This is a genomic window from Deltaproteobacteria bacterium (genome assembly GCA_016210045.1).
In the GTDB taxonomy this organism is placed as follows: Bacteria; UBA10199; UBA10199.
Map to the genome: position 1 here is coordinate 1 of JACQUX010000018.1, position 57,671 is coordinate 57,671.

The 57,671-nt window shown below is 62.3% G+C and carries 47 protein-coding genes (1 of these 47 running past the window's edge); 19 read left to right on the plus strand and 28 right to left on the minus strand.

Features of this window, described 5'->3' with window-relative positions; translation table 11 throughout:
• The first annotated feature begins 274 nt into the window (after positions 1-274).
• From HY696_05355 to HY696_05370, 4 genes are all read left to right on the plus strand, one after another.
• On the plus strand, positions 275-1,747 hold the full coding sequence (locus HY696_05355) for an NCS1 family nucleobase:cation symporter-1 (protein ID MBI4237829.1): 1,473 nt from the start codon (positions 275-277) through the stop codon (positions 1,745-1,747).
• 361 nt (positions 1,748-2,108) lie between these two features.
• Positions 2,109-3,014 (plus strand): hypothetical protein, encoded by a 906-nt coding sequence (locus tag HY696_05360; protein MBI4237830.1) that lies wholly within the window; start codon positions 2,109-2,111, stop codon positions 3,012-3,014.
• The gene (locus tag HY696_05365; GenBank protein ID MBI4237831.1) at positions 2,929-4,488 is read left to right on the plus strand and encodes a hypothetical protein; all 1,560 of its coding nucleotides are present in this window, start codon (positions 2,929-2,931) and stop codon (positions 4,486-4,488) included. The genes HY696_05360 and HY696_05365 overlap by 86 nt, the downstream gene beginning before the upstream one ends.
• Before the next feature lie 160 nt (positions 4,489-4,648).
• Positions 4,649-8,122 (plus strand): GHKL domain-containing protein, encoded by a 3,474-nt coding sequence (locus tag HY696_05370; protein ID MBI4237832.1) that lies wholly within the window; start codon positions 4,649-4,651, stop codon positions 8,120-8,122.
• Positions 8,123-8,138: 16 nt separating this feature from the next.
• Here HY696_05370 and HY696_05375 read toward each other — a convergent pair whose 3' ends face one another.
• A complete protein-coding gene (locus HY696_05375; protein MBI4237833.1) occupies positions 8,139-11,285 on the minus strand; it encodes an efflux RND transporter permease subunit in 3,147 nt (1,048 codons plus the stop codon).
• 13 nt (positions 11,286-11,298) lie between these two features.
• A complete protein-coding gene (locus tag HY696_05380; GenBank protein ID MBI4237834.1) occupies positions 11,299-12,558 on the minus strand; it encodes a TolC family protein in 1,260 nt (419 codons plus the stop codon).
• A 567-nt stretch (positions 12,559-13,125) separates the two neighbouring features.
• On the opposite strand from HY696_05380, the gene HY696_05385 reads away from it, so the two are divergent.
• Positions 13,126-15,741: a hypothetical protein gene (locus tag HY696_05385; protein ID MBI4237835.1), complete on the plus strand. Its 2,616-nt coding sequence runs from the start codon at positions 13,126-13,128 to the stop codon at positions 15,739-15,741.
• 6 nt (positions 15,742-15,747) lie between these two features.
• Here HY696_05385 and preA read toward each other — a convergent pair whose 3' ends face one another.
• The 6 genes from preA to rplU are packed head-to-tail and all read right to left on the minus strand — an operon-like array spanning position 15,748 to position 21,169.
• On the minus strand, positions 15,748-16,998 hold the full coding sequence (gene preA, locus HY696_05390) for an NAD-dependent dihydropyrimidine dehydrogenase subunit PreA (protein ID MBI4237836.1): 1,251 nt from the start codon (positions 16,996-16,998) through the stop codon (positions 15,748-15,750).
• A gap of 7 nt (positions 16,999-17,005) precedes the next feature.
• Complete coding sequence (locus HY696_05395; GenBank protein ID MBI4237837.1) at positions 17,006-18,340, minus strand: FAD-dependent oxidoreductase; 1,335 nt, start codon at positions 18,338-18,340, stop codon at positions 17,006-17,008.
• 60 nt (positions 18,341-18,400) lie between these two features.
• Positions 18,401-19,447: a hypothetical protein gene (locus HY696_05400; protein MBI4237838.1), complete on the minus strand. Its 1,047-nt coding sequence runs from the start codon at positions 19,445-19,447 to the stop codon at positions 18,401-18,403.
• Positions 19,448-19,495: 48 nt separating this feature from the next.
• Positions 19,496-20,533, minus strand: a complete 1,038-nt coding sequence (gene obgE, locus HY696_05405) for a GTPase ObgE (protein MBI4237839.1) — start codon at positions 20,531-20,533, stop codon at positions 19,496-19,498.
• Between the two features lie 33 nt (positions 20,534-20,566).
• Positions 20,567-20,839, minus strand: a complete 273-nt coding sequence (gene rpmA, locus HY696_05410; protein MBI4237840.1) for a 50S ribosomal protein L27 — start codon at positions 20,837-20,839, stop codon at positions 20,567-20,569.
• 15 nt (positions 20,840-20,854) lie between these two features.
• Complete coding sequence (gene rplU, locus HY696_05415) at positions 20,855-21,169, minus strand: 50S ribosomal protein L21 (GenBank protein ID MBI4237841.1); 315 nt, start codon at positions 21,167-21,169, stop codon at positions 20,855-20,857.
• A gap of 332 nt (positions 21,170-21,501) precedes the next feature.
• Here rplU and HY696_05420 point away from each other — a divergent pair, with 332 nt between their 5' ends.
• Positions 21,502-25,629, plus strand: coding sequence for a hypothetical protein (locus tag HY696_05420; protein MBI4237842.1), 4,128 nt, complete (start codon positions 21,502-21,504; stop codon positions 25,627-25,629).
• Between the two features lie 21 nt (positions 25,630-25,650).
• Here the strand turns inward: HY696_05420 and HY696_05425 are convergent, their stop codons facing one another.
• Genes HY696_05425 through tdh form a run of 5 tightly spaced genes read right to left on the minus strand, consistent with a single transcriptional unit; the run spans position 25,651 to position 29,810 of the window.
• The gene (locus HY696_05425) at positions 25,651-26,313 is read right to left on the minus strand and encodes a thymidine kinase (GenBank protein MBI4237843.1); all 663 of its coding nucleotides are present in this window, start codon (positions 26,311-26,313) and stop codon (positions 25,651-25,653) included.
• A gap of 15 nt (positions 26,314-26,328) precedes the next feature.
• Complete coding sequence (locus HY696_05430) at positions 26,329-27,165, minus strand: nucleoside phosphorylase (GenBank protein MBI4237844.1); 837 nt, start codon at positions 27,163-27,165, stop codon at positions 26,329-26,331.
• Positions 27,166-27,172: 7 nt separating this feature from the next.
• The gene (locus tag HY696_05435) at positions 27,173-27,526 is read right to left on the minus strand and encodes a hypothetical protein (GenBank protein MBI4237845.1); all 354 of its coding nucleotides are present in this window, start codon (positions 27,524-27,526) and stop codon (positions 27,173-27,175) included.
• A 45-nt stretch (positions 27,527-27,571) separates the two neighbouring features.
• Positions 27,572-28,762: a glycine C-acetyltransferase gene (gene kbl / locus HY696_05440; protein MBI4237846.1), complete on the minus strand. Its 1,191-nt coding sequence runs from the start codon at positions 28,760-28,762 to the stop codon at positions 27,572-27,574.
• A gap of 16 nt (positions 28,763-28,778) precedes the next feature.
• Positions 28,779-29,810: an L-threonine 3-dehydrogenase gene (gene tdh / locus HY696_05445; GenBank protein ID MBI4237847.1), complete on the minus strand. Its 1,032-nt coding sequence runs from the start codon at positions 29,808-29,810 to the stop codon at positions 28,779-28,781.
• Positions 29,811-29,921: 111 nt separating this feature from the next.
• Between tdh and HY696_05450 the strand changes: the two genes are divergently transcribed.
• Both HY696_05450 and HY696_05455 read left to right on the plus strand, forming a co-directional pair.
• Complete coding sequence (locus tag HY696_05450; GenBank protein ID MBI4237848.1) at positions 29,922-30,185, plus strand: type II toxin-antitoxin system RelE/ParE family toxin; 264 nt, start codon at positions 29,922-29,924, stop codon at positions 30,183-30,185.
• Between the two features lie 4 nt (positions 30,186-30,189).
• A complete protein-coding gene (locus HY696_05455) occupies positions 30,190-30,453 on the plus strand; it encodes a type II toxin-antitoxin system Phd/YefM family antitoxin (GenBank protein ID MBI4237849.1) in 264 nt (87 codons plus the stop codon).
• Positions 30,454-30,456: 3 nt separating this feature from the next.
• Here the strand turns inward: HY696_05455 and HY696_05460 are convergent, their stop codons facing one another.
• From HY696_05460 to HY696_05475, 4 genes are all read right to left on the minus strand, one after another.
• Entirely contained in the window at positions 30,457-31,221 is a 765-nt protein-coding gene (locus HY696_05460; protein ID MBI4237850.1) for a hypothetical protein, read from the minus strand.
• A 144-nt stretch (positions 31,222-31,365) separates the two neighbouring features.
• Entirely contained in the window at positions 31,366-33,768 is a 2,403-nt protein-coding gene (locus tag HY696_05465) for a hypothetical protein (protein ID MBI4237851.1), read from the minus strand.
• Positions 33,769-33,957: 189 nt separating this feature from the next.
• Entirely contained in the window at positions 33,958-35,277 is a 1,320-nt protein-coding gene (locus tag HY696_05470; GenBank protein ID MBI4237852.1) for a S41 family peptidase, read from the minus strand.
• Between the two features lie 51 nt (positions 35,278-35,328).
• Positions 35,329-36,144 carry a glutamate racemase gene (locus HY696_05475; GenBank protein ID MBI4237853.1) on the minus strand — a complete coding sequence of 272 codons (816 nt, stop codon included), beginning with the start codon at positions 36,142-36,144 and terminating at the stop codon, positions 35,329-35,331.
• A 138-nt stretch (positions 36,145-36,282) separates the two neighbouring features.
• Between HY696_05475 and HY696_05480 the strand changes: the two genes are divergently transcribed.
• The 4 genes from HY696_05480 to HY696_05495 all read left to right on the plus strand — a co-directional run bounded on the left by HY696_05480 (position 36,283) and on the right by HY696_05495 (position 39,735).
• Positions 36,283-36,984, plus strand: coding sequence for a MotA/TolQ/ExbB proton channel family protein (locus HY696_05480; GenBank protein ID MBI4237854.1), 702 nt, complete (start codon positions 36,283-36,285; stop codon positions 36,982-36,984).
• Positions 36,985-37,005: 21 nt separating this feature from the next.
• On the plus strand, positions 37,006-37,443 hold the full coding sequence (locus tag HY696_05485; protein MBI4237855.1) for a biopolymer transporter ExbD: 438 nt from the start codon (positions 37,006-37,008) through the stop codon (positions 37,441-37,443).
• Complete coding sequence (locus tag HY696_05490; protein MBI4237856.1) at positions 37,443-38,288, plus strand: TonB family protein; 846 nt, start codon at positions 37,443-37,445, stop codon at positions 38,286-38,288. The genes HY696_05485 and HY696_05490 overlap by 1 nt, the downstream gene beginning before the upstream one ends.
• 112 nt (positions 38,289-38,400) lie before the next feature.
• Positions 38,401-39,735, plus strand: a complete 1,335-nt coding sequence (locus tag HY696_05495) for a PD40 domain-containing protein (GenBank protein MBI4237857.1) — start codon at positions 38,401-38,403, stop codon at positions 39,733-39,735.
• Here HY696_05495 and HY696_05500 read toward each other — a convergent pair.
• Genes HY696_05500 through HY696_05535 form a run of 8 tightly spaced genes read right to left on the minus strand, consistent with a single transcriptional unit; the run spans position 39,717 to position 48,546 of the window.
• Positions 39,717-40,136: a PIN domain nuclease gene (locus HY696_05500; protein ID MBI4237858.1), complete on the minus strand. Its 420-nt coding sequence runs from the start codon at positions 40,134-40,136 to the stop codon at positions 39,717-39,719. The genes HY696_05495 and HY696_05500 overlap by 19 nt on opposite strands.
• On the minus strand, positions 40,133-40,339 hold the full coding sequence (locus HY696_05505; GenBank protein ID MBI4237859.1) for a type II toxin-antitoxin system VapB family antitoxin: 207 nt from the start codon (positions 40,337-40,339) through the stop codon (positions 40,133-40,135). The genes HY696_05500 and HY696_05505 overlap by 4 nt, the downstream gene beginning before the upstream one ends.
• A gap of 55 nt (positions 40,340-40,394) precedes the next feature.
• A complete protein-coding gene (locus HY696_05510) occupies positions 40,395-41,912 on the minus strand; it encodes a serine/threonine protein kinase (protein MBI4237860.1) in 1,518 nt (505 codons plus the stop codon).
• A 54-nt stretch (positions 41,913-41,966) separates the two neighbouring features.
• Positions 41,967-44,087 carry a hypothetical protein gene (locus HY696_05515; protein ID MBI4237861.1) on the minus strand — a complete coding sequence of 707 codons (2,121 nt, stop codon included), beginning with the start codon at positions 44,085-44,087 and terminating at the stop codon, positions 41,967-41,969.
• Positions 44,081-44,554, minus strand: a complete 474-nt coding sequence (locus HY696_05520) for an OmpA family protein (GenBank protein ID MBI4237862.1) — start codon at positions 44,552-44,554, stop codon at positions 44,081-44,083. Before HY696_05520 ends, HY696_05515 begins: the two co-directional genes overlap by 7 nt.
• On the minus strand, positions 44,554-46,362 hold the full coding sequence (locus HY696_05525) for a thrombospondin type 3 repeat-containing protein (protein ID MBI4237863.1): 1,809 nt from the start codon (positions 46,360-46,362) through the stop codon (positions 44,554-44,556). The genes HY696_05520 and HY696_05525 overlap by 1 nt, the downstream gene beginning before the upstream one ends.
• A gap of 49 nt (positions 46,363-46,411) precedes the next feature.
• On the minus strand, positions 46,412-47,194 hold the full coding sequence (locus HY696_05530; protein ID MBI4237864.1) for a hypothetical protein: 783 nt from the start codon (positions 47,192-47,194) through the stop codon (positions 46,412-46,414).
• A gap of 14 nt (positions 47,195-47,208) precedes the next feature.
• Entirely contained in the window at positions 47,209-48,546 is a 1,338-nt protein-coding gene (locus tag HY696_05535; GenBank protein MBI4237865.1) for a PEGA domain-containing protein, read from the minus strand.
• A gap of 20 nt (positions 48,547-48,566) precedes the next feature.
• On the opposite strand from HY696_05535, the gene HY696_05540 reads away from it, so the two are divergent.
• The gene (locus HY696_05540) at positions 48,567-48,719 is read left to right on the plus strand and encodes a hypothetical protein (GenBank protein ID MBI4237866.1); all 153 of its coding nucleotides are present in this window, start codon (positions 48,567-48,569) and stop codon (positions 48,717-48,719) included.
• A 705-nt stretch (positions 48,720-49,424) separates the two neighbouring features.
• Positions 49,425-51,824, plus strand: a complete 2,400-nt coding sequence (locus HY696_05545; GenBank protein ID MBI4237867.1) for a right-handed parallel beta-helix repeat-containing protein — start codon at positions 49,425-49,427, stop codon at positions 51,822-51,824.
• Here HY696_05545 and HY696_05550 read toward each other — a convergent pair.
• Positions 51,819-53,204 carry a patatin-like phospholipase family protein gene (locus HY696_05550; GenBank protein ID MBI4237868.1) on the minus strand — a complete coding sequence of 462 codons (1,386 nt, stop codon included), beginning with the start codon at positions 53,202-53,204 and terminating at the stop codon, positions 51,819-51,821. The two genes, HY696_05545 and HY696_05550, sit on opposite strands and share 6 nt — an antisense overlap.
• Before the next feature lie 105 nt (positions 53,205-53,309).
• On the opposite strand from HY696_05550, the gene HY696_05555 reads away from it, so the two are divergent.
• The 5 genes from HY696_05555 (at position 53,310) to HY696_05575 (ending at position 56,702) form a co-directional block, all read left to right on the plus strand.
• Positions 53,310-53,555, plus strand: coding sequence for a hypothetical protein (locus tag HY696_05555; GenBank protein ID MBI4237869.1), 246 nt, complete (start codon positions 53,310-53,312; stop codon positions 53,553-53,555).
• Between the two features lie 14 nt (positions 53,556-53,569).
• On the plus strand, positions 53,570-54,100 hold the full coding sequence (locus HY696_05560; GenBank protein MBI4237870.1) for a DoxX family protein: 531 nt from the start codon (positions 53,570-53,572) through the stop codon (positions 54,098-54,100).
• Positions 54,097-55,038: a Ppx/GppA family phosphatase gene (locus HY696_05565; protein ID MBI4237871.1), complete on the plus strand. Its 942-nt coding sequence runs from the start codon at positions 54,097-54,099 to the stop codon at positions 55,036-55,038. Before HY696_05560 ends, HY696_05565 begins: the two co-directional genes overlap by 4 nt.
• A gap of 64 nt (positions 55,039-55,102) precedes the next feature.
• On the plus strand, positions 55,103-55,450 hold the full coding sequence (locus HY696_05570; GenBank protein ID MBI4237872.1) for a hypothetical protein: 348 nt from the start codon (positions 55,103-55,105) through the stop codon (positions 55,448-55,450).
• Positions 55,431-56,702 (plus strand): guanine deaminase, encoded by a 1,272-nt coding sequence (locus HY696_05575; GenBank protein ID MBI4237873.1) that lies wholly within the window; start codon positions 55,431-55,433, stop codon positions 56,700-56,702. Before HY696_05570 ends, HY696_05575 begins: the two co-directional genes overlap by 20 nt.
• Here the strand turns inward: HY696_05575 and HY696_05580 are convergent.
• Both HY696_05580 and HY696_05585 read right to left on the minus strand, forming a co-directional pair.
• Positions 56,692-56,922 (minus strand): DNA gyrase inhibitor YacG, encoded by a 231-nt coding sequence (locus HY696_05580; GenBank protein MBI4237874.1) that lies wholly within the window; start codon positions 56,920-56,922, stop codon positions 56,692-56,694. The genes HY696_05575 and HY696_05580 overlap by 11 nt on opposite strands.
• On the minus strand, positions 56,909-57,671 hold the 3' portion of the coding sequence (locus HY696_05585) for an AI-2E family transporter (protein MBI4237875.1). Its footprint extends 284 nt past the window's final position; 763 of the gene's 1,047 nt are visible here — the last part of the coding sequence; its start codon lies off the right edge, out of view; its stop codon occupies positions 56,909-56,911. Before HY696_05585 ends, HY696_05580 begins: the two co-directional genes overlap by 14 nt.

The window sequence follows — 57,671 nt, forward strand, 5'->3', positions numbered from 1 at the left end:
GTCGGTCATCAGATTTGCAAACACGCTTGATCACACATCGGGAGTGGAACGCGGTCCCGGGAGGGGCGCGAGGGGGGCCTGCGGGCGAGTCTGAGCGAGGGAGTACGATGGGGTTGAAGCGCGACCGAGCGAGGTCTCAGTGAGCCGAGCGCCGTAACGCGAGGCGAACGGCCCGCAGGTCCCCCTCGCGCCCCTCCCGGGAAATGGACACGGCAATCTAATGTTGCAAATGCGCCCTAAGATGCCTGCCACATCATAGCAGAGAGGAACGCACATGACACCCAACGCGCTCAGCAATCCTGATCTTGCGCCGGTCCCCGCAGAACGGCGCACTTGGACTGCCACCCACTTCTTTTCGCTGTGGGTCGGCATGGCCGTCTGCATCCCGACCTACATGATCGCCGCGTCGCTCATTCAAGGCGGCATGGATTGGCGGAGCGCGTTGCTGACCGTGTTGCTCGGCAATTGCATCGTGCTGATCCCGATGCTGCTGAACGGCCACGCCGGCACCAAATACGGCATCCCGTTCCCCATTCTGGCCCGCGCCGGCTTCGGGATTCGCGGATCCAACCTCCCCGCGCTGTTGCGCGCGATCGTCGCATGCGGATGGTTCGGCATCCAATGCTGGATCGGCGGCGCGGCGCTCTACACGCTGCTGCTCGCCCTCTGGCCCGCCGCGGCCGATGTCGCGCTGCAAATGCCCGCGTTCATCGGCGTCGGCGTGATCCCGTTCGCGTGCTTCCTGGTGTTTTGGGCGATCCATCTGTATCTGATTTGGAGCGGCATCGAGTCGATCAAATATTTGGAAACGATTTGTGCGCCGTTCTTATTACTCTGCGGGATCGCATTACTCGGCTGGGCCTATCGCGCCGCGGACGGCTTCGGCCCGATGCTCGCGGCCCCGGCCCGCTTTACGAGCCGCAACGAATTTTGGCAGTTCTTCTTTCCCGCGCTCACCGGCATGGTCGGCTTTTGGGCCACGCTCAGTCTGAACATCTCCGACTTTTCCCGCTACGGCAAAACGCAACGCGCGCAAGTGCTCGGGCAAACGCTCGGCCTCCCGACCACGATGACGATGTTCGCCTTCATCGGCATCGCCGTCACGAGTGCCACGATCGTGCTCTTCGGCGAACCGATCTGGGATCCGGTCGCGCTGGTGCGCAAATTCGATTCCCCGATCCTCGTCGCCGTGTCGATGTTCGCGGTCCTGATCGCCACGCTCTCCACCAATGTCGCAGCCAACATCGTTGGTCCCGCGAACGATTTTTCCAATTTGGCGCCGGCAAAGATCAACTTTAAACGCGGCGGTTACATCACCGGCGTGATCGGCATCGTGATGATGCCGTGGAAACTCGTCGCCGACCCTACCGGCTACATCTTTACTTGGCTAATCGGCTATTCCGCACTGCTCGGCCCAGTCGCCGCGATCCTGCTCGTGGATTACTTCGTGATTCGCCGCTGCCGACTCGTCGTGGACGACCTCTATCGCGACAACGGCGTCTATCAGTACACCAACGGTTGGAACCTCCGCGCGCTCGCCGCGCTGCTCGTCGGGGTCCTCCCCAATGTGCCAGGATTCCTCGCCCAAATCGGCCTCGTGGAAGCGACCCGCTTTCCCACGCTGAACGCGCTCTACCACTACGCCTGGTTCATCGGCTTCGCCGGCGCCGGCGCCAGCTACTACACACTCATGCTCCGCACCAACGCCGCCCGCACGACAGCAGCTGCGCAAAGCGAAGTGGCGTAATTCGAGGCTCCCCACGCGCCGCAATGCCGTCCCGCGCGCCTTTCCGGTTGACAGCAGAAGTTCATGAACTATGAATCAAACTACGGTCGTTCAGACGTGCTCAGAGTCCGGCGAGATCGCTCATGTCATTCAACGCACAGTTTGACCGCCCTTCGCCTCCCATCCCCGCCATCCGTTCCACGTCCCGATTCCTGAACGCGAAAGTGTTCCAAAAGTTGGACTCACTACCGAATGCCAAAATGTCACCACTGGAATATCAAGCAGTTAGTGATGCGCTGGGCGTGGCACGTGGCTTGCTTTAGATCAGGCCTGTGCGCGGCCACTTTATGGAGGCGCGTAACACATGGACGCTGCGACTCGTATGGAGCCACCTTCTGTCACACTCTCTGCGGATGGCCTGTTGAGCTCATTGCAACAGGGCGCATGGCTCTTCACCCAGCTTGTTCCGCCACTGCGCGACTCGCTCGAACACGCTGTGGCACAACACGGTACGACCGTGGACTCGGGCCTTCCGCTGTTTCTGCTGGCCTCGCTCCAGTATCGCCGCACAGCACTCCCACATCAGATGGCTATGCGGTTCACAGCGGCACGCAATACGGCGATCGTGTCACGCGTCGCATCGCTGAGTGCGGTGGAAGAACGGGCATACTGGGAGGCTGCCTTTTGCACGCTGGCTCCGCGCACCGTCCCCTGCGCCGTGTCGGATGCCGACATCGAGATGCTCGAACATGCCACGCAGCAATTGGATCGGCACGTACGAATCGCCGCCGCCACTCCGTTGAGCCGGTGGATAGAGGCCATCGCGCCCTTTGCCGAGGGTCCGTTCCGTTCAGCCTCTCACCCGCATTACCTCGGCTGCATCTTCCTGCGCCTAAATCGCTCGCCCGAAGAAACGGCACTATCACTGGCTCATGAACTTGCTCATCAGGAGTTGTTCTTGCTGAACCTCGTAGATCGACTCATCGTGGCCGCGGCGGACTATCGACTGGTCCACGCCCCCTTCCAGGGCCGCGAACGTCCGTCGATCGGGAGGTTGCACTCGGCCCATGCCCTCTTTCGCATGGTCGATCACGAAAACGCGACTGCAGATCCTCGCCGACCTCGGCATGTCGATTTGCTTCAGGCCACCATTGATACTTTTCAGCCGGGCGATCTGACGGCGCTTGGAAGGAGACTCGTCTATGAAGTTTATCAAGCGCAAGTGGATCGCCTGCGCGGTGATCGGCAGTCTCGCAGCCCTTTTAGTGGTGATGATGAAAATCGATAGCCGCCCAAAACGAACACCGAGTGTCGCGCGGGACGTGAGCGCTTCTCCTGCCACCGTCACCCGACACGTTCCTACGGTCGGGTTCTTCCCCAATACCTTTCCGCGAGATCCGGTGGATATCAACCTCTACTTGGAACATATCCTCGTAGGCCAGATCCTTGAGCCGTTGGTGGAAAGCGCCCCTGATGGCGATATCAGCCCATCAGTGGCACAGCAATGGACCATTTCCGCTGACGCGCGCACTGTCACGTTCATCATTCGCGAGGGCATAACATTTTCGAACGGCAAACCAGTCATGGCCGAAGATGTCAAATACAGTTTGGAACGACACTTGACATCGCACTCCCAAGCACGCACGTTCTTGGAGCACATTACGACGATCACTGCGAGCGATCCCCGCACGCTCAGGCTCCACCTCGATCGGCCGTATGTGGCGATCTTCAAGGCACTCAGCCGTGACCAATTGGGCATTGTTCCGGCTGGCTGGAGATTCGATTCGCATTCCGACGAGCCACTGATTGGTACCGGCCCCTATCGCGCTGTCCGCAACGAGAACGGATGGCGGTTGCTCCTGAATCCGTATTATCGGGACCGAAGTCGCGTCCGCATCCCTGAATGGGACCCGATCTTCTTCGATGCCAAAAAACAGCAATATGACCATCTGCCACTTCCGGATTTAATGCCGTTTTTGGAGCCAGAAGTGGCCAAATCCGTGGAGGCGACGGCGGGGCCTGTGCTGACCAATTACACCCGACAGCGCGTGAACCATTTCGTCCAACTCTCCGCATGGTGGAATCCGGCGGGGCCTCGGGCCTCTGATCGGAAATTACAAATGCGGGCTATGGTAGCAATGCGGACATTGATTGAGGCACGACGGGCCAAGCTGGGATTCCGTGCCGCTACGGGTGTTGTCCCCGAAGGAATCTCCGGTTATCTCCCGGAAATCCGGCGCCCCAGCAACGTGCATGCCGCTGATGACGGCGAGACGATGGTCCGACTCACGGTCCTCGTCAACAAGAAGAACATTCAACTGATGAATGATCCAACAGACCTCGCCACAATCGAGCGGGATTATGGCGTGCGGTTCAATTTTTCCGAATACGGAGTGGCAACCGCCGATCAACTGACCGACGTACAACCCGATATCATCCTGTATTCTTTCGCCGGAGGGTTCCATGACCCTGAGGGATTCCTCGTTGTCCTGACCAGTCGTCTCAACGCCGATCTCCAGAGTGTCTTTGGCGCAGATTACCCCAAGTATGTCGCAGCTTCTTCAGAAACAGATTGGAATCAACGCGCGCGATTGTACCAAGATCTCGGTGCCGCGCTCATAGACAATTATGTGATGGTCCCTGGGTGGAAGTTCGATGTCATCTCGCTCACTGTACCGGAGCTCGCTCACGTGGCATCGGTAAGCTATACGCCGAAATTGAAAAATTACTTCTTCGCGACTCAGGACAATGAAGGGAGGTGAAAAGCATGGAAATCGATCTCACTGTCTTCGAGCTCGACATCTTTGCCGAAGCTCGCATCGACGAATGAGTGCCATTGGATAGTCCTGTAGAGCGTCATGGATGGGGTCCCATGACGCTCCGCCCTCCCCGGGCATGCCGCGACTCGAAAGGACGTCTCGTATGCTTGAAAACTCCGCGCTGCGTCACTTTGCCGTCACCGATGGCTTGCTGAAGGGCACGGCGCTGGTTGCTAAAGTCACGGGGCTGGCCGCCGTCGCATTGATGTCAAGTTTTGGCGCCAGCGCGATCCTCTTTTCGAGTTTTCTCCAGATGCTGGCGACTGGGCTCTTGGAGGTCCCGACCGGCTGGCTGTCCGATCGATTTGGATGGGCTCGCACGTTGATCGTGGCACTGTGGGGAAAGTGTTGCATCACGATGCTGATGGTCCTGGCCGTGGCGACCGCCGCTGCCGGCCACGTCGGACTAGCATGGAGTTGTCTCGCGTTTGAGGCCCTCGGCGATGCCATCGCGTCGGCACTGATGAACGGTTCTTATCAGAACGCCTATCTCGAATGGTATCGCGAGCGCAATGACGGTGAGGTGACTCCTCCCCCACTCTTCCTGGCGAGCTATCGCTTCGCCCAGCGGGTTCGGCTCCTCCTGCCCGTCGTCATCATCGCCGCCGTGTCCGTGATTCGTTGGATCGGCCACTTGGCGGGAGAGACCGCTATCGTAGTGAGCTCGCTGGCGAGTTGTGGATTCGTGCTTGTATTGCGCGGTGTCGTCCTGGTGCGCATCTGCACCGACCTACAGCAGCAACGAGCGCGCGATCGTTTAGTGCCTTTCGCGATCGCCACTGTCCTGAATAGTGTGCGCACGCAGCTGCGCAGCGATCTGGCGCAAGCGCGAACCACGTTCGTCACGACGTGGCATCCGTTTCTTCTGTATGTCCTCGGCCGGATTATCGCGGCAGCATCGGCCCTCTTTTTGATGGGGCATATCATGCAACGCTTCGTTGTGCTCTGGCATCTTGAACACTCCGGGTGGTCGGCGGCCACGATATTTGCAGTGGCTTACTATATTGCGGAGATGGGCATTGCGGCGACTCTGTTTCCGCGAATCACCGATCACAATGTATGTCGGATGACTCGGATTCTGGCGATGGTCGCGATCTGCCTCGGCTTAGCCCACGGCATTCTCATGGTCACCGGCAGGGCACCGGTGAGCGCCTTCAGCATGCTCATTGGCTTTGCGCTCGTCGGCCTAATCGCCGGCAAAATGATGCAACAGTTCATCGCCTCGCGATGTGAGACCTGCGTGCCACAGATGATTCGTGCAACGTGGTTGAGTGTCGCGGAGAGCCTGGCACTACTGATCTACGCAACGATCGCAGGGATTGCCCTGACCGGTTCCCCGCCCACTGCATATTTGACCGTTGTGGGTTGGTTGACGCTCGCGGCGGGCTTATTGGGATTCCTTGCGAACCGGGTGCCCTTTGTGCCGTCGGCACAGCGTTCCTTTCACGCCATCCTGCGCCACCACGTGCTCATGAGTATGCTCCTTGGGGCCGTCGCGTTTGGCGCGTACGACCTCATCGCCTCAATTCATGCCATGACGAAAACCCAACGGCAGTTTGAATCCACGCTGGGCGATGTCGTTGTGTCATCGATTCGAGAGCCGCTCACTCAGGGAAGTTTCACCGAGGCCAATCTACGACTTTCTCGCATGGAAACCGCTGGGACGTTCCTGTGCTATCGCCTTACCGTTTGGGATTTTTCTCAAGATTCCTGTCCGGCAATGTCACGCGCTCGGTTATTCGTTCGCAATAGGGAGTTTCCCATTCGCCTCGCTACCAACGACCCGCGGGCGATCGGAACAATCACAATGCACTTTGATCAGACACCCATGGTCTGGGCGATCGTCCGACGGATCGGCATCGATATCCTGCTTTTTGCGATGTTTGGTTTCCTGGCCGTCCGAGTATCACGGCGCGTGGGACAGCATCTGACGCATGAATTACAGCAGGTTATCGAGCATACGGAGGACGCAAAGACTGTGCCCCACAGCACTCCGTCATTTATCACTGTTGAGTTTCAGCAATTATCGGATCGCTTCCATCAATTGGTTCGCTGTATTGAGGACAATGCAAAAAAAATAGCACTCGGCAAACTCGCCCTGCAAGTCGCGCACGATCTCCGTTCTCCACTGTCGTCGATTCAAGTGGCGGGGCGGATTTTGGGGGAAGAGGTGGGACGCGAAGGACGGAGTGGGCAGGCAATGAATTTGTTGCGGCTCGGGTGTCATCGGTTGGGGGAGATTGCGAATGACCTGTTGCAGCGTCCGGCGGCCGCGGACGGCGCGCCAGCGGATGGGGCGTCACCGACGCCGGTGCCGTTTGCGCTGCACGAGGTGTGCGATGAGTTGCTGGGAGAATTTCAGGCACAAACGTTGGGCGACGGCGTCACGTTCGTGAAGGCGTATCACCCCGAAGCGCTGGTGCTGCGCGGGGACCGGACGGGATGGGCGCGGGCGTTGGGGAATCTGCTGAAGAATGCGTTGGAGGCAATGCAGAGTGCGGCGGCGGCGCGGCCGATGCAACTGACCATCGGGACGGCCGTGGCGGGCGAACGCGTGCAGGTGCAGGTAACCGACACCGGTCCGGGGATGAGTGCAGCCACGGTCGCGAAGATCCTCCAGGGCGGGCACACGGAAGGCAAAGCGGACGGGCATGGGATCGGGATGACGGTGGTGCAGGAGGTGGTCACCGCGCATGGCGGGCAACTCGCGGTCGCCTCGGTCGTTGGACAGGGCACGACGTTCACGCTCACGGTGCCGGCGGCGTTGCTTGAACCGACAGTCGTCACGATTCCGGTGGAGGCAGGCAGCCTGGTCCTCGTGCTCGACGACGACCCGGGGATGCGGGAGCAGTGGCGGATGTTGTTGTGGGAACAGGACGTGGTCTGCGAACGATTTACGTGTTGGGAGGACTACGCGACCTCTGCTGCGGCGCACGACAGCGCACATCCGCCGCGCACGGTGATTGTGGATTACCACTTCGACAACAGTGCAGTGGATGGTGTGACGATCGTCCGCCGATTGCGGGGCCAAGGCGTGCCGCACCTCGTGCTGTGCACTGCCGAGTATTGGAAGCCCTCGCTCCGCGAGGTAACACGGGACTTAGGTATCACGCTGTGTCCGAAGCCCGTCCCGCGCGTGGTCGTGGAGTGGATGCCGACAAAGCCCATCGGCACGAATGCCGCCGCGAATTGCCCAACGGAGATTACTGCGTCCACCGACGGTGCCCCCGTCACCGGCCCGGGCGTGTTGGTCATTGACGACGACTCCGGGGTGCGCTTCGCGTGGGAGATGGAGCAAGCTCGCCTCGGCATCGGCACGTTAATGTCGTACGACTCCATGGAATCCTGCGCCGCCGCCGCGCCCGATTACGCGCAGTTCGATTTTGCATTCGTCGACAAGAATATCCCGAACAGCACCTGGCAGATCGCGCAAGTCATCACGCACTTGAAGGCCGCCGGCGTGAAGCGCGTGATCCTCGCCACGGGCGAAAATAAAATCCACACCCCCGACGACCCCGTCTGGACGCTCGCCGACGGCGTCGAGCCGTTGAAGGTACCGGAGGTGTTGCCGAGTTGAGTCTTGATAGCCTTGTTCAGCGTTCGCCAACGGTTATTGTCGCGCCGGACCGGCTTTCACACATCAAAAAAACCAGCGGCAAGACGATCAACGTTAACACCGTAGACGAGAATACGCCGCCGATCACAACCGTGGCCAGCGGGCGTTGGACTTCGGCGCCGAGGCCGGTGGAAAACATCATCGGCAGGAAGCCGAAGATCTCGACCAGCGCGGTCATCAGCACGGGGCGCAGGCGCAGCAGGCATCCTTGAAAAACCAGTGTGACACCGGAATGTCCCGTCTCATGGCGCAAGAGATTGATGTAGCTGACGAGCACGATCCCATTCAAGAGCGCAATGCCGATGAGGGCGATGAATCCGACGCCGGCGGAAATACTGAACGGCAAGCCGGTCATGAACAACATCACGATGCCACCCACCATCGCCAACGGGACGCCGCTGAAGATCAGCAACGTTTGGAACAGATTGCGAAACACCAGATGGATCATCACCAGCACCAGCAGGAGGATCAGTGGCATTAAAACGAGCAACCGCGCCTTGGCCGCTTCCAGATTCTTGAAATTCCCGCCCCATTCGAAATAGGAGCCGGCAGGAAGCGGGATGGCCTTTTCCAACGTCGCCTGGGCCTCTTGCACAAAACTTTCCGTGTCGCGCCCCCTGGGATTCAGCAGAATGGCGGTCCGCCGCTTGGTGTTTTCACGGATGATCAGTCCGAAACTTTCCGCCAGCCTCACATTGGCCACATCGGCGAGACGGACATTCAAATAGGGGCCGATCGAGACCGGGAGTTGCTTGATTTGCTCGATATCGGAACGTTCTTGTTCGCCCACGCGGATCACAATGGGGAAGCGTCTCGCGCCTTCGTACAACGTGCCTGCGTCCAATCCGCCGATCGCCGTGGCCACCGTATCAAGGACGGTCTGGACGGGAATGCCCATCTTTTCGAGCAGCGCGTGGTTCGGAACGATCTGTAAGAGCTTTGATTTTTCGGAAACCTCGGCTTCCACATCACCGGCCCCCGGAATGGCTTTTAAGAGCGTTTCGGCCTGTTCGGATTGTTCCAACAACAGGTTCAGATCGTCGCCGAAAATTTTCACCGACACATCCGCGCGCGTCCCTTCCAGAAGTTCATTAAAGCGCATCTGGATCGGCTGCGTGAGGATCGGTTCCTGATCCGGAATTTCACTTCTGAGCTGTTCGACGACCGCAGCAGCCAGCGCGTCTTTGCTGCGGCGATGACCGTCTATTTGCGACCACTCGCGCTGCGGTTTGAGCATCACGAACGTATCGGTCAGATAAATCCCCATCGGATCGGTGGCGGCTTCGGCGGTGCCGGTCCGCGAAAACACGTTCGCCACTTCCGGAAATTGCATGATGACACGCTCCGAATGTTCCTGCATGCGGACCGCTTCGCTCATGCTGATATTGACGTCGCGCTGGAGCATCACGACGATCGACCCCTCATTCAACTGGGGAACGAACTCGGCGCCCAGCCGAGTAAACAGCGCGAGCCCTGTCAACAAGACAAGGCCGATACCCGACAGAACGACCGTCCGGCGATTCAAACTCCAATACAGCAAACCGTGATAGCCGTGGCGCATGGCCCGCATCAACCAAGGCTCCTGTTCCGCCGCGTTGCCGCTCAGCAACAGCGACGCAAGCGCCGGAGCGGTCGTGAAGGAAAAAAACAACGCGCCGAGCAGGGCAAAACAAAACGAAGCGATCATCGGCTGGAACATTTTCCCTTCGATCCCGGTTAGCGCAAAGACGGGCAGCAGGACCAACACGATAATCAACTGTCCGAACCCGGCCGCCTTCCGCGTTTCGATGGTGGCATCGACTACCGTTTCCTGCAGTTCTTTGTCGGTTAAAGGACGGGCGCGTGCTTTGACTCGTTCGTGGACCAGACGAACGCAGTTGTCCATCACGATGACGGCGCCGTCCACGATGATGCCGAAATCGAGCGCGCCCAAACTCATCAGATTGCCGGAGAGACCCCGTGCTTTCATGAGCAGAAACGTGAACAGGAGCGCGAAGGGAATCGTCAGCGCCGTGATGACGGCTGCGCGGAAGTTGCCCAACAACAGCAACAGCACGACAATGACAAGCGCCGCGCCCGTGAGGAGGTTATGGACCACGGTCTCCAACGTCGCATCGACGACTTCCGCGCGATTGTAGAGCGTTTCAATCGTGATGCCCGGCGGCAGATTTTTATTGATGTCCTCGAGCCGTGCGGCGACCGCCTTGGCCACGCTCCGGCTGTTTTCGCCGGTCAGCAGAAACACGGTCCCCAGAATGGCCTCTTGGCCGCGGACCAGTGCGGAGCCGACCCGCAAGCCGCTCTCCACCGCGACCCTGGCGATATCGCCGATAGTCACGACGCGCAGATTCTCCATCGTCTTGACGGGGACCTTTCGAATTGCATCGGCCGACGCAAAGAGCCCGACCGCCTGGACGAGGAGAAGCTCCTTCCCCTGTTCGATATATCCCCCGCCCACGTTCTTATTGCTGGCCTCCAGCGCAGCATGAAGATCCTCGAAATTCAGCCCCCATTCCGTCATGGCCTTGATGTCGGGCTGGATATGATATTGTTTCTCGTACCCTCCGGTCGTATCAACCCCGGCCACCCCCGGCACCGTCATCAAACGCGGGCGGATCATCCATTCCTGGATCGCGCGCAACTCCATGAGTTGAGCCTTTCGCGCCGGTCCCGTGAGCGGAAGTTTCGCTTCCACCGTGTACATGAAGATCTCGCCTAATCCGGTGGAGATCGGCCCCAATTGTGGTTGTATGCCAGGCGGCAATTCGCGCAACACGGCGGACAATCGTTCGGCCACCTGCTGGCGGGCCCAATAGATATCCGTGCCGTCTTCGAAATTCACAGTGACTTGCGAGAGACCGAATTTTGAAAGCGATCGGATATGCGTCACATGCGCGATCCCGTTCACTGCCGCTTCAATGGGATACGTAATCGCTCGCTCGATTTCTTCCGGCACTAATCCTTCCACCAGACTGTTCACCGACACTTGGACATTGGTGATGTCCGGCACGGCGTCGATCGCCAGATGTTCAAAGGCGATCCATCCCATCGCCGCCACAAGCAGCGTGAAAAGCAGCACGAGCCAGCGGTTGTGGACTGAAAATCGAATGACTGCGTTCACCATATGGAGACTCCGCCTACATTTTCGCTTCAAGCACTCTCCCGTCGAGGATGTAGAGCCGCCAGAGGGCGTCGACGGCGATCAATTCCTGTTCGTGGCGCGTGCTGGTGATGTCGTACAATTGGTTGTGGATCTCGATCACCAGGGCACTGGTCACCAGACCCTTTTCAAAATACGTTTCTAAATGTTGATGCTCGACGGCCAGTCCTGGGATGGACCGGCTGGCGCGGAGTGCCTGAACAGCCGCACGGTAGCGCTTCAGTTGCAGGAGTCTTTCCGCCGCATTTTTTCTCAGGACCTGTTCCAGATTCGCCCGGGCACGTAACTGATCCGCTTTGGCAAACGCTTTTTCTCCGCGATTGCGGTTCCACAGCGGAAGCGGCACGGAAACCGTGACGCCGCCAAACCAGCGTGTTTCACCGCTATCCTGAGCTTCGGCGTCGACGCTGGGGCCGATTTTCAGATCGGGCCAGGCGTTCGATTGTGCAACGGCGACCTTCCATGCGGACAGCTGCTGCTCGGAACGTGCCAACTCCAGCGAGGCACTGGAGCGTGGGGCTGGCTCCATCGCGCTGGGCGACTGGGGCCACCGCGCCGGCTTCGGCAAATGGCGCGCAATCGTCCGGCCGGGAATCCCGGTTGCCGCTTCCAGCGACGCCATCATCCCGGCGCGTTCCTGAATCAGTGCAATCTGTTTGAGTGTGTACGCTTCCCGGGCCAACCTAAACGAGGATTGGGAAACTTCCTGCTCCGGTGTCCGTGTCGGCCGGGCATTGAGCGCAGCGAGGAGCTTGCTGAAGGTCGTGATGGTTTCCTCGGCCCGTTCCAACTCCAACCTGATCTGCCGGAGTCGATACAATGCGAACACGGTTTGCAGCGCTACGGCTTCTTGATTGCGCTTCACGGCAATGCCCGCTTGCTTGACCAGCGCCCTCGCCTGACCAATCCGGGCCCTCCGTTTGCCGCCGACTTCTACGGTGTGCAACAAAGCAGTCTCGCTGCTCCACCGAATTGCACCGGTGTTGTGCCCTCCCAGCACGCGGCCTTGGAGCTCCGGATTCGGTCGCTGTCGAGCGATCTGCACCAGTTGCGTGTCGCGCGCCGTCTCCGCCTGCGCGTGAATCACGTCGGGATGCCGGCCCAGCGCGCATTGGAGAATATCTTGGGCCGACACGATTGCATCGCAGGAATTCGCCCGCACATCCTGCGCGCCGCTCGCAACCAGCGTGGAGCTTGCAAAGAATAGGATCAAGATACGAAACGAATGACGTATCATCGCATCGTCCTTATTTTGTTCGTCGTCCGCACAGAGACACGACGGCTGCTACCGACACCGCAAGTGCCGTCAGGCGATCGGCGGCCGTTCGATCCGGGAAGGGAAACACTCGTCGTGGAGACCGCCGGGAGACATCTGGAAGTAACGCCTGTCCGAACGTGCCGGCGTCCGCAGGGTCACGGGTTGGGGAAGACTGGAGACGTGGAGGCTTCGGCACTGTAGGCAACAATCCGCACCGGCACACGATCCGGCCGCTTTATCGGCGCAACAGAAAGAACTTTCCAGCGACGCACCAGCCATGCCGAAAAAGAGCAGTATCGCAATGCAACGCAGACCGTTTCTGAACCACAACATTGACACCGCCATATAAGAAAAGTGCGGCGAAGTCCACGCTTACCACCGGAGGGCCTTAGAGACAGACTCCGCCCGCTGCGAATGTAACCTGCAACCTGGGCGACATTTGACGGTGGCCGAGCGCTTTCTCAGAATGGAAACCATTACGGCGTCGTAACCGACCGTATTGTAAGTCCTGCATAGCTGGCGCGGAACTTGCGTGTCTCAAGAGTGATGAAACCGCGACTGGACTGGTACCGCGGTTGGATCACCATCTGCGCAGTGACCCTCCTGTCCTGCCAGGGGGCCGCACCGGAAGTTGAGACTCCTCGGGCGGAATTGCCGCAGCCGGTGGAAAATCGCAACGCACCTGCCCATCAGCCGGAAGCCGAGCTGCCGCCACCAATACCGGACCCCGCGCTCCCAATCACCGTGCCCAGCGCCCCGAACACGCCGCTCAGCACGGTTGACCCTGCGACATTCTCGTCGCCGCTGCCCAGCGAACCACAGCCGACCGCGTCGCCGCTTATTCCACCGACGCCGCCCCCCCCGTCATCGCCGGACCCGCCCGTTGTATCTCCTGCCACTCCGCCCCCACCCGACAGTGTCCCCGCTCCGGTCACCGAAGCGGACGAGCGGCAAACGCTGTTGCACGCGCTGTTGCAACTGGATCGCCCGATCATCGTGGACACTCCGAAGCCAGTGCATGTCACAACGTTCGGCGCGATCCCCGATGACGGGATCGACGACACGGCGATGATCCAGCAGGCCATCGACACGGCGATCAAGCAAGGGGGGATCAATGCCACGAAAAAAATATCGGCCCAAGGGACGCCCGTCGTCTACTTTCCGCGCGGCGTTTATCAAATCTCCAAGCCACTGACGATTTCGTTGGGAGGCTACGCCCCATACCAGGTCTTGCGAGTGCTGGGCGATTGGGCCACGCTGCGGGTCACGTTACCGGTCAATGCCGCACCACTCACCTCGGTCCTCTCCGTCAACATCGCCGGCTTTCTCCAAGTCGAAGGGCTGATCTTGGATGCGAACGAGCAGGCGATCCACGGCCTCGAGACCTACAAATTCGGCGGTGGCCGAGTCAGCCGCATGGAACGCATGATCGTGATGCGCGCGCTCGGGGATGGCCTGGCGATCCGCACCAGCACCGGGCCGTATTTCGGGCGGATCGTGGCATTGGGCAATCGCGGACACGGGTGGCGACTGAGCGGGGACAACGGGCTGATCTGCGAACAGTGTGCGGCGGTGCATAACGGCGGCCACGGGTTCGCGATCTCCGGCGCAATGGAGCAGAATGTCCCCTTTTCCGGCGGATGCCATTTCTATGATGTCTGGTCGCATGGAAACCGGGGAGCCGGCGCGCTGCTCTCGGCACAACCGCTGGCCGGACACGATGCCGTCAGTCTGCGTGGTGGCCGCATCACGGAAAACAGCGGCGACGGTTTGTCGATCGATGCCGGCGAAGTCAACCTCACAGATCTGACGATTGCATCGACGCGTGAGGGCAGCACGGACACCGATGATCCGGCGGCGGCGCGCGCGATCCGTCTTTTCAGCGCGGCCAATGGGGCTTTCATCAGTCGAAATCGGATCGAGCCGGCTGAGGATCCTGGTTTCGCGGCGATCGCCGCCGTCACCGCCGTCAAACATTATTCGTTTCTGAAAAATACGATCGGCACCACGCCGCAGGAACCGCCGGTGCAATGGGTAGATGCGTCGCCGCCGCTCTCGCTGGAGCTGGCGACTGAACCGCCCCCAGCCGCTGATACCGTGCAAACGGCGTTGCTGACCCAAGTGGCAAAAGCCCCTCTCGCCGCCGCTTCGAGCCTCGCCACCCCGATCGACATTACCCTCCACGGTGCGGTTTCCGACGATGGGCTGGATGACGGCCCGGCGATCCAAGCCGCGTTGGACCTGGCTGGGCAGCGAGCGCAGCAGGGCCTCGCGACGACGGTATTTATTCCTCGCGGGATCTTTCATATCGGGACCACGCTGGTGCTATCTGGCACACCGTCGGGCGGTGGCGCGACATCCGGCTCGCCGGTCGGATCGGTGCGGATCATCAGCGATTGGGGCATATTGCGCCGATCGGCGCCGGTCGGTGCCGGCGGTACGGCACTGAGCGGGGCCAGCGTGTTACGAGTACAGAATGCGGCGGGGGTACAGATCGAACGAGTGCAGATCGACGCCACGACCAGTCCGATCGGGTTAGAGATCGTGGGGAGCCAGGAAATCACATTGCGGGGCGTGACAGTGCACGGCGCGATTTCAACCGGCGTGCGGGTCTTGGCAAGTCGGGATCTGACGATGGTCTCGAGCAGTAGCGATGCCGCCCAGACCGGCGTGGGATGGTGGTTTGAGGACACGGCCCATGTCATGGCACTCGCATTGCGGGCGATGAGCAATCGCGACGGCGTCGTCATCCGAGGCGCGGCGCTGGACCATACGACGGTCGGGCTCTGGGCAGAACTCAACACCGGAGATGCCGTGCGTATTGAAGCGACCGCGCGCGGCGTGCCGCAGGCGATCACGTTCCAGGAAGGCTGGTTCGAGGGAAACCAAGGCGATGGCGTGCGCAGCGACGCCGGATCAATCAGTGTCGAAGGTCTGCGGATGATTACGTACGATAGCAAGACGTCAACCCGCGGCCTCCGCATCGGCGCTGCGGCAATGCCGGTCCGATTGCTCGGCAATCGATTGAATGCGTCGGGCTTCGCCGGCAACTATTACGGCAACATCACGCTGCACCGCACGCTGAGTGTGCACGACGAGATCATCGGCAACTTCGGCGCGTACAACAGTGTCCCGTTGTTGATCGTGGAAGCAGCGCCGTAAACCGCTTTAGCCCGACCGCTGCGGATTGGCGGGGTGGTCTTTCCAGGTGATGCGGCGGGAGGCGTCGTCGACGCGGCGCATCGTGATGCACTGGTCGACCGGGCAGACGAGGCTGCAGAGGTTGCAGCCGACGCAGTGATCTTCTTTGATCTGCGGGATGCGACTCCCTTCCACTAAACGGATCGACTGATGCGCGCCGTCTTCGCACGCGCTGTAGCAAAGCTGACACCCGATGCAGGTCGCGGCGTTGATCTGCGCGATGACCTTGTAATGTAAATCGAGTGCCTCCCACGGACGGAGTTTCCGCGCGGCAATGCCGACTAGTTGCGTGGGGTCAGCGAAATCGTGCGTGTGCAGATATTGGGCGAAGCCGGCGCACAGGTCGGTGATGATCCGAAAGCCATAATGCATGACGGCCGTGCAGATTTGGACCGTGCTCGCGCCCATCAGGAAAAATTCGACTGCGTCGCGCCAGGTCTCGATCCCGCCGATCCCGGAGATCGGCAAATGGAAATCGGGATGATTCACGAGCTCCGAAACCATGTTGAGCGCGATCGGCTTGACCGCCGGGCCACAATAGCCGCCGTGGCTGGATTCCCCGTTCACGATCGGATTTGGTTCCATCGTGTCGAGATTCACGCCGGTGACGGAATTGATCGTGTTGATCAGCGAGACGGCATTGGCGCCGCCGCGTTGCGCGGCCAAGCCGGCGGCCGTGATGCTGGTGATATTCGGCGTCAACTTCACGATCACCGGCTTGGTGGCCTTTTCCATCACCCAGCTGGTGATCTTTTCGATCACGTCGGGATTCTGCCCCACCGCCGCACCCATGCCGCGTTCGCACATGCCGTGCGGGCAGCCGTAATTCAGCTCGAAGCCGTCGACGCCGGCGTCTTCACAACGCGCGATCAGGTCGTGCCACTCGGCCTTGCTCTCCACCATTAATGACGCAATTAGTGCATGCTGCGGAAATTCGCGCTTCACGGCCGCCATTTCGGCCAAGTTCACGTCGATCGGGCGATCGGTAATCAGTTCGATATTGTTCAATCCCATGATGCGCCGATCCCGATAATGGATCGCGCCATAGCGGCTCGAAACGTTCACAATCGGTTGCCCGAGCGTCTTCCAGACCGCCCCGCCCCACCCGGCGCGAAACGCATTCGCGACTTGGTAGCCGGTGTTGGTCGGCGGTGCCGACGCGAGCCAAAAAGGATTGGGAGCAGTAATGCCGGCGAAGTTGCAATGCAGATCCGTCATGACGACCTCAGATTTTCGTGTGTTTGAGAAAACGATCGATACCGCGCGCGGCGTCGCGACCGTGGGCGACGGCGTTGACGACTTCTTTGCCGCCGTTCACACAATCGCCGCCGGCAAAGTATTGTGGGCGGCTGGCCTGGAAGTCGGCGTTCACCAAGACTTTATCGCGCTCGAGTGCCAAATCGAGCGCGGCAAACAGTTCCCGCTGCTTTTCCTGTCCGGTCGCGCAAATGACTTGATCGCATGCCGTGACGAATTCCGAACCGGCCACTGCGTGGACCGCGCTCGCGCGCCCGTGGCCGTCGATCGTATTGCGCACCCAACGCACGCCCGTGACACAGTCGGTGCCGAGGATCGCGACCGGCGAGGTCAGGTACTCGAAACGAACGCCGTGCCGTTGCGCCAATTCCACTTCGAATGTATAGGCGCTTTGGTCAGCTGCAGTGCGTCGATACGCCAGCTGCACCTCGGCGCCGAGCTTGGCCGCTTCAACTGCGGCGTCAATCGCGGTATTGCCGGCGCCGATCACGACGACGCGCCGCCCCACCGCGATGCGCTGGGCCTGTTCGCGCAGCCGATAGATGAATTCCGCCGCGCCGACGACGCCGGGCAGCGTCTCGCCGGGGATGCCTAAACGGCGCGAGGCGCTTAAGCCGATACCTAAGAAGATAGCAGCGAAGTCCAATTCCAGGGTGGCGATCGCGGCGGCAGTGAGACGGGTGTTGGTGCGGATCTCGAAACCGATCTGCGCCAGATACGCGACTTCCGCGCGGGATTCCTCGTTGGAATATTTGTACGGCGCGACGCCGTAAGCGTTGAGTCCGCCGGCCTCCGCGCTCGCTTCAAACACGACCGGTTCATAGCCCAACACGCAGAGTTCATGCGCGCACGCCAGTCCCGCCGGCCCCCCGCCGACGATGGCGACGCGCTGACCGGTCGGCCGCCCTTTAGTAAAGAAACGCGTTTGCTGCGTGATCGCCAGATTGGTGGCATAGCCTTGCAAACGGCCAATCTCGATCGGTTGTCGATTGAGTGCGTTGTAGACGCATGCGCCTTCGCAGAGCACTTCGGTCGGACAGACATCGGCACACGAGCGACCCAAGATGTTTTGAGTGAAGATCGTCTTCGCCGCGTTCATCGCATCGCCGCTCATGATTTGGCGTATAAACATCGGGATATCGATACCGGTGGGACAGGCCTGCACGCAGGGGGCATCGTGGCAAAAGAGACAACGCGACGCCTCAAAATGCGCGGCACGCGCGCTCAGGCGCGGTTTCTGCTTGGCAAAGGCCGCCTGCAAGACATCGTCGGGCGGGATCGACAACAAGGTAGCGTCAGACATGGGCCGCAACCAATCATGAATGCGGGGCAAATGCAATTGGGTTCGCCGCAGCGTTCGCACTCACGCCGCGGCGGCATCCCAACGACCACGTTTCGCCACGATCCGCGGGAGATCCCCCCGACAACGGCGCAACAACGCGTGTCCTTCCTCGGCGTGGCGGCTGTCATCGGGCACGGCGAGTGGCGCAAACGGCGGCGCTGCGGCATCTCGCGCGGCCAATTCCGTGGCCGATCCGAACAGCGCCCAATAGCAACCGCGCTGGACATACGCGGTCACAACGTCGAGCCGATAGCGGGCCACCTCTTCCGCCAGGGCAAGCGACGCGGACACGACGCCGCGCAACCAACTTCGCTCGGCCGCGGAAAGCCCATCTTCCGGCGCTGCGAGACGCGAACAGGCGGCGTCGGCCAACAGTTCGTGCGACAGCATGAAACAGTCCCAAATAAAAATACCTTGGTGGGACGAGCCATCGATCAACGCATCGGCCGGTCGCGGCGCAGTGCCGTTGCGGACCGTCTCCCGCGCCACAAATCGCGCCACGTCGGCGCGAAATCCGCTGATGCTGCTTTCCAACGCCGCCGCGGCGGCCTGCAGCGCATCGAGCGCGCGCGGATGATCCAATGCGAGCAGCAGCAGGCCACTCGCGACCGCGCGCGTCCCTTCGCGAAACCCGATCCGTCCACGGTGCCGAGCCATCCAACTGGTCTCCGGAACGGTCCGGAGATGGGCATCCGTCAAGCGATCCCGCAACGCATAATTCCCATCGCGATCCGCACAGGCCACGGCCACGCGCGTCCAATTATCCCACCGCCGCCACGGCCATACGTGGTGCGGGAGGACCAAACAGCGCGCGGCCAGCGACCAGAGGCCGCGCAGCGGAGCGGCGGCCTCCGCCGACAGCGAGCGAACGAGGGGCCGCGTGCTCGACGCAGTCGATCCCACATTCCCCGCAACTGGCGGCGCATAGTGCCGCAGATCGAGGACCTGCGGCTCGATGTCAAAATAATTCAAGCGCGCTCGCACTTCCGTGCCGCTATGCTGCGGGAAGTGCCGATGCGCCTCGCCCGGTCGCGGTCCGCGATACAGTAATGGTGATGTCGCTCGCATTTACTCTCTCTATCGACGACACGAGGAAAAAAGTTGCGTGCAGGATGCTCACGCCGGACGCGCAATGCGGTCCGGATCGGGCGCGAGTGGCACTTGGAGCGCCGCCCACGCGGCTTCGCACAACTCGCGAATGCCGGCGCCGGTCGCGGCGGAGATGACCATCACGCGATGCCCGGCGGCGATGAGCGCGAGTTGCACCTCCGCCATCGCGGCCACGACCTCGGGGCGATCCGCTTTCGTGAGGACAATCACTTCGGGGCGTTCGAGCAGCGCCGGACTGAAGGCCTCCAGTTCGCGGCGGATCGCGGCGTAGCTGGCCAGCGGATCGGGGTGGGTGGGGTCGCAGGCATCAATCAGGTGCAACAAGATGCGGGTCCGTTCGATATGGCGTAGGAACTGGATGCCGAGCCCCACGCCGGTATGCGCACCTTCGATCAGGCCGGGGATATCGACTGCGGTGAACGACCGATCGTGGCCCACGTAGACCACGCCGAGTTGCGGCACGAGGGTGGTGAACGGATAGTCGGCGATCTTGGGACGCGCACGGGAAATTGCGGCCAGCAGCGTCGATTTGCCGGCGTTGGGGAGACCGATCAGGCCAACGCTGGCGAGCAGTTTCAGTTCCAATCGCAGACGCCGCGATTCGCCCGGCAGTCCTGGATCGGCGCGTTCCGGCGTCTGGTGCGTCGCCGTGGCAAAATGGCAGTTGCCCCATCCGCCCTTCCCGCCGCGGGCAATGATCATTTCTTGGCCATGTGCGACCAGATCGACCAACAACGCGCCGGATTCGGCGTCGCACAGCATCGTCCCGACCGGGAGACGGATCAGGACATCGTCCCCCGCAGCGCCGTATTGCTCCTTGCCGCGCCCGTGTTCCCCGCGCCCCGCACGAAATTGGCGACGAAAATGGACATCGAGCAACGTCTGCAGGCCTTCGTCGGCCCGCACGATGACATGCCCGCCCCGTCCGCCGTCACCGCCGTTCGGGCCACCACGCGGGACGTACTTCTCGCGACGAAAACTGCGACACCCGTTGCCGCCGTCGCCCGCAAAGACTTCAATTTCCGCTTCATCAATGAAATGCATGGGGAGGGAATACTGGGCCTTGGGAAGGGAAAACTAGTTCGCGAGTTGGGCCGTGATCGCGGGCACGATACGGACCCAGCGACGATTGGCCCGTTCGAAATATTCGACGCGACCGGGGACCTTCGCGAACAACGTCCAGTCGCGGCCGACGCCGACATTGAGGCCCGGGTGAATTTTGGTGCCGCATTGGCGCACCAGGATGGAGCCGCCGGTCACGACTTCGCCGCCGTAGCGCTTCACGCCGCGACGTTGACCGTTACTGTCCCGCCCGTTCCTAGATGACCCGCCCGATTTTTTGTGCGCCATAACAGTCCCTTTTCACTACCCGGCAATCTTCGTGATCCGCACTTCGGTGAATTGCTGCCGATGCCCTCGCCGCTTCTGATACCCTTTCCGCTTCTTCTTCTTGAACACCAGGATCTTCTTCGCTTTGCCTTGCTGGAGGATTTCGGCCTCGACCGTGGCCCCGGCAACTTGCGGGGTGCCGATCTTCGGGTCACTGCCATTGCCGCCGATCATCAGGACCTGGTCGAACGTGAGCGTTTGGCCTGCCTCGCCGGTCACTTTCTCGAATCGGCAGCGATCCCCTTCCGCGACCCGATACTGTTTCCCACCTGTGGCAATGACTGCGTACATAATGACCTCAAAGGTTGTAGGGGAGCGCTGCTATCGTGAATCCGGTGGGGTTGTCAAGGACCGCGTCATTAGACGTTGACAGGCCGGGTGCGGCGTGATGATGACCGTCCCATTGATCGGGGGATCGTATGCGCGTGCGGCTCGGGACAAAGGTCTTGGGACGGCGAGTCCCCTCTTCCCCTCGGCAACGGCGGTTGTGCCCGGCTGCGAGCGGTGCCCGCATTGGACCATGCTCAAACCCACGGCCAGATTCCTCCACGGATTTTTCCTTACTGACATCACCGTCCCAGCCCATCGCCCGACGTTGGAGTGCGAACTTTTCCGTCTATCCGTTGGGGATTGAGGCATGGGGCGGTGCGACGGGACTGACCGACACCGGCTGGATCGCATTGGGCGTTGGGGCTGCGGTGGCTGTCGGTGTCGCCGTGGCAGTGATCCATCGCTGGCGGCAACGCACGTCACCCGCAGACGACACACCGCGCCCGCCGACGTCGCCCACGGAACGGGCCCATGCGGCGATGCGCGACATCCTGAGCAGCGATTTCCATCGCACCAATCGGGGACGTATCGCGATGCGCGCAGTGATCGACGCATTACCACCCGCAGGGCGACAGCAACTGGCGATCGACTTGCTGGAGCGCCATTATTTCCCCAGCACCGATGTGGCTCGCCAATTGGCCTGGGTGCTGCGCGACCTCATCGGGACGCCGCCCGATTGGCGAAAGCGTCTCATCGCCTTGGTGCCGCCTGCCCTGATCTCTGTTGCCAGCGTTCCAACAGCCATCCGAGAAGAATTTGCGCTGCAGGTCGCCGAGCTGCGTACGTCCGTGGTGCGCTCGCTCCGGTGGACTGCGGAGACTCCGGAATCGCCTCGCGTGGGAGACAACTTGGCCCAAGCGACGGCGATCGACTATTTAGTGCGCTCATTAGAACGCCTCCGCGAGCTGTTGCGCACGCTCGATTCCGCAGTAGCCGTCCCACTCTTCCCCGCCTGTCGCGCGCAAACGGGCAATCTGGTGCAGCGACTGCTCTATGCCGTAATGACTGCCACGCTGCTCCCGGCACTCCCCGCGCGAGAACGGTTAGGCGCCGTATTGCCGTTGCTCGATACCTGGATCGCCGGCGACGCGGTGATGGGACGCGAATTGCGGCCGGTACTAGACCTCTTTCACGGCGGCGAGGCATTGACTGTCGTCCGGCGACTGCAACCGGGCTTGCACGGACCGGAGGTGCTCGGCGTGGCGCAGGCGATCGTGCAGCTGTTGCCACGGCTCCGTCCTGGCAAACGGCATGGCCCGGGGCTGCACGTCTTGACCACATTGTTCCAAATCGATGCGCGGGCGCTGGTGCCAAGCCACTTGCTCGCACTGGGCGCCGCGATCCCGAATGAATCTTTGCCGCTGTTGGTCGATGAAATGACGGCACTGTTGGGCCCACAGACCCTCTCCCGGTTGTTACCGTTGCTGGAACAATGTTGGCCGCGCGTGAAGCCCAGCCAACGGGGGCCGATCCTGCAGCGACTCGCGGGCATTGCGAGTGAGGCAGGGCTGCGGACGACGCGCGCCAGACAGGAACTGCCGGAGAACGCAATCCTTGCCGTATTCGGCCTCGGCGCGCAGGCACCTGAACCGCCGCCGCTCACCGATGCAGATCGGATCGCACGGCTGTTGGGCCAGAGTTCGGCACAAGATGCGCGGATGTTTTTCTTGCGGCTGATCCGGCAGCGCCAGAAACGACCGTCCGGATTCTTACGGGAGCAGTTCGAAGACCAATGTCGCCTGTTTGCGCAATTTCTCAAACGCCATGAACGGATGGAAGTCACCGCCCAGTTTGTCGAGCAATACGGATTGGATCAATTGCCGTTGCCAATCGTCGCAATGCTATTGGCGCGGGTCAGCGCCCCAGTGTTCCTCGACTTCGCAACCGCGCGCACCGACCGCGCGCTGTTGGTCGTTGCGCGTTACGCCCACGCCGGACTCCCGTGGGAGACGTGGTGTTGGGCGCAGTACGGCCAGGCCGGATGGAGCGAGACCTTCTTGGCACGCGCAGGAAAGGCGGTCGAGGGCTATCGGCGCGGTGCGGCACTGCGCAACATCGGCGATGCGACAGAACAGCGTTGGGCCTACGCAGCGCTCGGCCAACCGAAAGGACTCAGTTTCGAGCAATTCGTGCAGGGCCTCCGCCAGGAACTGCCGCCGTCGTCGTTCTTCCCCGCTTCTTTCCAGCTGCGGGTCCCGGAAGTCGCTTCCTGTTGGGCGCAAATCGACCGCGCGGAGTTGCTCCGCAATATCCGCGAGGCCTGCGGCTGGATCGATGCGGCCGCCACCGCGGCGGATTTTTATACCGCCACTCAGCAGCTGTGCCAAAACGATTCAGGATTGCGCGACCGACTCGGACCACGCCCGTCGCAACGAACACTCGACACCTGGATCGCACAACAGGCCGGAGCGCTGTGGGCTGACCCCGCGCTGCGCACGCGGACCGGCGTGGCGGAATGGCTGCGCTTGGCGTTGGTCCGAAACGCCTGGAGCGACGCACAGTCCGCCGGATTACGCGAAACGATCGGACCGCTGCGGACTCAGCTTCCACGGCTCGGCACGCAGGCGTGGCTCGCCGGCGCGCGGGCACTGGAAGAATTGTTGCGCGATCGGCTCGCCGACGCGGCGCAACGCTGCGGCATCACACTCCCGACCGCGACCGACGACGCGGCGAACGCGCTCGCCGCGATCGTGCGCGTGCAGCAAGCGCTGGCGCACCAGCTACAACAGGGCGACGCCACGATCGTGCGCACTGTCGCCGTGGAATGCGTCCCATCACGCAGTCAGGCGGATCGTTTTCTCCACTTCGTGGCAGACGATTGCACGCGCAGCGCAGCAATTGATTCGCCCGATTTTCAAATGATGCGGATGGTCACCGAACAGCGTTTCGTCGGCCCGCTGTACTTCGAACGCGTACACATTGTCGGCACGTCGCTGACCGTACTCGTGATCGCGCTGGAACCACGGCCAGAATGGTCGATCGATTACGCCGCTTTCTTGGCCGAGATCGAGCGCCAGCTGCCGCCGGCCGCCGAGCAGGCCGGATTCGGCGCCGTGCTGTTGATGAATAATGCCAGTCTGCAAAGCAATCGCGTCGACCTGATCGACGCCATCGGGCGCCGCGATTATCCAGCACTCACGCTGCCGGCACGATTTGGACGCGTCTCAATTTTTCATTCGGGATTTCACTTCCCGCCGCATCGTGGTGTCGCTCCGGAAAACCAAGCAACGGTTTCGTTCCTCGTGCTGTGGCAGCACGCGGCCGCCGCCGATGAATTAGCACGCGTCGCGATCGCCAGCGATGAACCGGACGGGCGCATGCGATGGCCGATCCTCGCAGCAGAATTGGAAGCGGCAGAATTTGCGGCCGGACAGGACGCGATCGATCACGAGGAACCGCCGGCCCGCCCACGCGAACGGGCGGAGCGCCGACCGTTTCGCCCGCAGCCTGCAGCACGTCCCGAGCCGCCCGCCGTACAACCTGTTGCGCCGCAAGATGCAGCAGAAGAGGAAATCGAATTCGTGTTGGACTTCGACAATGCAGCGGCGGATGACATCGCCGCAACCCCACCGCTGACCGTAGAACTCCACGCGCCCGCGCCCATCGCGGAGGCGCCAGTCATATGGCCTCGCGGCCAACCGCGTCCGGTTGTCGTGCAAAATGAAATGAACGGCTACGATCGCGCTGCGGCGCAGGCGATGTTGGCGCAACTTGCCCACCAGGTCCCGGCGGAATTGCAACAGGCGCTGCTGACTGCCCCACGCGACTGGTGGCCTATGATGGCAGCCGCCATGGCCGAAGCCGGTCTCGCCGCGGACGCCATGATGGCCAATGGCGGCGCGTTCCCCGGTGCGGCCGAACCGCAACACCATCCGCAGCTGGAGCAACGGCGCTTCCCTCCGGTCGTGGAAGGCACGCTCGTATTACAGAACCGTCCGCTGATGGCGATCTTGCTGAACCGCCGTGTCACGCGACTCGATCGCGGCTGGGTCGAGCCGACGCTCGACGGCAAGACGCACGTGATCGATGTGGAGCGCGGCTGGGGCGCACTGCCGGAGACTGGCACCGAAGTGACGCCGCAAGATTTGTTCGACTTCTACAACGTGGTCTTCTATCAAGCGCGCCACTGCCACGCCTTTCTGCTTGTGCTGCAACGCTGCGGCGCCAACGTGATGCCACTCGGCGGAATCATCGCGGAACTCGACGCGGCACTCACCGCAAGTCTGGAAGCCTTGCTGCGGGGCAACAGCGAGGAGGCATTGCAAATCCTGCAAGGCGTAGACGCCACCATGAGCCACTTCCGCGCGGTGATGCGGACGATCGCAAACACCGTCAACATCGAAGTCGATCCGATCACCGGCTGGATCTATCCTCTACACCCCCGCCACGCCGAACTGCGGCCGCCGGAACTGAATGCGTAGCGCACATCTTATAAAACAAGATTACCGAGCAACCGGCCGCAGTGCGGGCTCGTTTTCCACACGCCGCACGTCGGCCACGGCGGCCAGCGGCGCTGCGGCGCGCGAGGCTTGGCGGACGACGCTTAAGTCCGGATCGAAGCAGCTGCGACAGCGGGCTTCGTAGATTTCTCCGGCGCCGACAACCACTTGCGATTCCTCGGCCGTAAGCCGTTGCGACTTGGTGGCCAGCCCGCCGCAAGCCATACAGATCGCTTGTTGCTTGGCGACGAAATCGGCGACGGCCAGCAATTGCGGCATCGGCCCGAACGGACGGCCGCGATAGTCTTGATCAAGTCCGGCGCAAATCACCCGCACACCACGATCCGCCATCTTCTGCGCGACATCGACAATCGCGTCGTCGAAAAATTGGACTTCATCGATCGCGACGACGCGGGTTTGATCGCGTACCAGTTCAATGATGCCACTCGACGTCGGCATATTCTGACATTCAAACTGTTGCGCGGCATGCGACGTGATAAAGTCCATTGCATAGCGCGTATCGGCGGCGTGTTTGAAGATCTGCACCCGCTGTTTGGCGATCAGCGCGAGCCGCACGCGGCGGATCATCTCTTCGGTCTTGCCGCTGAACATCGGGCCACAGATGACCTCGATCCACCCACTGGAACGACCTTGAAAGAAATGCATGTCTCCCCCAATGCGTTACAGGCCGTGACTCGGCGTCCACCAGGCGGCGGCACCCTTTTTTTGATCCATTGCGGCGAGCACTTCAATCGCGGCCAGACCGGTTTCGATGCAACGCTGTTCGGCCAGCTGCATCGTCGCATCGTCGATGAATTGATTGAGATGACGATTCGCGTAGACCGCGCAGACCGCGCCGGCCCGCGCGTTGATGATCGAGCCTAACGTGAACAGTGCCGACGCCTCCATTTCGAAATTCGCGACACCCATCGATTCCAATTTGGCGGGCAGTTCCGGATCGCGGACTGGAAAGCCAGGAACCTTGCGGGCCTGACAGGCGTAGAATCCCGGCGCCGTCGCAGTAATCCCGAGGTGATGTGGGAATCCGCACCGCGCCGCCGCCTCGATCAATGCTACGACCGCCTCGTGGTGCGCCACGGCCGGATAGCCATCGACGACATAGAAGGAGGTCGTGTTTTCCAACCGCACAGCGCCCGTCGAAATCACCAATTCCGCCAGCTCAATGCCTTGGCGAATCGCTCCGCACGACCCGATCCGCAACAACGTCGGACGCTGCACGATTTGCGAAAGCTCCACGACGGCGATCTCGGTGTTATCGGGCCCCATGCCGGTCGCCATCACCGTGAGCGGAATGCCGCGATACATCCCGGTGATCGTGACATATTCGCGATGCGTGATGGGCGCTCGCGCCTGATCGAAGTATTTCGCCACGCGATGCACGCGCGCCGGATCGCCGCACAGCAAGATGTACGGCGCGACATCACCCGGACCGCATCCGATGTGATATTGCCGTCCGGTCGCTGTCTTCACCACCTCGGCCGATTCATACGTCGCCATGACAGCCTCAATAAATTTTCATCCGCTTCACGCGCAAGCCGTGGCCGGTGCGGCAACAGTCGTAACCGACTTTCGCGCCGACGCGGATATATTCGCGTCGTCCCTTCTGTCCCAACAAATCGACTTCATCGATATGAAAGAACAGTTCCCGCCCGCGCAGGTCTCGGACAAAGCCGTACGACAGATGCGGGAAGAATTTGACGATCTCGCCCTTGGAAAAGAGGTCTTGCTGGGGGTCGACGACCGGCGCCGCGACGCTGCCGGCACCACGTTGCGCGCCAGCCGGGATCGGCATGGTATTCGGCGCCCAGGCATGCACCGGCCGGTCGTTCGCTTCGATGGTTGCGACGGCAACGTTCATGGGCGCGGCGTGTAGCATGTCATACCACCGCGACAAAGGAGATTTTTAGATGACTCCATGCCGCTTCCCGACCTTAGTAAATGCGGCGATCGCCTGATCGACTTGCGCTGGCGTATGGGCGGCAGAGAGTTGCACACGGATGCGCGCAGCGCCTTTTGGCACGACCGGATACGAAAAGCCGATCACGTAGATCCCCTCGGCCAACAAGTCGCGGGCCACGTCGACGGCCAACTTCGCCTCGCCGAGCATGATCGGGACGATCGGGTGTTCGCCCGGACGGATCTGAAAACCGGCGTCGGTCATCGCGGTCCGGAATCGACGCGTGTTCTCGTGCAGCTGCAAGCGCAGCGTATCCGCGCCGGTCAAGAGTTCCAGCACGGCGAGCGAGACGGCCGTGACGACCGGTGCCAGGCTGTTGGAGAAGAGATACGGTCGTGACCGATTGCGGAGCAAATCGATGACCGGCCGGCGCGAGGTTGTGAAGCCGCCAGTGGCCCCACCCAACGCCTTGCCGAGCGTGGAGGTCAGGATATCGACCCGTCCTTCCACGCCGCAAAATGCGGGCGTCCCACGTCCGCCGGGACCGAAGAATCCGGTCGCGTGCGAGTCGTCGACCATTACTGCGGCCTCGAAACGCTCGGCGACCGCGCAGATCTCAGCGAGCTTCGCGATGTCGCCATCCATCGAAAAGACGCCGTCGGTTGCGACCAAGATCGCGCGCGCCCCGGCAGTGCGCGCCGCGCGGAGCTGTGCCTCGAGGTCATTCAGATCGGCGTGCGCGTAACGGAAGCGCTGCGCCTTGCAGAGCCGGATGCCGTCGATGATCGACGCGTGATTGAGCGCGTCGCTGACGATCGCATCCGCTTCGCCGAGCAACGTTTCGAAGAGTCCGCCGTTGGCGTCGAAACAGGAGGAGTAGAGGATCGCGTCGTCCATCCGCAAAAACGCGCTGATCCGCTGTTCCAGTTGTTGATGCTGCGTCTGCGTCCCGCAAATGAAGCGGACCGACGCCATGCCGTAACCCCATTCGCGCAACGCGCGCTCGCCGGCCGCGAGCAATTGCGGATGATCGGCCAGGCCTAAGTAATTGTTGGCGCAGAAATTCACGACCTCGCGGCCGCCGACGCGAATGGCGTTCCGTTGCGGCGATTCGATCGCGCGTTCTTCCTTCCAGAGTCCAGCTTCGCGAATGGTGTGGAGTTCGGTCTCGATGATCGACAAGAGTGGATTCAACATAACAGCTCCGATCGTGTCATGGTCGCAGCACGATTTTTCCGGCCCGCGCCTCGCCGTTCAGCAATTGCATCGCGTCGTCGATCTTGGCCATCGGGAATTGGTGCGTGATCACCGGCGTCAAGTCGATCCGGCCGGAACAGAGCAGATTTTGCACTTGGACCCAGGTCTCGAACATCTTGCGCCCGTTAATGGCCTTGATCGTGATCCCTTTGAAGATCATTTCATTCGCGAAGTCGATCGGCACCGGCTGCGCCGGCAGACCGAACGCGACAAACGTCCCGCCCTTGCGAACGACCTTGAACCCTTGATGGATCGCCGGCGCCGCGCCGCTCATTTCCAACACCACGTCCACGCCCAGCCCGCCGGTGCGCGACAGGATCTCTTCCACCGGATCCGTTTCCCGCGCATGAAATACGAAGTCGGGTTGGTAATGGCGGAGCAAGTCCATCCGATACGCCTGCATCCCAACACAAAAAATCTGCGTGGCGCCGAAGGCGCGCGCGACGGCCGTGGCGAAGATCCCGGTCGGGCCGTCGCCGAAAATCGCGACTCGTTTTCCCATCACGTTCGCTTCGGTCACCGTATAGACCGAGTTGCCGAACGGCTCTTGCAGCGTCGCGAATTCCCACGGCAAGGCCGGATCGGTCTTCACCGCGCAGACCTCGGGGATCGCCACGTATTCCGCGAAACAGCCGGGACGGTCGACGCCGAGAATTTCAAGATGTTGGCAGATATGCATCTCGCCGGTGCGGCACTGAAAGCACTCGAGGCACGGGATGTGCGACTCTGCGGCGACGTGATCGCCGACCCGGATCCGTTCCACTTGCGCGCCGACCGCGACCACTTCGCCGGCGAATTCGTGCCCGAACACTAGCGGGGTCTTTAAGCGCCCTGCGGCCCAGTCGGTCCATTTATAGATGTGGAGATCGGTGCCGCAAAACGAGGCCGCGTGGACACGGCAGAGGACCAAATGTGACGTGACTTCGGGGAGCGGGACATCGGTGTACGTGGCACCGGGCGCGGGCCGCTCCTTCACGAGCGCCTTCATCATGGTGGCCATATGGCGCCCTTCCAACCACGCGCCGCCGCGAGCGGCAAGGGGAAAGTGGTATTTATCGGCCTTGACACCGGAACACACGGCTCACTACAATGGCCATAGATGTGGACACTCAGATTATCGCGGCAGGCGGCGCAATTTTTCGAATCCTTGACCGGGAAACATAAGACCCAGATGGCGCATGCATTCGACCGCCTCACGACGGACCCACACCTCGGCAAGACACTGCGCGGAGAATTGAAAGGGTATTGGTCATATCGCGTCGGAGTGTATCGGATCATTTATGTGATCCGCCATACGGAAATTGTGATTGAGGTCCTTCGGGTGCAACATCGTCGCGACGTGTATGAACGATTTCAAGGATAACCCTATGGCACAACTCCTCCCGATTACGAAGGCCAAGCAACGTTTCCTGGAGCTGGCGCGGCGCAACCAAGAGCTCGGGGAATCTTTTATTATCCTGAAAGACGGCGAACCGGTCAGCGCGCTGCTCCCCTTCGAGGAATATGAAGCCCTGCTGGAAACGCTCGATATCCTGGCAACGGAGCCGGGCATCGTCAGACACTTGAAACGAGCGGAGCGAGAAATTGCGGCCGGTCGCAGCGTGGTGTGGAAGCCTCAACGGAAGCGGTAACACTCACGGCAACAATTCGTGCGGTTGCAGCAAATCGCGCACGCCGTGCCGCAACTGTACTTCACTAAAGCGCTCTTCCCACCGATAACGATCGCCTTGCACCGCGCGCCAATACGGACGCCCGGCTCCACGCCACGCGTCGTAGACGATTCCACGTTCCAGCGACGCGCCGCGGGCGGTGAGGACGAGTCCGTTGTTCTCCGTCGCCTTGCCGGGACTCGCCACGCCCCAACTCCGCGCGAAGTGGCACCACGGCAGCCCTTGCACTGCGGTCGCGAGCGCCTGCGTCCAGTGATAGCAATAGCCGAGTTTCCGCGCGCCGGTGTGCATCAAGAAGTTGTTCCAGAGCGGCGAGCCGACCATCCGAAATTCACCGGCGCGGCGGCGCGTTTCCGCGACCAGCGCTGTCGAGATCGCCTGCGCCTCAGCCTCGACGCTCGGTTCAGAACCCCGGAGCGGATCCTCAGTCCGCGCTAATGCAACGAGCGCATCGCGCAGCTGCACGCCCGCCTCCAAGTCCGCCACGTCGCGGGAACGCTCCACGCAGGCCCTCCACGTAGCGCGATGCGCGCGCCCCACCGACGCGTGCCCGCGCCGACTCCGCGTGGCAAACGACGCCCGCAACGACGCCGGGAGCTGTTGCACACACTGTTGCAGCGCCGCCTGCGCCGCGGGCAGCCCCGCCTCGGGCGTATCGGCCCACGCCGGAGACAGCGCGAGCAGCAGCACGAGACCACAACAATGGCGGTAATAGCGACAACGGCCCATGCAGGCGCTCTAATGAAATCAAGGGATGGCGGTCAAGCCCCGGCGACACAACCCCCCTCCAACAACTGCATCGCAGGGGGACAGGTACCGTCGGATGCCCAATTGGCGCGTATCCGACGGTACCTGTCCCCCTGCGATGATCATTTAGCGTGCGGGGCGCGTTTCGGTGGGAGTCGGCTCCGAAGCTGGGGATGGTGCCGCAGCCGGTTCGGTCGCTGGGGCGGTGGTGCGCGTGGACGTGGAGGTCATAGCCGGGGCCGGGGGCTCCGCGCCGGTCGAGGCACGGGCGGGGATCCAGGTCAGCAGGCTCGGTTGTCCTTCGGTGCCGCGCGTGAGCAGCAGGAGATCGAAACCATCGGCCGCAGGCATGGATCCGATGCGCTCCCACGGGCCGGCGGTCTCGAGGAGCCGAATCGCGTCGCGTTCGACGAGCTGCATGGTGCGGGTGTCGAACAGATGGAGTTGGAATGCGTGGGCCAGCAATAGGAAGGGGGCCCCCTGCTCGCCGCTCCCACGCGTCACCTGCTCGGGCACGAACGGCAATTGTTGCACGACGGCGTCCGCCACCATTACGCGCGCGGTCCGATCGATCGCCAACGTGCGATCATCCGCAGTCCGCCCTTGGTACGCGAACTCCTCTTCCGGTGCGATAGCCGCCCGATTCCGCTGCGCAATGGTGCGCGCGGCGATCGACACCACCGGCACGGGGCATGGCGGCTCTCCTTGGGTGGCCGTAGCTACCGCGTCGGCGTTTGTCCCCGATCGCGGCACCATCACGTGGCGGAGCTCCGCCAACTCCTCAGACGCCAATGTGTACGTCGGGATGGAGGCACCGGCGCTCGCGGTTCGGCTGGTCGTCACCAAACTCAGTGGCGTCGCTAACGTGCAGACGCCCACTTGCCGCGCCATCGGGTCGAGCACGGCGACACGATGCACCGCCTGCTCGCCGAGCGGCACCACCACCACGGGGGATCCTGCTTGAACCCACGCGATCGCTGCAGCGGGGGCGCTGAGTTGCCATTGCTGCGCGCGTTCGCAGTCCACCGCGCTGGAGCGGCACTCTGCTAACTGTTGCGGCACACTCGCCACCGTGACGGCCTCGGTCACGGCATCGCCGTTCGGGATCAGGTCCGGCAAGGTCGGGAGCGGCGTCGGCAACCGCATTGCGGCGGCAGCGGTCAGATCGGTCGGTGCAGAGACGCGCGCCGGGATCTCGGACGTTGGTCGAGTTGCAACGACTGGTTCGGATGGGGTGCGCTCTCGCGCGGTCTCACTCGAGGTCGGCACGCGGATCGGCGCATCAGGCGTCGCGACCACCGGTGCGACAACACGATTGGGCTCTTCAACATTCGGCAGCGGCGCGGCCGGGAGCGACACCGGCCGGGGGACAACGATCGGTTCCGTGGGTAAGCGTGCCGCCGGTTGATCCACGACGCGGGCCGCGGGTGATGACGCCTCCGCAGTCGACGCCGCAGCGGCCGGTACGGAAGAGAGCGGTCGCAGCGAGCCGAATTGCATCGGCACCACAGCCACGGGTGCGTCGCGCGTCGTTTCCGGCGCACTCGCCTCCCCCGTCGGCGCACTCGCAACGAGCGTCCCCTCTGATTCCGGCGACGCGCCTCCTTCATTCCGACCACGCTCGCCCCGCGATAGCGGCTCAGACCGAGAAACCGGCGGCCCACTCGGTGACGCCATCGGACTCGTGGGCGAAACCGTCCGCATGGCGGGCAGACTCGCCGGCGGTGCGCTCGCAGCCGCAGTAACAGGCGACGGCAACGGCGGCGCGACTGCGACTTCGGCGCCCGCATCGCTTCCCGGTCCATCCAGATTCGGACTACCGGTCAGCGCATCGAGCCCTAAAATATCTGCCATCGAATCCGCACCGGGCATCCCCGGAGGCGGAACGGAATCGATCGCCACCGACGGCGGTGCAGCCACTTGGGGGGTACGGACCGGCGACGGCGGCGTCACCGGGAGAACCGCATTCGGCGCAGCCGGCCCACGCGGCGGCGCCATTTCTGCCCCCTCAGCCTTTGCCTGCTGACGCGTTTGATACACGGCCATCGCGGTGGCCATCCGTTGTTGCGCCTGCAAATTGGTCGGTGACAACGGCTCGCTCGGACTGAAACCCTCGGCCGCAGTCTTCATATGCTGGCGGGAAGGGACCCACTGCGGCGTCGCGGCGGCGATCAACATTTCGTTTTCCAAACGTATCTCGTCCGACTCCGACGACGTTAACACCTGCACGCCACTGCCGACTACGCGCATCGCGGCCACGGTCGGGGCCGCAGGCCCGGACACACCGTGCGTGCTTTGTACGAGCCGTGACCACAACGAGGGCCTCGGTGCGGTCGCCGCCGCCAGATGGCGACCAGCGTTGGCCTGCACACGCTGCTTCAGTTGCGTGAAAAAATTGGAACGGGGCACTATGGAGACCACCGATCCAGTGGCGCGCAGCTGCGGCGCAGCCGCTGCGGCCGGACTCTCCCCAGCGAATCCCGCGGCCAAGAAACTGCACAGCATCCAACATCGCAATACGTGGCACATACGGCGTGGCTCCCCTCCCCGCCCAATGGAGCAAGGCCTATGCCAGCGAACGCCCAAGCCAACTGTTGAATATTGCTGCATCCGGCCATCACGGCGCATTCAGTGGCGTAGTCAAACTGAGAACGGGGAGTACCCGCACACCCGGCAATGGGCATAGCGCAAGGCTTCGACGTCAGAGGTGTAAGAGAATTATGGATGAAATCCGCGGCGACCAGTGAGACGCGCAGCGGTGCCGTTTTCCAACAACGCCAACGCCACCGCGCGCTGATAGTCGATGTCGCCAGGTTTCATTTGGACTTCGGGGAGGCGAACCCGCTGCGCGCCGCGCGTCTTATGATGGGCCCCGCGCCCCTTCAAATGGCCGGGCAACGAGGCCTCAGTTAGCGGTGCCGTCTTTTCCTCGCCGGATTCCGCCTTGGCCGCGGCCTGCGGCGAGGCCTCGGGCACGTTCACGTCCGGCGGGATGCCGAACGCCTGGATCGAGCGTTTGCTCGGCGTGTAGTATCGTGCCACCGTGAGTTTCAGCGCCGAGCCGTCGTCCATTTCAATCACGGTCTGGACCGATCCCTTGCCGAAGGTCTGCGAGCCGATCACTAACGCGCGATTGTGATCTTGCAACGCTCCTGCGACGATCTCCGCGGCCGACGCCGATCCGCCGTTCACCAAAATCACGATCGGATATTCCGGCTCAGTCCCGCTGCCATGCGCCTCACGCCGGTCCACTTCCTTGCCCCGACTCACCGTCGTGAGGATAACGCCATCGCGAATGAACAAATCGCTGACCGCGACCGCCTGCTCCAACAGCCCACCAGGATTATTGCGCAGATCGAGCACTAAACCGCGGATCGGCCCTGGTTTCGCCGCTTCGCGCAATGCCGCCAACAAATCTTCGTAGGTCTGCTCTTGAAACCCGGTCAGCCGAATATACGGATATCCGGGGGCCAGCATTTCGCTGCGGACACTCAGCACTTGGATTCGCTCGCGGCGCAACGCGACATCCGTGGGCGTGCGGCTCCCCACTCGCACGACGGTTAAGACCACTTTCGAACCCTGAGATCCACGCATGACCTTCACCGCATCGCCGATGTTCATTTGCTTGGTCGACTTGCCGTTGATCTTGACGATCCGATCCCCCGGCTTGATCCCGGCCCGCGCGGCCGGAGAGCCGTCGATCGGCGAGACGACCGTGATCCAGCCTTGCTTCAGCGTGATTTCGATCCCGACGCCGCTGAATCGCCCGCCGGTTTCGGAACGGAGCGCCTTATAGACTTGCGGTTCCAGATACGCGGAGTGCGGGTCGAGCGCTTCGAGCATCCCTTGCAACGCGCCTTCGACCAGTCGTTCTTCGTCGACCGGTTCGACATAATAATTCGCGATGTCGTGCAACACGCGGCTGAACGTATGCAGCGCTTGAAAGGCTTCATTACTGAGCGCCTGCGCGGGGGCTGCCCCGCCGAACACCGCTCCGCAACACAATATGGCGCAATACCAACGAAGGGTCCGAGACATAGTGGGATGTCGATATCATAGCTCCCACAGCGGAGCAAATTTTTTGCGAGTTTACAACGTGACCGTCGTGATGGCCGGCACGGCTTGGCCCAAGATACCGCTGGTGATTTGCGCAAACGAGCTGGCCGCATCGGTCACATAGAGGCGGTGTTGCGGCGCGGCACCGGGGCTCGCGAACAACCCATGCTGTTGCAAAATCTGCCGCAACGCCCCTGCGGCCGCGGTCCCGGAATCGACGAGTTGCACTGCACTTCCCAACAGCGCCCCGATCCCCGCCGCCAACAACGGATAATGCGTACAGCCGAGGATCAGCGTGTCGATACCTTCGTCCCGCAACGGCTCCAAGTAGCGATGGATGACGGCGTCGACGATTGCGCCGTCGGTCCACCCTTCTTCCACCAGCGGCACGAACAGCGGACACGCGCGGCTCACGATGCGCGCGTCCGCCGCCCGCGCCTTCAACGTTTTCGCATACGCCTGACTCGCGATCGTCGCCGCAGTCGCAATCACGCCGATCCGACGGTTGGTCGTGACCGCCAACGCCGCTTCCACGCCGGGCTCGATCACCCCGATGATCGGAAACCCAAACCGCGCCCGCAACGCCGGCAACGCGACGGCCGACGACGTATTGCAGGCCACCACGAGCGCCTTGATACCGCGTTCCGCTAAGAACGCGCCGATCTCCAGCGAATAGCGCGTCACGGTCTCCGGCGATTTGTTGCCATACGGCACGCGCGCCGTGTCGCCGAGATAGCAGAGCGACTCGTGCGGCAACGCGGCCGCAATGGCGCGATACACCGTGAGCCCGCCCACGCCGGAGTCGAAGATCCCAATCGGTGCCGATGCCGTCGCCACGCGAGCGCCCATAAAGGTTTTTCTTCCGCAGGGCAACTAGAGAGTGATGGCAGATTCTTGACAACCACACGGCCATGCTCCACTATCCGGCGCCAACAAGCGAGGAGTCCATCACGTTGATAACCGTTATTGCGTAAGGAGAACCGACCCATGCTACTCGAAGCTACTACGACCGCCGTCGCGGCGGCCGCTGCCGGCGACGGCAATCGTCTCGCCACGATTATCGCCGACTCCGATCCGATCATTAAAGCCACGTTGCTGATCTTGGTCTTTTTTTCCGTCGTCAGCTGGGCGATCATCCTCCTCAAATGGGCACAGCTCCGGACCGCGCGGGGCAAGATCCGGCGCTTTCTGCAGCAGTTCTGGCAGGCCAAAACGATCGACGCGCTGTTGCAACGCGGTAAAGTGGCGTCGGGGCCAGCCGCCAGCATTTTCAAGAGCGCGATCGCGCCGCTCCGTGAACCGGGCATCACCGAACTTGCGCTCCGCGTGCAACGCGAGGCGGAACGCGCCACTGACGACGAAGTCGAACACCTCGAACATTACGTCCCGTTCCTAGCCACGACGGCCAGCGTCACGCCGTTCATCGGGCTGTTCGGGACGGTCTGGGGGATCCTCAACGCGTTCTTCGAAATCAAACTCGCCGGTTCTTCGGGTATTGAAGTCATCGGCCCGCGCATCGCCGAGGCGCTGTTCGCGACGGCAGTCGGACTCGCCGCCGCGATCCCGGCGGTGGTCTTCTATAACGTCTTCGTGAATCGGATCCGGCATCTCTCGCGGCAAATCGAACAGTTCGCCGACGATCTGACCCACCGGATCGCGATGGAATACCTCCACGCGAAAAGCGCGTAACCGTTCCACTCTGAGGATGTCATGGCATTCACCGCACGCAAAAATAATGGCAGGGGCCATCAGGCGTTGGCCGAAATCAACATCACGCCGCTCTGCGACGTGTTGCTGGTCTTGTTGATCATCTTCATGGTCACGGCGCCGCTCCTCTCCCAAGGGATCGATGTCCATCTTCCGCAGGCGAAGGCGCCGCAGATCCAACAGGATCGCGAAGACATGATCCTCAGCTTGCGCAAAGAGGGCGACAACTTCACGCTCTTCCTCGGCGACCAACCGACGCCGATCGGCATCCAATCGTTGGAGCAGGAACTGAAAGACCGATTCGCCAACCGCGACGAGAAAGACTTGTTCCTGAAGGCCGACCGCGACGTCCGCTATGGCGACGTGGCGCGGATCATGGCGATCGCGAAGTTAGCCGGGGTGCAACGGATCGGAATGATGACGCAGCCGGAGCCGAACTAATGGTGCCAGGCCCGCCGATTCCGCTGTACCGTGCCCTCGTCTACTCCGGCCTGCTCCATCTCGCCGCGCTGTTGGGGTTGGTCTGGTGGGGGGCCGTCGCCGAGACGCCCCGTCCGTTGGAGCCGATCGAAATCGTGATGATCGAGGTCCCGAAGGGTCCGAGCTCCGTGCCCGGCCTTGGGACCTTTGCCACGCCTCCGGAACCGGTAGTGGAAACACCGCCCGCGCCGGAACCGCCGGTGGAGGAGCCGATCGTTACGCCACCGACCCCTGAAGTGCCTCCGCCGGTCGAACCGAAACCGGAGCCGAAGCCGGAGCCCAAACCGGATCCGGTCCCGATCCGCGAACCGACGGAAACGAAACCGGTCAAGCCATCCATCCCGAAGGTCGTCACCCCGACGACGCCAAAGGCCCCAAAGTCAGAGGCCGAAAAATTACGCGCACTGATGAACAAGCAATCGAAGAGTGGGCGCTACGGCCAAGGGAAGACCGACTCGCCCGGCTGGGAACATGGCACCGGCACCAAACCGCTCGTCACGCTCCCGCCCGGCGCGATCCTCAATCGGTACCGCGCTGTGGTGCGCGAACGCGTGCGCCGCCAGTGGATGGCACCCGGGGATCTGAAGGCCCTCCCGCCGAACGCGCGGCCCAAGGCGGTCGTGCATATCAGCATCAACGGGAGCGGCGCCGTGACCGGTGTGCGTTGGGTCAAGCGTTCCGGCAACAGCCTGATGGACGACTCGGTCATGCGCGCCGCGAAACGGGCCTCGCCCCTCCCCGCCCCGCCCGCCGAGGTCCGCGATATGGCCGTTGCGCAGGGATTCGATGTCACGTTTAAACCGTGAGGAAGTGGCTGGTGACTAGTGACTGGTGGCTGGGGAACGGAGCTCACATCACTAGCCACTAGCCACCAGCCACCAGTCACGGTATGGAGAATGCAGAAAGGATATCGCCCCTATGAACCAATGGTCTCGCATTCTCATCGCATGTTGCACCCTGATCCTCGCCCGTCCCGCAATGGCGGCGATCCAGATTTTAGTCGATCAGCCGGAGGACAATCGCTTCCCGATCGCGATCGCGAACGTCGTCGCGGGCGACGGATTTTCCGGCGACTCGGCGCTGTTGAAAAAAATCCCGGAGATCATCCGCAACGATCTGAATTTCTCCGGCTACTTTTTCGTGATTCATCCGAAGATCTACCAGGACAAGAGCGTCGCGGTCGGCAGCGGCGACATCCCGTTCGAAAAATGGTCCGCGATCGGGGCACGCGGCTTGGTCAAAGGGTTTGCCACCGGCGTCGGCGACCGCATCACGGTGCAGCTTCGCCTCTTCGATGTCAACTCGAAGGAAATGCAGATGGGGAAGGAATATACCTTCTCCGCGGCCGACCTCCGGACCATTGCGCATCGTTTTAGCGACGAGATCATGAAGTCCGCGACCGGCACGCGCGGGCCGTTCTCCACGAAGATCGCGTACACGCTCACCACCGGCAGCGGCAAGAAGTCGGCGTGGAAACAGATCTACGTGATGGACATCGACGGCGCCAATGGCTGGCGCGCCACGAAAGATCGGTCGTACAACCTGGCCCCGAACTGGTCGCCGGATGGGAAGCATTTGGTCTTCACGTCGTATGTCGACGGCTTCCCCGACATCTACACCATCGACGTCGGCAACGGGCAACGCACGCGCATCACCAGCAACGAAAGCACCAACATCACACCGACATTCTCCCGCGACGGCTCCTGGATCGCGTTCAGCTCCGGGATGGCCAAAGATATGGAAATTTATTTGGTCCCCAGTTTCGGCGGCGAACCGCGCGTCTTTGCCCCGTCGTTCGGCGCCGACTTATCACCTCGCTTCTCGCCGGATGGGAACGAAGTCGTCTTTGCGTCGGAGCGCGGCGGCAAACTCAATCTGTACAAGAAGGCGATGGGAGACGGCGGCACCCCGACTCGGATCACGTTCCACGGGGGCCTCAGCGATTCGCCCGACTGGTCACCGGATGGCACCAAGATCACCTTCGCAACCTTTGGCGCGAACGTATATCAGATTTACACTATCCATCCGGACGGGTCCGGACTTAAACGGCTCACCTTTGAAGGCAGCAACGAACATCCGCGCTGGTCGCCGGATAGCCGCTACATCACGTATCACAACACCGTCGGCCGCAAGTCGCGGGTCTACGTGATGCGTTTCGACGGGGTCAACAAGACGCCGATCACCAAAGGCCACGACGCCACGCTCCCCGACTGGGGCCCGTGGCCGATGGCGTATTACGAAGATATGGAATAGTGGCCGCTCTCAAACGTCTTCAACGCGGAATGCTGGGCTATCAATTGAAAATCTCGATCGTGGTGCAATAAAGTCGCACGCGCGTGCATAGTCAGCACGGCGATCAAGCAATCCATCGGCGCACGCAACGTGACACCCGCGCGACGCATCGACCGATACAAAGCGGCCGCATGATCGAAATGATCCGGCTCCACGAGCGCGACGTAATGCGCTTGGCTGAAGAGCGCCCGGATACGACGGGAGCTCTCGTCATCCCGCACCCCTTGCAAGACTTCCTGCCGAATCACGCCGCAGATGGCGATGTCACGCTCGTGCGCAATCAGATCGGCGAGGACGTCACATTCCCGGGCCGGCGCACCGCGAAAAAAATCGATCCAGACGGTCGAATCAACCAGGATCATCGAAGTCCTCGGCCCCGCCGCATCTGACGCAGATTACCGACCCACGCAACCTTACCGCGCAAGGATAACAAGGCTTTTAATCGCTGGCGGCGCAGAAATTGTTCCAGCGCCAGATGGACCAATTCCCGTTTCGTGCGCAACCCGGACCGCCGCATTCCTTCGGCAACCAAGCGATCGTCCAACACAATGTTCGTGCGCCCCATAGTCCCTCCGATGTGTATAAGTTACGCAACATTGGTGTATCTGTCAATCTTCCCCTCACCGGCACCAGGCCTTCGGCGGGTCGCTGAACGTGGCGAGGCACGTGGTACGGGTGCCGGGACGGATGGTGGCGCGAGCGCGCAGTGCGCGGCCGTCGCCGCCGTGGACCGTGACGGTGTAGGATCCGGCGGCGAGTTGAAAGCTGGTCGGGGCTTCGCGCCGCCCGCTGACGCCGGGGATCGCGACCGTTCCCCAAGGCCGCACGTTGACGGCCAACGTGCCGAGACCGGTGGGCGGCGCTGCGACCGACTCGCGAGGGACGGCTTGAGGCATTCGCGCGACCACGGGCGGCGGTAGTTGCCACACGATCGGGGGCGGCGGCGGCAGCGGTAATGGCGCAGGCCGTTCCAACACGACACGGACGGGCGGATGCAGCGCGGCCTGGGCCTCTCGGCCGCTCCCATGCATAAATGGATTGCCCAGCGCGAGCGGAATCGTCAACAGAGCGGCGCGCCCCAGCGCGAAATGGCGGCGCGACGTCGAGGCTCCGAACACCGCGCCATGCGCCGTATAGCCGTGTGTCGCCTCACGTCCGCCGAACTGCTTGGCAAAGGCCTCCGGCAGCGATGAGGCCGCGCGCCGTTGTTCGCGCGCGACGACACCGGGAAACAGGTCGCGCAGATAGGCCGCCATTTCCACGCGGTTCGTCGTGATGCGATGATGGCGGACAAAACCGGCCAATTCGCTGAGAAAGCTCGCGGCCGTAGGGAAACGCTGCGGCAACGCGTTCGCCAAGGCCCGGCGCAACAAGGAACGAATCGTCGGATGAATGTCCGCTTCCCAGCCACGCGGCAGCCGCGCCTCACGGACCCGCTCCAACACCGCCAAGTCGTTCGGGCCACTGAACAGCGTTTGCCCCGTGAGCAGTTCATACAACACCACACCGGTCGAAAACACATCGGCGCGCCGATCCACGCGCTCGCCGCGCGCCTGTTCCGGCGCCATATAGGCGTATTTCCCCTTCACTTGCGCTCCGGCCGTCTCCAGGCTGCGATGCGAGCCCTTCGCGATCCCGAAGTCGGCGATCTTCACTTCGCCTTGCAACGAGATCAGGATGTTTTGCGGCGAGATATCCCGATGCACTAATCCGAGCGGCTGACCCATGGCGTCCACTTGGGTATGGGCGAACGCCAAGCCTTGCAGCACTTCCATCGTCATCGCGTACGCGAATCGCTCCGGCAGCCGGACTTGGTCTTCGCGCAACAGCGTCAACAACGTGCGCAGATCGAAACCGGCCACATACTCCATCACAATAAAGTAGACGCCGGCATCCGCGCCCAACTCGTACACCGGCACGATATTTTGGTGTTGCAGTTGAGTCAGGACCCGCGCCTCGTCGATCAGCATCGTGATGAAATCATGATCGCAGGCCCATTCGGGGCGAATGCGTTTGATCGCCACGTCACGGGCAAAACCCTCCGGCCCGATATATTTGCCGCGATAGACGGTCGCCATCCCGCCTTGCGCCAGCTCTTCGAGCAGGAGATATCGATCGTGCTGATATGGTAGCTGCATGACGCCACTCCCGATGGACCCAACGGAACGGAGACAAAACGGAGGCTGCGTTGGTTACGGGGCGTGGCGTTGAACGCGATGGCGGAGTTCGGCGAGCAGCGTCGGCAACGGCACACGGTTCCGCGCCGGCGTGCTGACGGTCGCGCGGCCGCGGGCGTCGCGGGTCACGCGCCACTGGCCTTGGACGCCGCCGACCACGGAGGTGTAGCCCCACGCGCTGACGGGATAAAGAAAGAGCACATCCGTGCGGCCGGGTTGAAACGCCGCGCCGTCTTCCGCAGCGGCCAGGCGGAATGTCAGCCGCGCGGGGGAAAACCCCACCGTGTGGGCCGGCGCCCCCTTGATGCGTCGGACCACACGGTAGGTCACTTCAGTGACGGAAAATCCATGGCGGCCTGGCACTTGCTGCCGCCGCACACATTCCCCATAGACGATATCGCCGGCCTGCGAGACGAGATCATCGAGCGACAATGGCAGATACGTCGAACTGTGACCGACGGCCGGCGCCGACAACACACCGATTGCGAGTAGCGTGGCCACCGGACGCCGTTTCCGCCATAGCCCCCAACCACAGAGCGCTGCGCCGACCAGCCACCATCCACGCGCGTTTCCCGTCGTTTGCGGAACGTCCGGCACGAAACTACAGCCGCGCGTTGACGCCAATGTCGCACCGTCGGTGCCGCCGGTCACGGTCGCGGGCGCTCCGCCGATGTTCGCATCGCTCCCGTTCACTAGATGTAGCCATTCCCCGTAATCGACCGGGTCTAACGGGCACGCGCCAGCAGTGACATCGTCGGCAATCTCATAGTCGGCGACCGGCAGTGATTTGCGTCGTGAGTCGTTCCCACCGACCACGACATCGATCGCGTCGACCTCCGCACCGGCCGCGACGCTGATGATGGAGCGCACGTCCGGGTCCTCCAGCGCCTGATCGTCGACGTTAAAATATTCCGCGGGCCCCGGCAGCAACAGCGGTTCGCTGCGCGGAAACATATTGTCACGCGCCCCACCCGCCGCGACGATCTCGCTCACTTCGATCGTGTAATCGCCAGGCAAAAGCCCCTCGACCCGATAGCCGCCTTGTGCAGCGTCATCGCCGACACACGATTCACCGAGCACCGAGACGGCGCCGGACATGTCGCGCAGCGGGGTACAGGAACGGCCCGCGATCGCCGAAACGGCGTGACACAGCGGATCGTCCTGACGGCGCGCGACGACATTGGCCCCACGCAATCCGTTGCCGAACCCGTCCGTCACCACACCGCGGACTTGGCCCACCCGACCCGACGCAGCGGCCGTGGGATAGAGCGCCGTCACGGCGGCGAGGTCGTCCGGTTTCAAGACCGTGGCCGCTTCGGACGATGGGAGCACGAGCGGATACATCACCGGGACAAAGCGCGAATCCGCCGCGTTCCGTTTTCCCAATAAGACGTCTTGATAGATCGTCTCATTGACCATCGAATGATGCAGCCCAATAAAGTGTCCCAATTCGTGCAGAATGATGCCAGCGTACAAATTGATATCGAGATCGGGCGGATCATCTTGGCCGTCGATAAAGAGCCCATTCAGGATGAGGAAGGCTTGCGTCGCGGCTTGCGGATTATCCAACGTGCCCCGATAGCACCGGATCCCCGATTTTCCGACGATCCGTCGCGAAGCGCCTTTTCCCGCCAACAGTTCAATGATCCGGCCATCGTGGTCGAAAATAATCGGGCTCTCGCCCCGCCGCATGGACGCATTCCCGGCCGGCGCATTATCGGCGCAGACTGTTCCATCCAACACGTCGGCCAAATTGTCGGCCGTGATATCCTGCGCCAATTGTCCCTGGCTGACGAATCCGACCGAGGCATCGGAGACCTCTTCCCAGACCCCCATCAGGGCCTCGACGAATTCCCGCGCCGTCGCGGCGTCCAGCAGACCCAAAGGACCCGCATCGAAGATGGCAGGAATCGAGGATGGTGTGGCCCACGCAATCGCAGCGCCGGTGCGCGGATGAATGACTTGCGGGACGCCGGCCTGGCCACCGCGCGCGCTTGCGACCAAAACCGTCGCGATGAGAATAGTTTGCCACCGCCCGGACATCCGCATCAGAACCACCTGTGAGCGCTGCTCCCCCGTCATGTGTAGTATCGGCGGCGGCGGAAAAAAGTTGCGTAAATAATCGAGGGTCACCATGCGGTCAGCTCCACCCGGCGATTGCGGGCCCGCGCGGCCGCTCCAGCCCCCCGCACAGCTGGCTGCCGCTCGCCATGGCTGACGATCCCGGCGATCCGCTCGGCCGGCACTCCGCGGGCGATTAATGCCGCCGCGACGGACCGGGCCCGGGCATCCCCGAGCCGCAGATTGTACTCGTCGCCACCGACCGCGTCGGCATGTCCCTCGACCAGCAACACGGTGCGATCCCGCGGGACCGCCCATGCGGCGTCCGTATCCGCGTTGGTCCGCTCGCGGGCATCCAAGTCACGACGATCGAAGCGGAAATAGAGCGTCGCATGAGGCGGCTGCGGCCCCGTGGGCACGGCCGCGGCGGGCGGCAGTGCGGTACGCGACGGTGCCCCGGCACAGCCAAGCCCCGCAATCCCGAAGACGACCAAGCCACACAGTCCACCATAGAGATGCGCTCGACGACGTATCGTACGCATTATTCCTCCGACGGCGATTCCATCGCGCCGACATCATAGGCACCAGTCCGCAACGTCCCAAAGAAGTCATCCGTGATCCCGTCCGCGACCGCTGCGGTGGTATCCGCCATGTCGATCCCGAGCGCCGACATCAATTGCCCCGTCACGGGATCGACCAGCGCGGAGTGGGCCAGCAGCCCATTTCCGTAAACGACCGACCCGAATGCCGTCTCGTCCGCGCCGTAGTCATAGCGGCCCTGGCAATCGATGATGAACGGCTGCGGCCCTTGGCCGCCCACCGTAACCAGGCCGTTGCCGGTCGCGATGAACGGGAGCATCGCCGCGCCACTACATTGGAGTGGCGATTGATCGAGTGCGTCGCGCACTTGGAAAATATTATTCACGGCGCGTAGCGTCCCGCCGCCCACGTCCAACGCATTCGCCGTCAACGCGTCGGCGTCACCGACAGCGATCGTGGTATGCACCAGCGTCGTGGCAGTGTCGGTCACTACGACACCGCGCGCGTGGGACGCCCCGAGCACCGCAACATGCACGTTCATCAACCGCAGCGTGCCGCCCTCAGCGACGAGTCCCGTGCGCTGCGCCACCGAACCACTGCCGTCGAGCGCCAGCAATGCGCTCCGTGCGACCGTCAGCGTCGAGGCGGCATCGGCCTGCACGACGGTCGCTGTCGCCGCGCTCGGATCCGCCGTCACGACGACGTCGGTCAACGTCGCCTCGGTCGCATGCAATGTCAGCGTGTTGACCGATCCACTCCCGCCCGTGTGCGCAATGGCCAGCGAGTCAAAGTGCAGTGCGGTCAGGCCGTCGAGCACGACGGTCGCAGCCTCTCCGCTGGCCGTAAAACGGGTCGCCACCGCGTCAGTCGGCTTCACAACGACACTCGCAAAACCAGATTGATATCCGCCGCGGATCGTCAACCCGGATGACCAAACGGCCTCGCCGACCTCGTAGCTGCCGAGTGCAATCCGCAGTTCCACCGCACCAATCGCGCGAGCCCGGACCAACGCCGCCCGCACGGAATACAACGGCGCGATGTAACTCCCGAGTGCTGCGTCGTTTCCGTCCGCGGCATCGACATAGACGGCTTGGAGCCCATCCCCATCGAGATCCGCATCGCAGACGTCGCCCAACGCATCCGCCGCCGCCAACACTCCGGCGGGAGTTTTTACACCGGCTGCGGCATAGGCCGCGTCGGTGTTGCGCTGATCGGCGTTGCCCAACTGCGGGCAATTGTCGCCGTTGTCGCCGATCGTATCGCCATCGGTATCGGCCCACTCTTGCCCGTCGAGTGGATAGTGATCGCTGGGGTCGTCGCGTCCGTCGGCGTCGGAGTCGCCAAGCAACGGATTCGTCTGCGTCGTCGTTATTTCATACGGATCGGCCCAGCCGTCGGCGTCGGAATCGGCACGCAACGGATCCGTGCCGTACATCGCCCGCTCGATGTCATCGGGAAGACCGTCGGCATCGTCATCGTCGGCGCAGGCATCGCCGCGCCCATCGGCATCAGTGTCCCGTTGGTCCGCATTCTCCGCCACGGGACAATTGTCGGCTCCATCGTTCGCCGCGTCGTGGTCGGTATCGGGATCGTCGGGATTCGTCCCGGCCGTGACCTCGGCATCATTCAACACCGCATCGCCATCCCGATCCGCATCGTCGGCGTCGGGGATCCCGTCCTGATCCAGATCGGGCGGCGGCGGCAACGGCGCCACGTCCAGCACCACCGGCACTTCCTCCGCGCCGCCACCACAGCCGCCGATCGCCGCGCCCACAACAAGCCATCCGCAAAGTATCCAGTATCGCCACATACGCACCTCGCTTCTGCCCATCGATTTGTTTTCAACCGCCCGACTCACCTCACCACCCCACGCCGCCGATCCGCAGCCACCACGACCGCGGCGTCGCAGCCCCCGCAGCCGCATAGAATGGAGCCCCGCGCCGCCTCGTACCGTCGACAATCGTCACTGACACCGTGGATGTCCGATGCGTCGCCGTGTCCTCCACGACCAGTTGATAACGGCCCGGCGGGAGCGGCGCAGGACGCAGTTGCACCAGTCCGCTCGCGTCTGCGATCGGCACGTTGACCGCCCCGAGCGCCACATCCACAACCGGTTCCGGCGTCCCTGTCCCATCCGCCGGCGCTTGCAACATGGCTACGGTCGTGCCCGGCGGCGCGACAATCATGGGACGCAGCCGCGTATTCGTGACGACGCTGCCGTCGCGCACATTGGCGAAGATCGGGATCGGTTGCAGCGCGATCGGGACTTCCACAACTTCGCCGGCCGGGATCACCACGTCGCGCGCCTCGCCGCTCCAAATCCGTTGCGTCTCTTCATTCAGCGCACTCACGCTCACCTGCCGCGCCTCGCCGGCGGGAATGCCATCCAACACGGCCTCCGTCGCATCCGACGCCATCGTGGTCTCGACCGTTTCGAATCCGGGACCGCTGACAGCGATCGTGTACGCAGCAATTTGTCCGAGCGGATGCGTCGCCGCCGCGCGCTTCGTGACTTGCACATGCGTGCCACCGACTGCGTCGCCCGTGTCGTTCGTCGGCGCCGTGCCGCCGCAATGAGTCGTTAAGAGTGCGAGCAAGAAAATATGCGCGTACGCACGAATCAATGGTTGCAACATAGCCATACAAATTCCCTCCGTTACTCAAACCGAATCACTAAGCCGCCCGTGGTTGGGGGCTCGCCGCCACCACGACTGAGCAACACACCGGCCGCGATCCCGCCGAGTGCCGCTGCGCCAATGGCGATCCAGAGCGCCGGAGCAATGCGGCGACGCTCTCCGCGCTGCGCCAGAAAGCGAGGATCGCTCCATTCCACAGGATCGACAGCCTGCCCCGGATGGGAACGCAGATCGGTCGCCGCTTGTTTGGCGACTTGCTCGGCCATCGTAGCCAAACGGGCATGCAGCGCCTGCCGATTGCGATCGAACGGGATGGTGAGCGGTTTCAGACCGACGCGCAATTCGGTATCGACGACTTGCGCACGCACCAGCCCGCGCCGGCCGTCGGTTTCGTCAACGTCCACAATGACGACGCGCTCCGCGCGCGCCAACGCGCCCATTCGCACCGCAGCAACCACTTGCGCCGGCGCACTTGCCGGTGCGACATCAGTATTCGGCATGCGTCGTTCGCGCGCACCGGCCGGACGCTGCCAACGCAACGCCGCATCCAACCGCGCCTCACGTCCGGCGAGCACAGCCACATGTTTCGTGATCGTGCCGTAGCGTGGCGCCGTCAATGCGATGTCATACGATCCGACCGGCAAATCCCGGATCGTCAGCGGCGTCACACCGGCGGGGACGCCATTCAGACGCACTTCCGCGGCCGGCGGCGTCGTGCGCAACGTCACGCTCCCCACGCCACTGCGCGTTGCCGCAGCGGCGCGCGCCCGTTCCCATTGCGTCACCAGTGAAGGGGGAAAGTCATGCCCTGCGATGTTGTAATGTGGCGCCAGCGCCGCCAACGCGCGCAAGGCTTCCGTCGTTGCCTCCGGTCGGCGATTGCTGTGATGGATCAACGCCTCGGTCAGCAACGCCTCCGCAAGGACCTCGCCATGCACAGCGCGCAAGGCCGGTTGCGCGCGAAATCCATCCACGACCTGGCGCGTCTGTCGTAATGCAGACGCATTCGCAAAGGCCAGAAAGTGCCGCTTCGCCGCCTGCAACGCCTGCCGCCACGACTCGACCTCCGGCGTGACCACTGCCGTCGGCAACAGTTCCGTCGCCGCGTGATATTCGGCAATCGCGCCCAACTTATCGGAAGGAATCAACTGGAGCCCCGTGTGCTGCGCCAACGCGTCGTGCAGTGCGGTCGCGAGCTGGGCAGTCGCCACGTCGCTGACCGTATCCCGCACTGGAATCACCGCGATCCGCGGAAGCGCCTCCGCCGCGCGCACAATCGGCGCACTCCGCACATCCCACGCCAGTACGCAGACGAGACACGCGACGAGACCGCGACAACATTGAGTCCGAATCCGCATGCCGGCCTATTGAGCAAGGCATGTGCCAGTCAGATGCGCGAGTTGGCCGTGTCGGCGAACCGATTGATATGACTACGGCTCGCGTCGCCACGTCCCATTTTGCGCACACCCCACCTGCCACCCCGTCCGCCGATCGGCTGTTCGAGAGTCCGGATGGCGGAACGGGGCGGTGACTGGTGTGTGTTTGAAAAATCGCTTTCAGTGTCCATTGCCCGGGAGGGGCGCGAGGGGGGCCTGCGGGCCGTTCGCCTCGCGTTACGGCGCTCGGCTCACTGAGACCTCGCTCGGTCGGACTTCAACCCCATAGTACTCCCTCACTCAGACTCGCCCACAGGCCCCCCTCGCGCCCCTCCCGGGACCGCGTTCCCCTCTGGATATTCGATAGCGCGTGGTTGAACATTTGATAAATGACTATGGGGACTGTCCGTGCTCTCGCCGGGCGGAGGCGCCAGGGGGCCCCAGGGGCTCCCGGAGCCGTTTTCTCCTTGCGTTATCTCATGACGAAAACGGTGAGGGCGAGCGCGCGGCCGCTCGATGCGGCCGCAAGGACCGGCTTTGCCGGTCCGCGCAGCAAAACCGGGGGTTTTGCGCAGCAGATGCCAGCGTACCCTGGGGTTCCCTGGCACCTCCGCCCGGCCCTCGGAACGAGCACTGACTTACTGCCCGTGTGGAATGCGCCAGGGGCCACGCACTTCTTCAGCGATTTTGCAAACACGCCCTAGCCACTAATCACCAGCCACTAGTATTTTCAACAACTTACCGCCGCCATCCATTCTCCGACGCAACTTTTTCTGCGACGTGCCGATAACTGATTGGGGAGATTCACGCATCGTCCGGCTTGGGGGTCATGACGGCGTTGCTCCTCGGAGGTTCCCAATATGCTGCGGAAACAACCGTTACGACGCATCGCCCTACTTGCCCTCGGGCTCACGGCCACGAGTCTCGTCGCGTGTAGCGACAAAGGTGGCGGCGATGCCGGGGATCCCACGCCGCCCCCGACGACGTTCACAACATCGCTCAACTTGGACAGCGACGGCGACGGGATCCTCGACGTGAATGACAAATTTCCGCAAGATCCCAACGAGTGGGCCGACTTCGACAAAGACGGTGTCGGCAATAATACCGACGCGTTTCCGGGCAATCCGAAGGAGTCGCTCGATAGCGACGGCGACAAGGTCGGAGACAACACCGACCAGTTTCCCAATGATCCGACCGAGTCGAAAGACACGGACGGCGATGGCGTCGGCGACAAGAGTGACGCCTTCCCGAAAGATGCGACCGAATCGAAAGACAGCGACGGTGACACCGTCGGTGACAATGTCGACCAACTCCCGAACGATCCAGCCAACACGATCGATAGCGACGGTGACGGGATCGGCGATCAGACCGACGCGTTCCCGGACGATGCCGCGGAATGGCTCGACAGCGACCGCGATAACGTCGGCGATAACAGCGACGGGTTCCCCAACGATGCCAAGGAAACGAAAGATAGCGACCAAGACGGAGTCGGCGACAACGGCGATGACACCCCGCAAGGATTGGTCTTCGCCACGACCTTCCTCAACACGATGTTGATCGATCCGAAGGTCGCCGCGATGTTAGCCGAAGATAACGATAATGACGGCGCCATCTATCCGGAGGATTGCGACCTGTCGCGTAAGGATGTGCATCCCGGCGCGAACGACTATCCGGACGGCCAGGACCTAGAGGTAGACTTCAATTGTGATTGGATTGCCGACGCGGACTTAACGCACGGGCTGTTCGTGGCGCCAGCGGTCGCCGGCGCCACGGATGACGACGCCACGAGCGGCAGTTTCGAAAAACCGTATAAAACCGTAACGGCCGCATTGGCGCGCGCCAGCGACGAGGCCGCGAACGGAGGCAAACACACCGCGCTGTACCTCGCCGCGGGCGAATACGTCCTCACGCAGCCGATCGAGATCCCGACCGGAGTCGCCGTCTACGGCGGCTACGTGGCGAAAGGGCCTCGCTGGCGCCGCGCCGCAACGTCGGACAGCGCGGCGGAGAGCGTGATCAACGCCGGCACTAGTCATTGGGTGGTGCTCGGCGGCGGCACGGCAAAAACGGCGGCGACATTAAATCAAGTCCGGATCGTCGGCGGTAGCGACGCTTCGGAACCGCTGCTGAACATTGTGGGTCCAGCGGCGCTGCTGGAACAGAGCACGGTCGAACGCCTCGCGGGAACGGACGCGGTGCATGTCGTTACGCAAGACGTTGGCGGCACGGTCGTGGTTGAGCACGTCACGATCACGCACGCCGGGAATGCGGAGGGGACAGGCGTGGGCTTCCGCGCCGAGGCACTCGGCAACGGTCAGCTCGATCTGCGTTTGAGCCATGTCCACGTCCAAGTCGGCGATAGCGACGCCTCGTCCGTCGGGATCAGCGCGGCAAGTCGCGGCAAGACGCCACTGAAGTTTTCGTTGCGCGATTCCGAAATCACGACCGGCATCAGTGACCGCAGCGTCGGACTCGCCGTTGGCGAGGATGACTCAACGAGCAATACCTGGAAGGCCGGGACCGTCGTGCTCGAACGAAATCGCATCACGGCGGGATTCGTCGCGTACGACTTCCTCCACTACTCCGCCGGCATCCGCCTCTGGTCCGTGCAACACGCGGTGCTCCGGAACAACGTGGTGCGCGGCACGACGGATCTGACGCAGATCACGGTGGCGATCGCCCTCTCGGTCGTGAAGAGCAACCTCACGTTGATCAACAATACGTTCCTCGACGCCACCCGCGCGGCCTCTATTATCTCGGACAAAGATCTAATACTGGATATACGCAACAACATCTTCCAAGCCAACGCGACGGATCTCTCGAAGAAAAATGTCGGCAAGGTGGAACTGGATATCGGCGGCCTGCCGACCGCATTCACCGTGCGCAACAACCTCTTCACCGCCGCGACCGATGGGACCAAATACGTCGATCTCGTCAAATACACGGAATTCGCGGCCGACGGAACGTTGATCCCCAATTCGGGGAGCAGTACCATCCTGAAAGGCTCCGCCAATATCGCCGGAGATCTGCAAACACTCAACGGCCTGAGCATGGGCACCTTCGCCGACAATCGGATCGGCAATCCGCATTTGACCGATGATGGCATGTTGAGCGCGGATTCGTCCGAAGCCATCAATCGCGGCCTGGTCGTCCCAGCCCAGTCGAGCGAAAGCACCGACGATGCGACCGTGGACCTCGACGGCCAATCCCGCGGCCAACTCTACTGGGACATCGGCGCCGACGAATATTTGCCGTTATGATGCCCTCGCTTTAGCGCGTTTGCGGCGCGGGCGTGGTGGGTCGAACGGTGGCGCGGTGTCGCGGCCTTCCAAGACTTTCTGCGCCTCCCATGGATCCTGCGCCGGCACACGCAGCCGTTTGAAGTCTTCCGCCACACGCGTCTGCGTGAGTTGAATCCCGTAGGAGCGGAAGATCGCAGCCGTCGCGTCGTAGTGGGCTTCAATCGAATTGCGGACCGATTCGAATCCCATTTGCGCGGCCTTGATCCGGTGCCCAAACAGCAATGGGTTAAGTTCGAAATACGCCATGTCGGACGCATGTGGTTCGATCACGATGATGTCGCCGGTGAAGGCGTCGTCGCGCCGATAATGCGTCAACGTCTGCTGCAGCCGCGTATGGAACACTGCGCGGAAGACTTGGTTCAACACCGCCATGATCCCATGCACCGAGAGCGGGCGCGTACTGCCGCCTTCGCGCTGCCCGCTCACATAATTCCACACCACGCGGTTCTCGATGGGGCGAAACGGGTTATAGCAGACGATCAATTGCGCACCCTTGGCAACCGCGACATCGATATGCGCCGTTTCAAATACGCCGCCGTCGACATAATCGACGCCGTGGATGCGTGCGGGACGATACACGACCGGGAGCGCTGTCGAAGCCTGCACCGCCTCGGAAATGGTCACATCACGCCGTTCATCCGGTCCGAACACGACGCGCTCCGCGGTATCGAGCGCCATCGCACAGATGTAGAGCCGTTTTTTTCGCACGCGCTCCACGACTTGAAAATTGTTCGTCAAGTGATTGCGTTCAATATTGCGGCGCAAATAGCGCTCGATCGGGGCGTTGTCGAAAAATCCGGTGGGCAGCAGTTGCAACCAACTGGGCGCGGAGCGGGTCGAGAGCACGGCCGTGAGAATATTCCAAAAGGTGGTGTAATGCTCGGCGCTGGGACGCCAGATCAGTTGCCAGAATGCGGTCGCCAAGCGCGGCCCTTGTTGCCGCCAGGTGCCGAACAACTCATGCAACGCGCCAGGGAAATAGCCGGCCGCCGCCTTCGCAAACTCCCATGGCCGCGTCACGAGTTCGCCGAAATTCGGCCAATAACAATGCCACGGCGCGAATTGAAAAAAGTGTTTCGAGTTGCCGTCGAGACTGCGCAACATCTCTTCCGGCGTCAGTCCGGCGCACAGCGGCGCAGCGATTAAGCTGCCGGCACTGATGCCGACGAAGATATCGAAATCGCAAACGGTGAAGTTCTCGAGGTATTCGTTGATTGCCTTCAGGCCGCCCGTCATGAACGAGCCGCCGGTCACGGCGCCGCCGGAGAGGACCAGCGCCTTCTGCGCCCACGGCTTCACGACCGAAAGATCACTCTTTTGGACAATCGTTAGGCCCATCTGTGCGCAGGATCTACTCGTCGGGTCTGTGCTCGTCAAGGTGGATGGAGATCGCCTTGACTTTTTGCGGCAGGGATCTTAGCGGCACGGTTGAAGGGGGAGCGTATGCGCACACTGCATCGAGTTGGATGGTTCGCCATCGCCATCAGTTTTGCCATTGGGCTATTCGGCACAGATGCCTGGGCACACAAGAAATATAAGAAGGACCGTGATAACAATCCGCCGGGCCTGGCCGGAGGACGCGGCACAAATTGGGAAAACCCGCCGGGTCCCGCCGGCGGGCCAGGAGCCAGCCCCGATAAGCGCCAGTGGCGCAAACAGTGGAAGAAACATTGGCGATCGCGGTATTAATGAAAGGATGCGCTATGACTCAAGCATCATGTTCCGGTCGGTGGTGCGCCTGGAAAAAATGTGTGGGGAAAGGATTAGCGGTCTTGCAACCGCTCTTTCTTCTGTTCCTCCGCCTCTTCTGGGGCTGGCAGTTCTTCATCGCCGGGAAAGGAAAGCTGACTAACATCCAGCGACCCGCTGAGTTCTTCGCCCAAATCCATATCCCGTGGCCGCTGTTCAACGCCTATCTCGTCGGCGTCACGGAACTCGTCGGCGGCCTCCTGTTGATCGTCGGGTTCGGCGCCCGCTTAGCCGCATTGGCGCTCAGCATTGCGATGAGCGTCGCAATGGCCACGGCCCATCGCGCGGAATTGGTCCAAATCATTTCCGCTCCCGATGCTTTCCTCTCCGCGTCGGCGGTCACGTTTTGGGTCGCCTCAATGGCCATCCTCTGTTTCGGCGCCGGCTGCTTTTCCGTCGATGCCTGCTGCTGCCGCCGCAAATGCGGGCAAGAGGCGAATGCAGGCGGGAGCTGCTGTGCGCCGCCGCCACCGGCCGCGCAATGACCTGCGCACGCTGGGCCAGCATTGATGTCGGGACGAATTCCGTCCTGTTGACGATCGTCGAACCCCGCGCGGACGGTGACCTTACGCCGCGTCTCGAAGTCGCCGAGATCACGCGCATCGGTGAAGGACTCGCCGCGCACGGCTGTTTTCAACCGGCAGCGATGGAGCGCACTGCTACAGTGCTCGAGCGATACGCGGCGTTATGCCGTGAACATCAAGTGACACGCATCATCGCGGTCGGCACCGCGGCATTTCGCCGGGCCACGAACGCGGACCAATTTATCGCGGCGGTGCGGCAACGGTGCGGCATCACACTCGAAGTCATTAGCGGCGCGCGCGAAGCGGCCCTCTCCTACGGTGCAGCGACGCGTGACTTCGGCAGCGACGCGCTGGTCCTCGATATCGGCGGCGGCTCCACGGAATTCATTTGGCAAGCCGACAGCCGACTCCACGCCCACTCCTTGTCGCTCGGCTCGGTCACATTGCAGGAGCAACTGGTGCATAGCGACCCGATCAGCGACGCCGACTATGCGGCCGTGCTACAGGCGATTGTCACACAAATGGACACGCTGCCGGTGATCGCCGCATCGACAGGACCAACACCGCGCCCGTTGATTGCATTGGCCGGCAGCGCCACCACGTTGGCCGCGATGCATTTGCAATTGGCGCAATATTCCCATGACCAAGTGCATGGCACGGTGTTAACGGGGGAGGACATTGCCGCACTGCTGGCGCGGCTCCGCGCGGCGTCGTTAGCCGAGCGGCGACAGATGCGCGGTTTGGAAGCGGCCCGCGCCGATGTAATCCTCAGCGGCACGATGATCTTGCAAGAAACACTGCGCCGTTATGGAATGAAGCGTGCCACGATCAGCGATCGCGGCGTGCGGTGGGGCCTGTTGTATGAACTGGCGGGAGAGGAAATGCAAAATGCAAAATAACGGAACACCGTGGCCCTCCCCATTTTGCATTTTGATCTTTGTATTTTGCATTTTACATTTCTCCGTGCAAGCTACCCCCCTACCCGACTTGGCCGCGGATCGGCTCTATGACCGGGTCTGGGCCGCGTATCTACCGACCTTGCACCAACGCTTCATGACCCATTTGCAGCTCGATGCCGACACCCAGCAGGAATTACGCATGCACCGCGGCGCCTCGCTCCGGCTGCGCTTGTGGCTCAATCGACGCGGCACGGTGCAACGCGTAGCAGTGCTCACGCCGGCGTCGAGTGAAAGCTTTACGCGCGCCTGCCGACTCGCAGCGGAACGGCTCGGGCATTTGCCCGATCTGCCGCCGGCAATTTTACAACGCGGCCAACGCGAAGGATTGGAATTTGACTTCGGGACTCGCTAAATCCGGTGTGCGCGGAAGCTTGCTGTTCGCGCGGCCGGACCGATCGCTGGCGTGGCACGCCGATGGCGTTTGCGTCTGGGACGCTGCCGGACGCATTTGCGCGGCCGATGCGTGGACCGTGCTCGCACCGCAACTCCCCGCGACAGCGCAGATCGCCCACTGGCCGCAGCATCTGATCACTCCCGGATTTATCGATTGTCACGTCCATTTGCCGCAACTGGATTGCCGCCATCGGCACGGCTACCGACTGCTCGACTGGCTCGAACGGTTCATCTTCCCCGCCGAGGCTGCGTTTGCCGACACCGCTGTGGCCCGCGATACCGCCCGCCGCTTCTTTACCGAACTACTCCGTCATGGCACCACCACGGCGCTCATTTACTGCACCATCCACGAAGCGGCCACGCAGATCGCGTTCGAAGAGGCCGCCGCGTGCGGCATCCGCGCGATTATCGGCAAAGTGATGATGGATCGGCACAGCCCGCCCGCGCTCACGGAACGGACCTCCGAGTCGCTCGCGGCCACGGAGCGACTACTCGCGCGCTGGCACGGCCACGACGATCGCCTCTACTACGCCGTCACGCCGCGCTTTGCGCTGACAAGCAGCGACACGTTGCTGCGCGAGGCGGGAAAAATCGCCGCGCAGGGTCACGCCTATTTTCAAACCCATATCGCCGAAGTCCCGGAAGAAGTGGCGCGCGCACACGAACTCTTCGGCGTCACCGATTACGTCGGCCTGTTCGCCGATTGCGGCTGCCTCGGACCGCACTCGCTCTTCGCCCACGCCATTTATCTGACCGATCCCGAATGGGCCCGACTGGCCGCGGCGCAGGCGACCGTCGCCCACTGCCCTTCGTCTAATCTCTTCTTACAAAGCGGCCGCATGCCGTACGCCAAAATGTGCGCCCATGGTGTGCGTTGCGGGTTGGGGACCGACGTCGGCGCAGGCCCGGAATTCGCGCTCTGGGACGTGATGGCGCGCGGTGTCGAACAACACGGCGCAACCGTGTTCACGCCCGACACCGCGTTTTATCACGCCACGCTCGGCGGCGCCCACGCGCTCGGACTCGCCACCACGACCGGCTCGTTGCTGCCCGGCCTCGCCGCCGATCTCGTGGTCACGCCGTTGCCTACGCCATGCGCCACTGCCGACAGCGCCCTCGCGCAGTTGATGCAACACTGGCAGCGCCACGTCCCCGCCGCGACGTACATCAACGGCACGCGCGTCTGGCCACAGACCGTAGTTAACGAATGATTCGCAGGGGTGGAGTTGACGGCAACTCCGGTGTCGACGTCTCCGCTTCCGCATCGTCTGCTGCATTCGCCGGCTCGCCCGGAATGCGATAGGTTTCCATTGCCCATTGGCCGAGATCGATTTGGCGACAACGCTCCGAACAAAACGGACGATACGGATTCCCCTCCCACAGCGTGAGCGCACGGCAGTGCGGGCAGGGATGCGGCTTATCCTTGGGCATATTCTTCCCGATAAATTTGCAACGCCTCCAACAGGATGGCCACAAATACCGGCCCGAATACGAGACCGGAAGGCCCGAGCGCATGGATCCCGCCGAGGATGCTGAGCAACAACAACACCGGATGGACCTTGACCCGGCCGCGCATCACGAGCGGCTTAATGATGTTGTCCGCTTGCGCGATAATAACCGTCCCGAACAAAGCCAGCCCGACCGCATAATGCCACTCGCCGATTAACAGGAGGTACAGCGCGCCGCCGGCCCAAATGGAAAATGCACCAACGATCGGGATGAACGAGAATCCGAACGTGATCAATGCCCATACCAGTGGCCGTTCGATCCCGCAGACGGCGAACGCGATCCCCATCAGCAGCGCATTCACGGCCGACGTGGCCACCATGCCGAGAAACACGGCCGTGACCATTTCGCGTAAGCCGCGCGAGATTTGGCGTTCGTGGTGAGGAATGATCGGCGCCGTTTCCAAGACATACGTATAGAGCCGGCCGCCATCGGCGAAGAAGACAAAGAGGAACAGGAGCCACAGCACAACATTAAAGCCGAAGTTGGCGGTCTTGGTGATCACTTGCGGAGAGAATTGATAGAGACTTTGCGCCAATTCCTTCACCGCGTCGAGCGCCATGGAGCGTAAATTGAAGTCTTCCTGCAATGGCCCGGTGAACGGGAGCAGCAATTCCTTGAGCCATTGGCTGAGTCCATCCAGCGATGCGGCGAGTTGCCCCTGTTGCAAATGC

Excerpts from the sequence above, each read along its gene's own strand:
- HY696_05355 (MBI4237829.1), top strand. The coding sequence starts at position 275 with ATGACACCCAACGCGCTCAGCAATCCTGATCTTGCGCCGGTCCCCGCA.
- HY696_05360 (MBI4237830.1), top strand. The coding sequence starts at position 2,109 with ATGGAGCCACCTTCTGTCACACTCTCTGCGGATGGCCTGTTGAGCTCA.
- HY696_05365 (MBI4237831.1), top strand. The coding sequence starts at position 2,929 with ATGAAGTTTATCAAGCGCAAGTGGATCGCCTGCGCGGTGATCGGCAGT.
- HY696_05370 (MBI4237832.1), top strand. The coding sequence starts at position 4,649 with ATGCTTGAAAACTCCGCGCTGCGTCACTTTGCCGTCACCGATGGCTTG.
- HY696_05375 (MBI4237833.1), bottom strand. The coding sequence starts at position 11,285 with ATGGTGAACGCAGTCATTCGATTTTCAGTCCACAACCGCTGGCTCGTG.
- HY696_05380 (MBI4237834.1), bottom strand. The coding sequence starts at position 12,558 with ATGATACGTCATTCGTTTCGTATCTTGATCCTATTCTTTGCAAGCTCC.
- HY696_05385 (MBI4237835.1), top strand. The coding sequence starts at position 13,126 with ATGAAACCGCGACTGGACTGGTACCGCGGTTGGATCACCATCTGCGCA.
- preA (MBI4237836.1), bottom strand. The coding sequence starts at position 16,998 with ATGACGGATCTGCATTGCAACTTCGCCGGCATTACTGCTCCCAATCCT.
- HY696_05395 (MBI4237837.1), bottom strand. The coding sequence starts at position 18,340 with ATGTCTGACGCTACCTTGTTGTCGATCCCGCCCGACGATGTCTTGCAG.
- HY696_05400 (MBI4237838.1), bottom strand. The coding sequence starts at position 19,447 with ATGCGAGCGACATCACCATTACTGTATCGCGGACCGCGACCGGGCGAG.
- obgE (MBI4237839.1), bottom strand. The coding sequence starts at position 20,533 with ATGCATTTCATTGATGAAGCGGAAATTGAAGTCTTTGCGGGCGACGGC.
- rpmA (MBI4237840.1), bottom strand. The coding sequence starts at position 20,839 with ATGGCGCACAAAAAATCGGGCGGGTCATCTAGGAACGGGCGGGACAGT.
- rplU (MBI4237841.1), bottom strand. The coding sequence starts at position 21,169 with ATGTACGCAGTCATTGCCACAGGTGGGAAACAGTATCGGGTCGCGGAA.
- HY696_05425 (MBI4237843.1), bottom strand. The coding sequence starts at position 26,313 with ATGCATTTCTTTCAAGGTCGTTCCAGTGGGTGGATCGAGGTCATCTGT.
- HY696_05430 (MBI4237844.1), bottom strand. The coding sequence starts at position 27,165 with ATGGCGACGTATGAATCGGCCGAGGTGGTGAAGACAGCGACCGGACGG.
- HY696_05435 (MBI4237845.1), bottom strand. The coding sequence starts at position 27,526 with ATGAACGTTGCCGTCGCAACCATCGAAGCGAACGACCGGCCGGTGCAT.
- kbl (MBI4237846.1), bottom strand. The coding sequence starts at position 28,762 with ATGTTGAATCCACTCTTGTCGATCATCGAGACCGAACTCCACACCATT.
- tdh (MBI4237847.1), bottom strand. The coding sequence starts at position 29,810 with ATGAAGGCGCTCGTGAAGGAGCGGCCCGCGCCCGGTGCCACGTACACC.
- HY696_05450 (MBI4237848.1), top strand. The coding sequence starts at position 29,922 with ATGTGGACACTCAGATTATCGCGGCAGGCGGCGCAATTTTTCGAATCC.
- HY696_05455 (MBI4237849.1), top strand. The coding sequence starts at position 30,190 with ATGGCACAACTCCTCCCGATTACGAAGGCCAAGCAACGTTTCCTGGAG.
- HY696_05460 (MBI4237850.1), bottom strand. The coding sequence starts at position 31,221 with ATGGGCCGTTGTCGCTATTACCGCCATTGTTGTGGTCTCGTGCTGCTG.
- HY696_05465 (MBI4237851.1), bottom strand. The coding sequence starts at position 33,768 with ATGTGCCACGTATTGCGATGTTGGATGCTGTGCAGTTTCTTGGCCGCG.
- HY696_05470 (MBI4237852.1), bottom strand. The coding sequence starts at position 35,277 with ATGTCTCGGACCCTTCGTTGGTATTGCGCCATATTGTGTTGCGGAGCG.
- HY696_05475 (MBI4237853.1), bottom strand. The coding sequence starts at position 36,144 with ATGGGCGCTCGCGTGGCGACGGCATCGGCACCGATTGGGATCTTCGAC.
- HY696_05480 (MBI4237854.1), top strand. The coding sequence starts at position 36,283 with ATGCTACTCGAAGCTACTACGACCGCCGTCGCGGCGGCCGCTGCCGGC.
- HY696_05485 (MBI4237855.1), top strand. The coding sequence starts at position 37,006 with ATGGCATTCACCGCACGCAAAAATAATGGCAGGGGCCATCAGGCGTTG.
- HY696_05490 (MBI4237856.1), top strand. The coding sequence starts at position 37,443 with ATGGTGCCAGGCCCGCCGATTCCGCTGTACCGTGCCCTCGTCTACTCC.
- HY696_05495 (MBI4237857.1), top strand. The coding sequence starts at position 38,401 with ATGAACCAATGGTCTCGCATTCTCATCGCATGTTGCACCCTGATCCTC.
- HY696_05500 (MBI4237858.1), bottom strand. The coding sequence starts at position 40,136 with ATGATCCTGGTTGATTCGACCGTCTGGATCGATTTTTTTCGCGGTGCG.
- HY696_05505 (MBI4237859.1), bottom strand. The coding sequence starts at position 40,339 with ATGGGGCGCACGAACATTGTGTTGGACGATCGCTTGGTTGCCGAAGGA.
- HY696_05510 (MBI4237860.1), bottom strand. The coding sequence starts at position 41,912 with ATGCAGCTACCATATCAGCACGATCGATATCTCCTGCTCGAAGAGCTG.
- HY696_05515 (MBI4237861.1), bottom strand. The coding sequence starts at position 44,087 with ATGGTGACCCTCGATTATTTACGCAACTTTTTTCCGCCGCCGCCGATA.
- HY696_05520 (MBI4237862.1), bottom strand. The coding sequence starts at position 44,554 with ATGCGTACGATACGTCGTCGAGCGCATCTCTATGGTGGACTGTGTGGC.
- HY696_05525 (MBI4237863.1), bottom strand. The coding sequence starts at position 46,362 with ATGTGGCGATACTGGATACTTTGCGGATGGCTTGTTGTGGGCGCGGCG.
- HY696_05530 (MBI4237864.1), bottom strand. The coding sequence starts at position 47,194 with ATGGCTATGTTGCAACCATTGATTCGTGCGTACGCGCATATTTTCTTG.
- HY696_05535 (MBI4237865.1), bottom strand. The coding sequence starts at position 48,546 with ATGCGGATTCGGACTCAATGTTGTCGCGGTCTCGTCGCGTGTCTCGTC.
- HY696_05540 (MBI4237866.1), top strand. The coding sequence starts at position 48,567 with ATGTGCCAGTCAGATGCGCGAGTTGGCCGTGTCGGCGAACCGATTGAT.
- HY696_05545 (MBI4237867.1), top strand. The coding sequence starts at position 49,425 with ATGCTGCGGAAACAACCGTTACGACGCATCGCCCTACTTGCCCTCGGG.
- HY696_05550 (MBI4237868.1), bottom strand. The coding sequence starts at position 53,204 with ATGGGCCTAACGATTGTCCAAAAGAGTGATCTTTCGGTCGTGAAGCCG.
- HY696_05555 (MBI4237869.1), top strand. The coding sequence starts at position 53,310 with ATGCGCACACTGCATCGAGTTGGATGGTTCGCCATCGCCATCAGTTTT.
- HY696_05560 (MBI4237870.1), top strand. The coding sequence starts at position 53,570 with ATGACTCAAGCATCATGTTCCGGTCGGTGGTGCGCCTGGAAAAAATGT.
- HY696_05565 (MBI4237871.1), top strand. The coding sequence starts at position 54,097 with ATGACCTGCGCACGCTGGGCCAGCATTGATGTCGGGACGAATTCCGTC.
- HY696_05580 (MBI4237874.1), bottom strand. The coding sequence starts at position 56,922 with ATGCCCAAGGATAAGCCGCATCCCTGCCCGCACTGCCGTGCGCTCACG.